Annotated in this window: 40 protein-coding genes and 1 riboswitch (1 of these 41 only partly in view); of the genes, 11 read left to right on the top strand and 29 right to left on the bottom strand. The window is 56.6% G+C overall.

Annotation, left to right across the window (positions count from 1 at the left end):
• From BM069_RS10635 to rpsL, 4 genes are all read right to left on the bottom strand, one after another.
• On the bottom strand, positions 1–420 hold a 420-nt coding region (locus tag BM069_RS10635), incomplete at its 3' end, for a GTP-binding protein (RefSeq protein ID WP_139216181.1).
• Positions 421–474: 54 nt separating this feature from the next.
• The gene (gene fusA / locus BM069_RS10630; protein WP_093323527.1) at positions 475–2,592 is read right to left on the bottom strand and encodes an elongation factor G; all 2,118 of its coding nucleotides are present in this window, start codon (positions 2,590–2,592) and stop codon (positions 475–477) included.
• Between the two features lie 21 nt (positions 2,593–2,613).
• Complete coding sequence (rpsG, locus tag BM069_RS10625; RefSeq protein ID WP_093323526.1) at positions 2,614–3,084, bottom strand: 30S ribosomal protein S7; 471 nt, start codon at positions 3,082–3,084, stop codon at positions 2,614–2,616.
• A gap of 15 nt (positions 3,085–3,099) precedes the next feature.
• Complete coding sequence (gene rpsL / locus BM069_RS10620; protein ID WP_054000841.1) at positions 3,100–3,471, bottom strand: 30S ribosomal protein S12; 372 nt, start codon at positions 3,469–3,471, stop codon at positions 3,100–3,102.
• Between the two features lie 372 nt (positions 3,472–3,843).
• On the opposite strand from rpsL, the gene BM069_RS10615 reads away from it, so the two are divergent.
• Complete coding sequence (locus BM069_RS10615; RefSeq protein WP_244503592.1) at positions 3,844–4,659, top strand: putative rhamnosyl transferase; 816 nt, start codon at positions 3,844–3,846, stop codon at positions 4,657–4,659.
• Here the strand turns inward: BM069_RS10615 and BM069_RS10610 are convergent.
• The 3 genes from BM069_RS10610 to rpoB all read right to left on the bottom strand — a co-directional run bounded on the left by BM069_RS10610 (position 4,635) and on the right by rpoB (position 14,126).
• The gene (locus BM069_RS10610; RefSeq protein ID WP_244503599.1) at positions 4,635–5,516 is read right to left on the bottom strand and encodes a DMT family transporter; all 882 of its coding nucleotides are present in this window, start codon (positions 5,514–5,516) and stop codon (positions 4,635–4,637) included. The genes BM069_RS10615 and BM069_RS10610 overlap by 25 nt on opposite strands.
• A gap of 167 nt (positions 5,517–5,683) precedes the next feature.
• Positions 5,684–9,934: a DNA-directed RNA polymerase subunit beta' gene (rpoC, locus tag BM069_RS10605; protein ID WP_093323524.1), complete on the bottom strand. Its 4,251-nt coding sequence runs from the start codon at positions 9,932–9,934 to the stop codon at positions 5,684–5,686.
• A 55-nt stretch (positions 9,935–9,989) separates the two neighbouring features.
• Positions 9,990–14,126 carry a DNA-directed RNA polymerase subunit beta gene (rpoB, locus tag BM069_RS10600; RefSeq protein WP_093323596.1) on the bottom strand — a complete coding sequence of 1,379 codons (4,137 nt, stop codon included), beginning with the start codon at positions 14,124–14,126 and terminating at the stop codon, positions 9,990–9,992.
• Between the two features lie 580 nt (positions 14,127–14,706).
• Between rpoB and BM069_RS10595 the strand changes: the two genes are divergently transcribed.
• Complete coding sequence (locus BM069_RS10595; RefSeq protein WP_093323595.1) at positions 14,707–15,675, top strand: murein L,D-transpeptidase catalytic domain family protein; 969 nt, start codon at positions 14,707–14,709, stop codon at positions 15,673–15,675.
• 61 nt (positions 15,676–15,736) lie between these two features.
• Here BM069_RS10595 and rplL read toward each other — a convergent pair whose 3' ends face one another.
• From rplL to BM069_RS10565, 6 genes are all read right to left on the bottom strand, one after another.
• Positions 15,737–16,114 carry a 50S ribosomal protein L7/L12 gene (gene rplL, locus BM069_RS10590; RefSeq protein WP_093323523.1) on the bottom strand — a complete coding sequence of 126 codons (378 nt, stop codon included), beginning with the start codon at positions 16,112–16,114 and terminating at the stop codon, positions 15,737–15,739.
• 74 nt (positions 16,115–16,188) lie between these two features.
• Positions 16,189–16,707, bottom strand: a complete 519-nt coding sequence (gene rplJ, locus BM069_RS10585) for a 50S ribosomal protein L10 (protein WP_093323522.1) — start codon at positions 16,705–16,707, stop codon at positions 16,189–16,191.
• 438 nt (positions 16,708–17,145) lie between these two features.
• On the bottom strand, positions 17,146–17,844 hold the full coding sequence (rplA, locus tag BM069_RS10580; protein ID WP_093323520.1) for a 50S ribosomal protein L1: 699 nt from the start codon (positions 17,842–17,844) through the stop codon (positions 17,146–17,148).
• Positions 17,844–18,269 (bottom strand): 50S ribosomal protein L11, encoded by a 426-nt coding sequence (rplK, locus tag BM069_RS10575; protein ID WP_093323519.1) that lies wholly within the window; start codon positions 18,267–18,269, stop codon positions 17,844–17,846. The genes rplA and rplK overlap by 1 nt, the downstream gene beginning before the upstream one ends.
• Positions 18,270–18,506: 237 nt before the next feature.
• Positions 18,507–18,947: a methyltransferase family protein gene (locus BM069_RS10570; RefSeq protein ID WP_212611532.1), complete on the bottom strand. Its 441-nt coding sequence runs from the start codon at positions 18,945–18,947 to the stop codon at positions 18,507–18,509.
• A 374-nt stretch (positions 18,948–19,321) separates the two neighbouring features.
• Positions 19,322–19,888 (bottom strand): TetR/AcrR family transcriptional regulator, encoded by a 567-nt coding sequence (locus BM069_RS10565; protein WP_093323516.1) that lies wholly within the window; start codon positions 19,886–19,888, stop codon positions 19,322–19,324.
• A 170-nt stretch (positions 19,889–20,058) separates the two neighbouring features.
• Between BM069_RS10565 and BM069_RS10560 the strand changes: the two genes are divergently transcribed.
• Complete coding sequence (locus tag BM069_RS10560) at positions 20,059–20,529, top strand: YHS domain-containing (seleno)protein (protein WP_093323593.1); 471 nt, start codon at positions 20,059–20,061, stop codon at positions 20,527–20,529.
• A 51-nt stretch (positions 20,530–20,580) separates the two neighbouring features.
• Here BM069_RS10560 and BM069_RS10555 read toward each other — a convergent pair whose 3' ends face one another.
• From BM069_RS10555 to BM069_RS10515, 9 genes are all read right to left on the bottom strand, one after another.
• On the bottom strand, positions 20,581–21,042 hold the full coding sequence (locus tag BM069_RS10555) for a GNAT family N-acetyltransferase (protein ID WP_093323515.1): 462 nt from the start codon (positions 21,040–21,042) through the stop codon (positions 20,581–20,583).
• Positions 21,043–21,124: 82 nt separating this feature from the next.
• Entirely contained in the window at positions 21,125–21,898 is a 774-nt protein-coding gene (locus tag BM069_RS10550) for a nuclear transport factor 2 family protein (protein WP_093323513.1), read from the bottom strand.
• Between the two features lie 85 nt (positions 21,899–21,983).
• The gene (nusG, locus tag BM069_RS10545) at positions 21,984–22,517 is read right to left on the bottom strand and encodes a transcription termination/antitermination protein NusG (RefSeq protein ID WP_093323511.1); all 534 of its coding nucleotides are present in this window, start codon (positions 22,515–22,517) and stop codon (positions 21,984–21,986) included.
• Between the two features lie 194 nt (positions 22,518–22,711).
• Positions 22,712–22,909, bottom strand: a complete 198-nt coding sequence (secE, locus tag BM069_RS10540; RefSeq protein ID WP_093323510.1) for a preprotein translocase subunit SecE — start codon at positions 22,907–22,909, stop codon at positions 22,712–22,714.
• Positions 22,910–23,002: 93 nt separating this feature from the next.
• Positions 23,003–23,674, bottom strand: coding sequence for a hypothetical protein (locus BM069_RS10535; protein WP_093323508.1), 672 nt, complete (start codon positions 23,672–23,674; stop codon positions 23,003–23,005).
• Between the two features lie 209 nt (positions 23,675–23,883).
• Positions 23,884–24,393, bottom strand: coding sequence for a hypothetical protein (locus BM069_RS10530; protein ID WP_093323507.1), 510 nt, complete (start codon positions 24,391–24,393; stop codon positions 23,884–23,886).
• Between the two features lie 158 nt (positions 24,394–24,551).
• Positions 24,552–25,094, bottom strand: a complete 543-nt coding sequence (locus BM069_RS10525) for a DUF4166 domain-containing protein (protein ID WP_170846728.1) — start codon at positions 25,092–25,094, stop codon at positions 24,552–24,554.
• Positions 25,091–25,558, bottom strand: coding sequence for a thiol-disulfide oxidoreductase DCC family protein (locus BM069_RS10520; protein WP_244503591.1), 468 nt, complete (start codon positions 25,556–25,558; stop codon positions 25,091–25,093). Before BM069_RS10520 ends, BM069_RS10525 begins: the two co-directional genes overlap by 4 nt.
• Positions 25,559–25,701: 143 nt before the next feature.
• Positions 25,702–27,318 (bottom strand): glycoside hydrolase family 43 protein, encoded by a 1,617-nt coding sequence (locus tag BM069_RS10515; protein ID WP_093323504.1) that lies wholly within the window; start codon positions 27,316–27,318, stop codon positions 25,702–25,704.
• A 163-nt stretch (positions 27,319–27,481) separates the two neighbouring features.
• A riboswitch (FMN riboswitch) is annotated at positions 27,482–27,612 on the top strand.
• Positions 27,613–27,684: 72 nt separating this feature from the next.
• Here BM069_RS10515 and BM069_RS10510 point away from each other — a divergent pair.
• Positions 27,685–28,134 (top strand): 6,7-dimethyl-8-ribityllumazine synthase, encoded by a 450-nt coding sequence (locus tag BM069_RS10510; protein ID WP_093323502.1) that lies wholly within the window; start codon positions 27,685–27,687, stop codon positions 28,132–28,134.
• Between the two features lie 64 nt (positions 28,135–28,198).
• Here the strand turns inward: BM069_RS10510 and BM069_RS10505 are convergent, their stop codons facing one another.
• A complete protein-coding gene (locus BM069_RS10505; RefSeq protein WP_093323501.1) occupies positions 28,199–29,281 on the bottom strand; it encodes an NAD(P)/FAD-dependent oxidoreductase in 1,083 nt (360 codons plus the stop codon).
• Between the two features lie 109 nt (positions 29,282–29,390).
• On the opposite strand from BM069_RS10505, the gene BM069_RS10500 reads away from it, so the two are divergent.
• Positions 29,391–29,729: a MerR family transcriptional regulator gene (locus BM069_RS10500; RefSeq protein WP_093323500.1), complete on the top strand. Its 339-nt coding sequence runs from the start codon at positions 29,391–29,393 to the stop codon at positions 29,727–29,729.
• Between the two features lie 16 nt (positions 29,730–29,745).
• Here the strand turns inward: BM069_RS10500 and BM069_RS10495 are convergent, their stop codons facing one another.
• From BM069_RS10495 to BM069_RS10475, 5 genes are all read right to left on the bottom strand, one after another.
• Entirely contained in the window at positions 29,746–31,191 is a 1,446-nt protein-coding gene (locus BM069_RS10495; RefSeq protein WP_093323498.1) for a hypothetical protein, read from the bottom strand.
• Between the two features lie 281 nt (positions 31,192–31,472).
• A complete protein-coding gene (tal, locus tag BM069_RS10490; RefSeq protein WP_093323497.1) occupies positions 31,473–32,417 on the bottom strand; it encodes a transaldolase in 945 nt (314 codons plus the stop codon).
• Positions 32,418–32,612: 195 nt separating this feature from the next.
• Entirely contained in the window at positions 32,613–33,722 is a 1,110-nt protein-coding gene (locus BM069_RS10485) for an NADH:flavin oxidoreductase (protein WP_093323496.1), read from the bottom strand.
• 223 nt (positions 33,723–33,945) lie between these two features.
• A complete protein-coding gene (locus tag BM069_RS10480) occupies positions 33,946–34,203 on the bottom strand; it encodes a DUF1150 family protein (RefSeq protein ID WP_093323495.1) in 258 nt (85 codons plus the stop codon).
• 4 nt (positions 34,204–34,207) lie between these two features.
• Complete coding sequence (locus tag BM069_RS10475; protein WP_093323591.1) at positions 34,208–34,621, bottom strand: Hsp20 family protein; 414 nt, start codon at positions 34,619–34,621, stop codon at positions 34,208–34,210.
• Positions 34,622–34,822: 201 nt separating this feature from the next.
• Here BM069_RS10475 and BM069_RS10470 point away from each other — a divergent pair, with 201 nt between their 5' ends.
• The 3 genes from BM069_RS10470 to BM069_RS10460 all read left to right on the top strand — a co-directional run bounded on the left by BM069_RS10470 (position 34,823) and on the right by BM069_RS10460 (position 36,684).
• Positions 34,823–35,047, top strand: a complete 225-nt coding sequence (locus tag BM069_RS10470) for a YdcH family protein (RefSeq protein WP_093323494.1) — start codon at positions 34,823–34,825, stop codon at positions 35,045–35,047.
• A 76-nt stretch (positions 35,048–35,123) separates the two neighbouring features.
• Complete coding sequence (purE, locus tag BM069_RS10465; RefSeq protein WP_093323493.1) at positions 35,124–35,615, top strand: 5-(carboxyamino)imidazole ribonucleotide mutase; 492 nt, start codon at positions 35,124–35,126, stop codon at positions 35,613–35,615.
• A complete protein-coding gene (locus BM069_RS10460) occupies positions 35,608–36,684 on the top strand; it encodes a 5-(carboxyamino)imidazole ribonucleotide synthase (RefSeq protein ID WP_093323491.1) in 1,077 nt (358 codons plus the stop codon). Before purE ends, BM069_RS10460 begins: the two co-directional genes overlap by 8 nt.
• Before the next feature lie 332 nt (positions 36,685–37,016).
• Here the strand turns inward: BM069_RS10460 and BM069_RS10455 are convergent, their stop codons facing one another.
• Entirely contained in the window at positions 37,017–37,976 is a 960-nt protein-coding gene (locus BM069_RS10455) for a LysR family transcriptional regulator (RefSeq protein ID WP_093323490.1), read from the bottom strand.
• 183 nt (positions 37,977–38,159) lie between these two features.
• Here BM069_RS10455 and argF point away from each other — a divergent pair, with 183 nt between their 5' ends.
• The 3 genes from argF to BM069_RS10440 form a co-directional block, all read left to right on the top strand.
• Positions 38,160–39,206, top strand: coding sequence for an ornithine carbamoyltransferase (gene argF, locus BM069_RS10450; protein WP_093323488.1), 1,047 nt, complete (start codon positions 38,160–38,162; stop codon positions 39,204–39,206).
• A gap of 9 nt (positions 39,207–39,215) precedes the next feature.
• A complete protein-coding gene (aguA, locus tag BM069_RS10445; RefSeq protein WP_093323487.1) occupies positions 39,216–40,322 on the top strand; it encodes an agmatine deiminase in 1,107 nt (368 codons plus the stop codon).
• A 929-nt stretch (positions 40,323–41,251) separates the two neighbouring features.
• Positions 41,252–42,299 carry the 5' portion of a glycosyltransferase family 61 protein gene (locus BM069_RS10440; RefSeq protein WP_244503590.1) on the top strand. Its footprint extends 1,085 nt past the window's final position, so the window shows 1,048 of its 2,133 coding nt (coding positions 1–1,048); its start codon is at positions 41,252–41,254; its stop codon lies off the right edge, out of view.

Here is a 42,299-nt window from a genome sequence, read left to right as displayed (position 1 = left end):
TTCTTCGTCGTCAACCTGGTCAACTTTGTTCATGAACACGACCATGGCAGGGATACCAACCTGGCGGCCCAGCAGGATGTGCTCGCGGGTCTGCGGCATCGGGCCGTCAGCTGCGTTCACAACCAGGATCGCGCCGTCCATCTGCGCCGCACCGGTGATCATGTTTTTCACATAGTCAGCGTGGCCGGGGCAGTCGACGTGTGCGTAGTGACGCGCGTCGGTTTCATATTCAACGTGCGCGGTCGAAATGGTGATGCCGCGGGCTTTTTCTTCAGGCGCGCCGTCGATTTCGTCATACGCTTTGAAGTCACCAAACTGTTTGGTGATCGCTGCGGTCAGAGTGGTTTTACCGTGGTCAACGTGACCAATGGTGCCGATGTTGCAGTGCGGTTTACTGCGCTCAAACTTTTCCTTAGCCATGATGGCCTCCTTGATGTTTAGAAGGGAAGCGGGGAACCCGCTTCCCGAATTTGGTTATGCGTATTTCGCTTGGATCTCGTCGGAGATGTTCTGCGGAACCGGATCGTAGTGGTCAAACTGCATGGTGAACTGGGCACGGCCCGAGCTCATGGAACGCAGCGTGTTGATGTAACCGAACATGTTGGCCAGCGGCACAAATGCGTCGATGGCTACAGCGTTGCCGCGCGGCTCCTGACCGGACACCTGACCACGACGGGAGGTGAGGTCACCAATGATGCCACCGGTATATTCTTCCGGTGTGATCACTTCCACTTTCATGATCGGCTCAAGCAGTTTCGCGCCAGCCATCTTCATGCCTTCGCGCATGCCCATACGAGCGGCGATTTCAAAGGCGAGAACGCTGGAGTCCACATCGTGGAACTTACCGTCGATCAGAGCAACCTTGAAGTCGATCACAGGGAAGCCTGCCAACGGACCGGAGTCCATGACCGACTGGATACCCTTTTCAACACCAGGGATGTATTCCTTCGGAACGGCACCACCAACGATGCGGCTTTCGAACGAATAGCCTTCGCCCGCTTCGGTCGGCATGATTTCCATTTTGACTTCAGCGTACTGACCCGAACCACCCGACTGTTTCTTGTGGGTGTAGGTGTGCTCGATCGGCTTGGAGATGGTCTCACGATAAGCAACCTGAGGTGCACCGATGTTGGCCTCAACCTTGAACTCACGCTTCAGACGATCCACGAGGATGTCCAGGTGAAGTTCGCCCATGCCTTTCATGATGGTCTGACCGGATTCCAGATCAGTCTCCACACGGAAGGAGGGGTCTTCGGCTGCCAGACGCTGCAGACCCTGAGACATTTTCTCTTGGTCGGCTTTGGTCTTCGGCTCAACAGCAATCTCGATCACCGGATCGGGGAAGGTCATCGTTTCCAGAACCACCGGATCGTTCACGGCACAGATTGTGTCGCCTGTGGTGGTGTCTTTCAGACCTGCCAGCGCGATGATGTCGCCTGCAAATGCTTCGGTGATTTCCTCACGGTTGTTGGAGTGCATCATCATCATACGACCGATGCGCTCTTTACGACCTTTGGTGGAGTTCAGAAGCGTGTCGCCCTTGGTCAACGTACCGGAGTAGATCCGGGTGAAGGTCAAGGAGCCAACGAAGGGGTCGTTCATGATTTTGAACGCGAGGCCGGAGAACGCCATGTCGTCGTCTGCACGACGCGCAATGTTACGCTCTTCGGTTTCGTCACCTGGTTCAAAGCCCATGTAATCAACAACGTCGAGCGGGCTCGGCAGATAGTCGATCACGGCGTTGAGCAGAGGCTGAACACCTTTGTTTTTGAACGCGGAACCGCCCAGAACCGGCACGAATGCCATTTCCAGCGTACCTTTGCGCAGCAGTTTGCGCAGGGTCGGTACGTCAGGCTCTTCGCCTTCCAGATAGGCTTCCATGGCGTCGTCGTCCATTTCGACGGCGTTTTCGATCATTTTGGCGCGCCATTCGTCGGCCAGATCTTTGAGTTCGTCACGGATCGGAGCTTTGATCCAGGACGCGCCCAGGTCTTCGCCCTGCCACAGCCACTCTTCCATGGTCACCAGGTCAACCAGGCCTTCCAGCTCGGTTTCGGCGCCAATCGGGAAAGCGATCGGAACAGCGGTCGCACCGGTGCGGTCTTCAATCATGTGAACACAGTTGAAGAAGTCAGCCCCGATTTTGTCCATTTTGTTGACGAAAACCATACGCGGAACCTTGTAGCGGTCAGCCTGACGCCACACGGTTTCGGTTTGGGGTTCAACACCAGCGTTGGCGTCCAGAACACAGACAGCACCGTCGAGAACCGCCAGAGAACGCTCAACTTCGATTGTGAAGTCAACGTGGCCAGGGGTGTCGATGATGTTCAGGCGGTGCTTGGGCGTGTCAGCAGTTTGGCCATCTTCGGTGCGCTCCCAGAAAGTGGTCGTCGCAGCGGAAGTGATGGTGATACCGCGTTCCTGCTCCTGCTCCATCCAGTCCATGGTGGCTGCACCATCGTGCACCTCACCGATGTTGTGGGATTTGCCGGTGTAGTACAGGATGCGCTCCGAACAGGTGGTTTTACCTGCATCGATGTGCGCCATGATACCGAAGTTACGGTAATGTTCGAGCGTATATTCGCGTGCCATTGGTTCAATGTCCTCTGGAAATTACCAACGATAGTGGCTGAAGGCTTTGTTAGCCTCGGCCATCTTGTGCGTGTCTTCGCGTTTCTTAACGGCAGTGCCGCGCGAGTTCACAGCGTCCAGGAGTTCGCCTGCAAGGCGCTCTTCCATGGTGTTTTCGTTGCGGTTGCGCGACGCGGTGATCAGCCAACGGATGGCCAGAGCTTCGCGGCGCTCGGGGCGCACTTCAACCGGAACCTGGTAGGTGGCACCACCAACACGACGGGACCGAACTTCGACCGACGGTTTGATGTTGTCCAACGCTTCGTGGAAAACTTCCACAGGCGCGCGTTTTACTTTGTTTTCGACGCGATCCAGGGCGTTGTACACGATCTTTTCTGCAACCGACTTTTTGCCGTCGATCATCAGGTTGTTCATGAACTTGCTCAGCACCTTGTCGCCAAATTTGGCGTCGGGCAGAATCTCGCGTTTTTCAGCGGCGTGACGACGTGACATCTCAGCCTCTCCTTCTTACTTGGGACGCTTCGCGCCGTACTTCGAACGACGTTGCTTACGATCTTTAACACCTTGGGTATCCAGAACACCGCGAAGGATGTGGTAACGGACACCCGGAAGGTCTTTTACACGACCGCCACGGATCAGAACCACGGAGTGTTCCTGAAGGTTGTGGCTTTCACCCGGGATGTAGGAGATCACTTCGTAACCGTTGGTCAGGCGAACCTTCGCAACTTTCCGCATAGCGGAGTTCGGTTTTTTCGGAGTGGTTGTGTAAACGCGTGTGCAAACGCCACGTTTCTGCGGGCACTGCTCCAGGTGCTGCGACTTGGAGCGCTTGATTTTAGGCTGACGCGGTTTGCGGATCAGCTGTTGAATCGTTGGCATAGGGTCTCTTTCCTATTGCTTCCATTTATACGCCAGACCGAAACCCGACGCGGTTATCGTTTTTTTCACGCGTTATGCGAACACAAGCGCAAAAGCCGCAATCGTTTCCATTCCGAGGCAAACGACGCGGTTGAGTTCTCAGAGGGTGCGATCTTCAAAGTAGACCGGACCTTGACCACTACAGTTATGAAACGGCTCAGGGTACACGTATCCCATTGCCGGATGCGCGCGATATATGGGGAGTCGGGAGTGTTGTCAACAGCCACCCTGCGCGCTCTCAGGTTGCACGTGGTTTCGCGCGGTGACAATGTAAAGACAGGGCATGCATTTCATGCCCTGTTCTAGTCACGCGATAACACAAAGGCCTTTGCGATGGATAGCAAAGACATGCAGGTCATCGGCGTTTGCCGCTTTTCCTACCCCGCTCTGGGCGGCTTTCAGGTGGAGCATGAAACACCCGAAGAGCGCATGGCCTTTCTTTACGCCCCAGAACGCATGGAGGAGCGGTTTCGCACCTTTGAGGCCTTCACTTTGCCTCCCCTTCGGGCGCAGACCGATCCCGACTTCACGTTTCTGGTAATCATCGGTGACCAGATGCCGGCGCACTACCGCACGCGGCTGGAAAAATTGCTTGCCGACATCCCGCAGGCCATCATCGCCGCCTACCCGCCCGAGCCACACCGCGACATCATGAAGGTCGCGATCAACGCCGTGCGCCGCGAGAGCAAACATCATTGCCTGCAATTCCGCATGGACGACGACGACGCGGTGAACATCCGTTTTGTCGAGCGCCTGCGAGAGCGGGTGAACGAGCTGCACACCCTGATCCGGCTCAACAAGCATATCGCGATTGATTTCTCCCAAGGCTACATCGCCGCCGCCGGCCCCGACGGCATCAAGGGCAAGCCGACGATGGAGCACCTCTGGACTGCAGGCCTTGCCATGACGGTCAGTCCAAAGTCAGACATTACAATCCTGAACTTCGGTCATTCCAAGATGGGGAAGTTCATGCCGGTGGTCAGCTATGCGGGCGAAGACATGTTTATTCGCGGCCACAACGACTACAACGACAGCCGCCAAAAAGGCGCGAAGCCGTTGAACCTGCCGCTACTCGATGCCAAGGACGAAGCCCACTTCAAGCGCGTCTTCAACATCGACGCCGATCACGTCCGGGTGCTGTTTTCCTGAGCCAACCTGCGGCCCCGCAGCAATGTAAACACCCCCGCGCCAACAACGATCACACACCCCGCAAGAGTGATCGGATCCGGCCAGTTGCCAAACACGACGAACCCCAAAAGCAAGGCCCACAACAAGCTGGTATATCGAAACGGCGCGATGAAACTTATTTCGCCCACGCGCATCACCATCACCGAGAACAGATACCCGCCGAGGATGAAAACCGACGCCCCTCCGATCAGCCCGATCTGGCGTGCATCCAGCGCCACCCACTCCACGCCGAGACTGGCCACTCCGGCAAATCCCATAACGCCGAGTGAAGCCACAAGCGTCACCGTCATCGAAGGCACCTCCGCCGACATCCGCCGCGTCGACAAATCCCGAACGGTCACAAAGACCACCGCCGCCAGCGCATACCCTGCATAAAGATCAAACCCTTCCGGTCCCGGCCTCACGATCAGCAACATGCCAATGAACCCAGCCAAAATCGCCGACATCCGCCGCCAGCCCACCGCCTCGCCAAAGAACATTGCCCCACCCAGGGTCACCGTCAGCGGCAGCACCTGCAAAACCGCCGTCACATTGGCAATCGGCATATGGTAAAGCGCGGTGATAAAGAAATAGGCCGCCCCGATTTCCGAGGTTGTGCGCAGGGCCACCAGCCCCCAATCCCGCCGTGGCATCCGCCAGCGCAACGCCCCCAAAGTCCGCGCCAGCCCCCAAATCATCAGGCTTGAGGCCAGACCGCGCAAAAACAGCATTTGAAATAGCGGCACCTCCGGCCCCAGCAGTTTCACGCAGGTATCGTTAAACGTAAACGCCGCCATGGAGCACATCATCAACAACGCGCCCTTGGTGTTATCCGTCAAAACCGCCACGTGAAGCCCTCCGCCAAAGCCAACCGCGCGACGCTACGCCCGCTACGCGGCCTTGCCAAGGCCTTCAGTTCACTTTGCCACAAATGCCCTCGCCGAAAGCAGAAAGGCCCCCGACGCAACGTCGGGGGCCTTTCTCAATTCTCAAACGTCAAGTCGACTTAGTCGAACTCGCGGCTTTCAGGTGTTTCCACCAGACCGCTGTCAAACACGTCGTCGGCCTGCAGATCGTCCGCTGTCGGCGCTGCCAGAGCAGCTGCCGCTTCCGCTTCCTCGCGACGGGCTTCGATGACCACGTTGTCACGGTCAGATGCGATTTTGCGCACCTTCTGTGTCGCGCCACCGGTACCCGCCGGGATCAGGCGGCCCACGATGACGTTCTCTTTGAGGCCAACCAGCTTGTCTTTCTTACCTTGGACAGAAGCCTCGGTAAGAACGCGGGTGGTCTCCTGGAACGATGCCGCAGAGATGAACGAACGGGTCTGCAAAGATGCCTTGGTGATACCAAGCAGGATCGGCTCACCCTGAGCAGGACGGCGGCCTTCCGACAGCGCCTTCTCGTTGGCGGCGTCAAACTCAGCCTTATCGACGTGCTCGCCTTTCAGCAGCGTGGTTTCACCAGAGTCCTGGATCTCCCACTTCTGCAGCATCTGGCGCACGATCACTTCGATGTGCTTGTCGTTGATCTTCACACCCTGCAGGCGATAAACGTCCTGCACTTCGTCGATCATGTAATCCGCCAGCGCTTCAACACCCATGATGGACAGGATGTCGTGCGGTGCCGGGTTACCGTCCATGATGTAGTCACCCTTCTGGACGAAGTCACCTTCCTGAACAGGAATGTGCTTGCCCTTGGGCACCATGTATTCGACGGGCTCCATGCTCTCATCCGACGGCTCGATCGAGATGCGGCGCTTGTTCTTGTAGTCGCGGCCAAAGCGCACGTAACCATCGATTTCGGCGATGATTGCGTGATCTTTCGGACGACGTGCTTCGAACAGTTCGGCCACACGCGGCAGACCACCGGTAATGTCCTTGGTTTTGGCACCTTCACGCGGGATACGCGCGATAACCTCACCTGCGGTCACGTCCTGCTGGTCTTCGACCGACAGAATTGCGTCCACGGACATCGGATAGTGAACTGGGTTGCCCGCATCGTTGCGCACCGGCTCGCCATCGGCATCCACAAGGATCACTTCCGGCTTCAGTTCGTTGCCTTTCGGCGCCGAACGCCAATCGGTCACGATCTTCTGGGTCATGCCGGTCGCATCATCGGTCTCGTCGCGTACGGCGATGCCGGAAACCAGGTCAACGAATTTCGCTTTACCGGTTTTTTCTGCGAGGATCGGCAGGGTGTAGGGGTCCCATTCAAACAGCTTGTCGCCGCGGGCGATCTTCTGACCGTCTTTGACAAACAGCTTGGAACCGTAGCCAACCTTGTGGTTGGCACGCTCTTCGCCGGCGTCGTCGACAATCATCAGCTTCATGTTGCGGCCCATGACGAGGATCTCGCCATTTGCGTTTTCCAGAATGTTGGCGTTCTCAAAGACAATCTTGCCTTCCTGGCTTGCTTCCAGGAACGACTGTTGACCACCCTGCGCAACGCCGCCGATGTGGAATGTCCGCATCGTCAGCTGTGTACCAGGTTCACCAATCGACTGCGCCGCGATGATGCCGACGGCCTCACCGGTGTTGACCATAGTACCGCGTGCAAGGTCACGACCATAGCACATGGCGCAGACACCTTCTTCGGCCTCACAGGTCAGTGGCGAACGGATGCGAGCCGAAGCCACACCCATTTCGTCAATGGTGTCCGCCATGCGTTCATCGATCAGCTGACCTTCAGCCACCAGCACCTCATCGGTAGCCGGCTTGAGAATGTCTTCCGCCGCGACACGACCCAGCACACGCTCGGCCAGAGATGCCACAACTTCACCATCGTTGACCGCCGCTTCTGCAGTGATCGCCGCGTCAGTTCCACAATCATGCGCACGCACGATGCAGTCCTGAGCCACATCCACCAGACGACGGGTCAGATAACCCGAGTTCGCAGTCTTCAACGCCGTATCCGACAGACCCTTACGGGCACCGTGGGTAGAGTTGAAGTACTCAAGAACGGTCAGACCTTCTTTAAAGTTCGAGATGATCGGTGTTTCGATGATGTCGCCGTTCGGCTTCGCCATCAGGCCACGCATCCCGCCCAGCTGCTTCATCTGCGTAACAGAACCACGCGCTCCGGAGTGGGCCATCATGTAGACCGAGTTCGGCTCTGCTTCGGCACCGTTCTCGTCAGACTTCGCCGCAGAGATGGTGTCCATCATCGCGTCGGTGACTTTGTCGTTACACTTGCTCCAGGCGTCGACAACTTTGTTGTACTTTTCGCCCTGAGTGATCAGGCCGTCCATGTACTGCTGTTCAAAGTCTTTCACCTGATCGCGGGTGTCGTCGACGATGGTCCACTTGTTGTCGGGGATCACCATGTCGTCTTTACCAAACGAGATGCCCGCCTTGAACGCTTCGCGGAAGCCCATGGTCATGATCTGGTCACAGAAGATCACGGACTCTTTCTGACCACAGTAGCGATAGACGGTGTCAATCACGTTCTGCACGTCTTTCTTACGCAGCAGCTTGTTCACAAGGTTGAACGGCGCCTTGTTGTTCTGCGGCAGCAGAGCACCCAGACGCACTCGGCCCGGGGTGGTCTCTACGCGTTCGAACACTTCCATGCCGTTCTCGTCGATCTGCGGAATACGCGCGGTGATTTTCGCATGCAGATGCACGGCACCACTGTCCAGTGCGTACTGAACTTCCTCGATCGAGCCAAAGACCATGCCTTCGCCCTTCATGCCTTCGCGCTCGATGGTCGTGTAGTACAGACCCAAGATCATATCCTGAGACGGAACGATGATCGGCGCGCCGTTGGCAGGCGACAGAACGTTGTTGGTGGACATCATCAGGACGCGTGCTTCCAGCTGGGCTTCCAACGAGAGCGGCACGTGAACAGCCATCTGGTCACCGTCGAAGTCCGCGTTAAACGCAGAACATACGAGCGGGTGCAGCTGAATGGCCTTACCTTCGATCAGAACCGGTTCAAACGCCTGAATGCCAAGACGGTGCAGCGTCGGCGCGCGGTTCAGCATGACAGGGTGTTCGCGGATCACTTCGTCCAGGATATCCCAAACTTCGGGACGCTCTTTTTCCACCAGCTTCTTGGCCTGCTTCACGGTCGAAGACAGACCTTTGGCCTCCAGACGCGAGTAGATAAACGGCTTGAAAAGCTCCAGCGCCATCTTCTTGGGAAGACCACACTGATGCAATTTCAGTTCAGGACCGGTCACAATCACCGAACGGCCGGAGAAGTCGACGCGCTTACCCAAAAGGTTCTGACGGAAACGACCTTGCTTACCCTTCAGCATGTCAGACAGCGATTTCAGCGGACGCTTGTTGGCGCCGGTGATCACGCGGCCACGACGGCCGTTGTCAAACAGCGCATCCACAGATTCCTGCAGCATCCGCTTTTCGTTGCGCACGATGATGTCAGGCGCACGCAGTTCGATCAGACGCTTAAGACGGTTGTTCCGGTTGATCACACGACGATACAGATCGTTGAGGTCGGACGTCGCGAAACGGCCACCATCCAGCGGCACCAGCGGGCGCAGCTCTGGCGGGATCACCGGGATCACAGTCAGGATCATCCACTCCGGACGGTTGCCGGATTCGATGAAGCTTTCCACAACTTTCAAACGCTTGATGATCTTCTTCGGCTTCAATTCACCGGTCGCTTCGGCCAGATCGGCACGCAGCTGCTCGGCCTCGGATTCCAGATCGATCATGGACAGCATCTCACGGATCGCTTCGGCGCCGATGTTGGCGGTGAAGGCATCCATGCCATATGCGTCCTGCGCATCCATGTACTCTTCTTCGGTCAGCATCTGGCCATAGGTCAGATCGGTCAGACCGGGTTCGATAACGACGTAGTTTTCAAAGTACAGCACGCGTTCCAGATCACGCAGTGTCATGTCCAGCATCAAGCCGATACGCGACGGAAGCGATTTCAGGAACCAGATGTGTGCAACAGGTGCCGCCAGTTCGATGTGGCCCATGCGCTCACGGCGCACTTTCTGAAGCGTAACTTCAACACCACATTTTTCGCAGACAACACCGCGATACTTCATGCGCTTATATTTGCCGCAGAGACATTCATAGTCCTTGATCGGGCCAAAGATACGCGCACAGAACAGACCGTCGCGCTCGGGCTTGAACGTACGGTAGTTGATGGTCTCTGGCTTTTTGATTTCGCCATAGGACCAAGACAGGATCCGCTCTGGAGAGGCGAGCGAGACCTTGATCTCGTCAAACGCTTTCTGCGGTGTCAGCGGGTTAAACGGGTTGTTCGTCAGTTCCTGGTTCATTTTGATACCTCAAATTCGGTTGGGAGGAGAGTGGTTGGCGTGAGGGCTTGCGCCCTCATTCACCTTCCTCCGTATCCAGGAGTTCCATATTCAGGCCGAGACCACGGACTTCTTTCACCAGAACGTTAAACGATTCTGGGACGCCCGCTTCAAAGTTGTCCTCGCCCTTGACGATGCTTTCGTAGACCTTGGTCCGGCCTGCCACGTCATCCGACTTCACTGTCAGCATTTCCTGCAGTGTATAGGCGGCGCCGTAAGCTTCCAGAGCCCAGACTTCCATCTCACCGAAGCGCTGGCCACCGAACTGCGCCTTACCACCCAGCGGCTGCTGAGTAACAAGCGAGTACGGACCGGTCGAACGCGCGTGGATTTTGTCGTCCACAAGGTGATGCAGCTTCAGCAGGTACTTGATACCCACTGTGACCGGACGGGCGAACTGTTCACCGGTACGACCGTCAAACAGGATCGACTGACCGCTTTCGGAGAAGCCTGCACGCACCAGAGCGTCGTTCACGTCGCCTTCTTTGGCGCCGTCAAAGACCGGCGTTGCAATCGGCACACCGTTGGTGACGTTGCTTGCCGCTTCCAGAAGCTGACCTTCGTCCATGCCGGTGATGCCTTCTTCGTAGACATCATCGCCATAGGCCAAGTGCATGGCTTCGCGAACCGGTGTCAGATCACCTGTGCGGCGATAGTCCTGCAGCGCTTCGTCAACGTTCAGACCCAGACCGCGCGCGGCCCAACCCATGTGGGTTTCAAGGATCTGACCAACATTCATACGTGAAGGAACGCCCAGCGGGTTCAGACAGAAGTCAACCGGCGTACCGTCTGCGAGGAACGGCATGTCTTCCATAGGTACAACCTTGGAAATAACACCTTTGTTCCCGTGACGACCGGCCATCTTATCACCCGGCTGAAGCTTACGCTTCACGGCGATGAAGACTTTGACCATCTTCATCACACCCGGCGGCAGGTCGTCGCCACGACGGACTTTCTCGACTTTGTCCTCAAAGCGATGCTCAAGCGCACGTTTCTGGATCTCGTACTGCTCGTTCAGAGCCTCGACAACCTGTGCGTCTGCTTCGTCTTCAAGCGCCAGCTGCCACCACTGACCGCGGGACAGAGAGTTCAGCAACTCGTCGTTGATTTCCGCGTTCGGCTTGACGCCTTTCGGGCCTTTCACAGCAACTTTGCCGCTGATCATGCCTTTCAGACGCGCATAGATGTTGCGGTCAAGGATCGCGAGTTCGTCGTCGCGGTCACGCGCCAGACGTTCGATCTCTTCACGCTCGATCTGCAGCGCACGCTCGTCTTTTTCCACACCGTGGCGGTTAAAGACGCGCACCTCAACAACGGTACCAAAGTCACCCGGCTTCACGCGCAGCGAGGTGTCACGCACGTCGGATGCTTTCTCACCAAAGATGGCACGCAGAAGCTTTTCTTCCGGCGTCATCGGGCTTTCGCCCTTCGGTGTGATCTTACCAACGAGAATATCGCCCGGCTCAACGTCCGCACCGATGTAAACGATGCCCGCCTCATCGAGGTTGCGCAGCGCTTCTTCACCGACGTTCGGAATGTCGCGAGTGATTTCCTCTGGACCGAGCTTCGTATCACGTGCAGCGACTTCGAATTCTTCGATGTGAACCGAAGTAAACACGTCGTCACGCGCGATGCGCTCGGAGATCAGGATGGAGTCTTCGTAGTTATAGCCGTTCCAAGGCATAAACGCGACGACCACGTTTTTACCCAGAGCCAGTTCACCGATATCGGTGGACGGACCGTCAGCAACCACTTCGCCCTTCTGAACCGTATCACCCACTTTCACCAGCGGACGCTGGTTGATGCAGGTGTTCTGGTTGGAACGCTGGAACTTGCGCAGACGATAGATGTCCACACCCGCGTCACCCAGCTCAAGGTCAGACGTCGCACGGATAACAATACGCTGGGCATCCACTTGGTCGATCACGCCCGCGCGTTTCGCCTGAATGGCCGCGCCGGAGTCAATCGCCACTTTTTCCTCGATGCCGGTACCAACCAGCGGTGCCTCGGCACGCAGCAGTGGAACCGCCTGACGTTGCATGTTCGAGCCCATAAGAGCGCGGTTAGCATCGTCGTTTTCAAGGAACGGGATCAGCGAGGCAGCTACGGATACCAACTGCTTGGGCGAAACGTCGATCAGGTCCACGTTTTCGCTTGGAGCAAGTGTGTAGTCACCGGACTGACGGGTCGACACCAGATCGTTCTGGAACTTGCCGTTTTCATCCAAAGATGCGTTGGCCTGTGCCACTGTGTGACGCATTTCTTCGGTTGCCGACATGTAGTGAACTTCGTCAGTCACCGTCGCGTCTTTGACCACGCGATAAGGTGTTTCGATGAAGCCATACTTGTTGACGCGCGCAAATGTCGCCAGCGAGTTGATCAGACCAATGTTCGGGCCTTCCGGTGTTTCAATCGGGCACATCCGACCATAGTGGGTCGGGTGCACGTCGCGCACCTCAAAGCCTGCACGCTCACGGGTCAGACCACCCGGGCCAAGCGCCGAAAGACGGCGTTTGTGGGTGACTTCCGACAGCGGGTTGGTTTGGTCCATGAACTGCGACAGCTGCGAAGAGCCGAAGAATTCACGCACAGCCGCTGCGGCCGGTTTCGCGTTGATCAGATCCTGCGGCATCACCGTGTCGATCTCGACAGAGCTCATACGCTCTTTGATCGCACGCTCCATGCGCAGCAGGCCAACACGGTACTGGTTTTCCATCAGCTCACCAACGGAACGCACACGACGGTTGCCGAGGTGGTCGATGTCGTCGATGTCGCCTTTACCGTCACGCAGCTCAACCAGCGCCTTGATGCAGGCCACGATGTCTTCTTTGCGCAGGGTGCGCAGAGTATCTGGCGCATCCAGTGCCAAACGCATGTTCATCTTAACGCGGCCAACCGCGGAAAGGTCATAGCGTTCGCTATCGAAGAACAGGGTGTCAAACAGCGACGACGCCGCTTCAACGGTGGGCGGCTCGCCCGGACGCATCACGCGATAGATGTCCATAAGCGCGGTGTCGCGGCCCATGTTCTTGTCCACCGCCATGGTGTTGCGCATGTACGGACCGACATTGATGTTGTCGATGTCCAGAACAGGGATCTCTTTGACGCCTGCGTCTACCAAATCCTTGACAGTGCCGCCGATCAGATCGCCGTCCTTGTCATATTCCAGCGTCAACTCATCACCGGCTTCGACATAGATCGCACCGGTTTCTTCGTTGATGATGTCCTTGGCGACAAACTTGCCAACGATGTGCTCAAACGGCACGAGCAGATCGGTGATCTTGCCTTCATCGATGATCTTCTTGACCGCACGCGGGGTGACTTTCTTGCCAGCTTCGGCAATCACTTCACCTGTTGCGGCGTCAACCAGATCCATCAGAGGACGGGTGCCACGCACACGCTCGGGGAAGAACTTGGTGACCCAACCTTTGCTCTTGTCCAGCGTGTAGTCCACGGTGTCGTAATAGGCATCCATGATGGCTTCCTGGTCCAGACCCAGTGCATAAAGCAGAGTGGTCACAGGCAGCTTACGACGACGGTCGATGCGGGCATAAACGATGTCTTTGGCGTCGAATTCAAAATCGAGCCACGAGCCGCGGTAGGGAATAATGCGGCAAGCAAACAGCAGTTTACCCGAAGAGTGCGTTTTGCCTTTGTCGTGGTCAAAGAACACGCCCGGAGACCGGTGCATCTGGGAAACGATCACACGCTCGGTGCCGTTCACGACAAATGTGCCGTTCTGTGTCATCAGGGGCATGTCGCCCATGAACACGTCTTGTTCTTTGATGTCTTTTACCGACTTCGCACCGGTGTCCTCGTCCACATCAAACACGATGAGACGCAGTGTCACCTTCAGAGGTGCGCTGTAAGTCATGTCACGCTGCTGACATTCCTCAACGTCGTACTTCGGCTTTTCCAGCTCGTAGTTGACGAATTCCAGCACGGAAGTTTCGTTGAAATCCTTGATCGGGAAGACCGACTGGAACACGCCTTTGATACCCTCACCATCGGTGGGGATTTCAAGCTCTCCGGATTTCAGGAAAAGATCATAGGAGCTTTTCTGCACCTCGATCAGGTTTGGCATTTCCAGCACTTCGCGGATTTTGCCGTAGTATTTACGTAGACGTTTCTGGCCAAGGAAGCTTTGAGCCATGGTCAATGTCACCTTTCGATTCATCATCAACAACATGCCGTCGGGCCCCGGCACGTCGCGTCAGTGACGGCGTGGATCAGATCCATTCTCGACTCCGTCCCACCGGAGCCACTCGATCGTTGATCCCTGCCTTGGAAAACCTCTTCAACCGCGCCTATGCGCCACTCAAGAGGCTTGCCAAGCCGGGGTATCCCACCTTGGAAAACGTGCTTTATTGTCTGTCGTTGTCTTTCCTGCCGGGGTGATCAATTCCCCGAAAACCACGCCGCCTGTTCACAAAAATCCGCAAAGGACAAAAGCGGCCCCGAATCGCTCGAAACCGCAAGAGACTACCGAATAATGAATCGGCTGGTCATTGGCAACCCCTCGGGGCTTGACATTCGGCCAAACCACAGATCGGGCGATCGACATCTTTTGGCACTCCAAAACCCATGCCGCCCAGCAAGGTGCGCAGCCTCGCGCACCGTGGCATCCATAAACCGCTCCGCACCGGATCACCGCAATCTCCCCTAGACCAGCAGAAGGCTTTTCGTGCAACCTCTTTCCTATTGGTCTTTGTGTGTCATGTGGGGCTCCTGTTTTGTCTTTCAGCCAACTCAACATCTTCAGCGCAGCCATCGCCGCTGCGACATTTGCTGCCTCCGTTGCAGCCGCCTCCACCGGCATCCCCAATTGGCTTCAACAACACGTTGGCGCCGGCACGGGCCAGATCGCGCCAATTGTGCTCGACAGAGCCCGCGCCCATTACCTGGAAAAACGCCAATCGGGCACCGTCAAAAACCCCTGCTATTTCGCGATGGACGCCACCCGCCCCAGCACAGCCTCCAACGGCGCCGCACTGCCCCGCTTCTATGTGATTTGCGAAGAAACCCGCACCTTCAAAGCCGTGTCCTCCGGCTATGGAAACGGGCGCAAACTGGCCAAAGCGAATTTTTCCAACGGCCGCCAATGCGCGCGAAACTTTTCCAACGCAGAAGGCTCCAAACTCACCGCTGGCGGCGCCTATGTGACCGCTGAATCCCGCACGTCTTTCAAGGGCTACTACCAAAAGGGCTCCCGTAAAAAACCCTTCCTACGCACCTTCCTGCTCTTTGACGGCGAAGGCGAAACCGACAACGCCCGCGAACGCGCCATCGGCGGGCATCGTGCCATGTTCATGCGTTGGCAATGCCGCATGGAAAAACCGCAAAGCAAACACGCAGATGCCGACGGCTTTGTGCCCTTCGGCAAACTGGTGGACTACACCTCAGGCCGCAGCAACGGCTGCACCACGTGGTCCGAACCCGCCACCAAAGACATTCTGAAAATCGCAGACAGCAACCCGACCACGCTCTACATCTATCCTGCGTCGCAAGACATCAACGCGGTAGCCAAGGCTGTCAAACGCGGCACGTCCCTGAAACGCGCGGGCCTCTATTGGAACGACGCCTGCCTTGCTGCCATTGGAACGCCGAAATTCTGGCCCAAACGCACACTGCAGCCAATCATCAACGAATGGCGCAACTCACTGCCCAAAAGCCAACCGTTGGACTTGCCTCTCTGCGACTAGGCCTCAAACGAAAACAGGCGCCCCACAAGGGACGCCTGCAATAACTCGGTGAAAAACCGAATTACTTAACTTCGACCTCGGCGCCAGCTGCTTCCAGCTTGCCTTTGATCTCTTCAGCTTCGTCCTTGGAGACGCCTTCTTTGACAGCTTTGCCGCCGGCTTCAACCAGTTCTTTAGCTTCTTTGAGGCCCAGGCCGGTGATGCCGCGGACTTCTTTGATGACGTTGATTTTCGATGCGCCTGCAGCTTTCAGGATCACGTCGAATTCAGTCTTTTCTTCTTCAGCTGCGCCACCGGCGTCGCCGCCAGCTGCCATTACAACTGCGCCGCCAGCGGCGGGCTCGATGCCATACTCGTCTTTGAGGATGGTTTTCAGTTCTTGTGCTTCCAGCAGGGTCAGACCCACGATGCTTTCTGCGAGTGCTTTCAGATCAGCCATTTTAGACTCTTTCCGTTGTTAGGTATGTGTTCCAACGTTGTGACAATGTCACGACGCGGCTCTCAAAAAGTTGCTTACGCAGCCTCTGCCTTTTCCTCGATGGTAGACAGGATGGATGCGATGTTCGAAGCAGGTGCGCCAATGGCGCCGGCGATGTTGGAAGCAGGTGCGCCGAGCATGCTTGCGATCTGAGCAATAAGCTCGTCGCGCGAAGGCATTTTCGACACTGCTGTAACACCAGCACGGTCCAGAGCGTTCTCGCCCATTGCACCACCAAGGATCTCAAATTGCTTGTGATCTTTGGCGAAGTCCTCGGCCACTTTGGCGGCTGCCACAGGGTCCTCGGAATAGGTCAGAACGGTCATACCCGACAGAAGGCCACCGATGCTTTCGCATGGTTTGCCATCAAGGGCGATCTTGGCGAGCCTGTTCTTGGCGACACGAACAGCACCACCCGCATCACGAGCACGTGCGCGAAGGTCCTGCATGTCAGCAACCGTGAGACCCGCGTAGTGGGCAACCACTACAACGCCAGAGCTTTCAAAGATCTGGCCGAGCTCGTCGACCAACTTCTCTTTTTGTGCTCTATCCACAGTTTTACTCCAAAATTGGGGATTGCTCCCCGGCTCAGTTTTGCGCACCCCAAAGGGCACGCGTTTAGGTCCATACAAAGGGTTGGGAACCAAGATCGCCGAAGCCAGCGAAGGCTTCTAAGAATTCTTGTCTCTTACCCCATCTCAGGAAGGAATTATTCAGGCGAAACCCGAACCCTCCGTCTTGGACAGGCCACGCGCAGAGAATCAAACGATGCTCTGTGTGTGGGCAGGCGTGTCTTTAAGGGCTGCTTTGACCATTGTCCACCGATTTTTGGCGAAGCAGCCATGCGCCCTTCATCGCTTGCTTGCCAAACTCCGCAACCACGTTTGAAACACACATGACGAAGCCCTTACCAAGAGGGAAGTCAACGACGCGTCACAACGAAAAAGGGCGCCCCAAACAGGACGCCCTCAGAATTCTCAGATCAGAAGATCTTACTGAGCGGAAGCGTTGTCGATGTCGATGGTCACGCCCGGACCCATGGTGGAGCTCAGAGCGATCTTTTTGACATACGCGCCTTTTGCGCCAGCTGGCTTGGCTTTCAGAACCGCGTCCATGAAGGAGCGCACGTTCTCAACCAGCTTGTCTTCGCCGAAGGATGCTTTGCCGACGCCCGCGTGTACAACACCGGCTTTCTCGACTTTAAACTGAACTTCGCCGCCTTTGGCTGCTTCCACGGCCGCTTTCACGTCCATGGTCACTGTGCCAACTTTGGGGTTCGGCATCAGGTTGCGCGGGCCCAGGACTTTACCCAGACGACCAACAACAGGCATCATGTCCGGTGTCGCGATGCAGCGATCGAAGTCGATGGTGCCGCCTTGAACGGTTTCCATCAGATCTTCTGCGCCAACGATGTCCGCACCAGCAGCTTGTGCTTCTTCAGCTTTCGGGCCGCGAGCAAAAACAGCAACACGCACGGATTTGCCGGTGCCGTTGGGCAGACCAACCACGCCGCGGACCATCTGGTCTGCGTGACGCGGGTCAACGCCCAGCTGAACGGCGATTTCAACGGTTTCGTCGAATTTCGCGGTGGCATTGCCTTTGACCAGAGCAACAGCTTCTTCAACGGTCAGGTTAGTTTTGCCTGCGAACGCTTCGCGCGCTGCGGCAGTACGTTTACCAAGCTTAGCCATTACTTCACCTCGATGCCCATGGAACGCGCCGAGCCAAGGATGATCTGCATTGCAGCATCGATGTCGTTTGCGTTCAGGTCTTTCATTTTCGCTTCGGCGATTTCTTTCACCTGAGCGGGGGTCACGGAACCTACGGTCTCACGACCTGGCAGGTTTGCACCGGATTTCAGCTTGGCAGCTTTTTTCAGGTAGTAAGACGCAGGCGGCGTCTTGATGTCCATGGTGAAGGACTTGTCCTGATAGTAGGTGATCACGGTCGGGCACGGCGCGCCGGGCTCCATGTCCTGTGTCTTGGCGTTGAACGCTTTACAGAATTCCATGATGTTGATGCCGCGCTGACCCAGCGCCGGACCAACGGGCGGGGAGGGGTTGGCTTGACCTGCAGGAACCTGCAGCTTCATTGTACCAGCTAGCTTCTTAGCCATTTGGTTTTCCTTTCAACGTAGGTGAAACGCGTTCCACCCGGTTTGTGTTGCGTGGTCCGGTCCTTGCATCGCGATGCCCAAACCTCCCACGAGAGAATCTCGCCCGAAGACGATAGAGGCGGCGTTTACGCCTGATTTGCGGGGTTTGCAAGGGGGTGATTGCCTGCGGGCATGCCCGAAACCCGCGCCGCCCAAACACAAAATGCAGACATCAGAGACAAGCCAGCGCGCCACACGTTAGATCCACCGCGGCACTTGGCGCTTATACTCGACATAAGCCCCTCCAATTGTCGCATCCAGATGCATCTCTTCGGACAACGTTTGTCGATAGACCGCGAGCGCCCCGACAATCAGGCACAAAGTTGAGAACCAACTCGGCAACGCCAGCCAAAACCCGACCTGCGCGATGATGACGCCCAAGAAGGCTGGATTGCGAGAAAACCGATAAGGCCCGGTATCCAAAAGCACTCTTGGCCCTTCACGATCGAAGCCAGACCGCCAATGACGCCCCAGTGCAAAATGGCTGACAAGCGTGAGGCCAAAACCGGCCGTCAAAAAGCTCACCCCAAGCAGGATCAATGCCGGGTACTGAAATGCTGGCCACAGACCAAGATAGGCGTCAAAGGCCGGATCGACCGCCCGCAAAACACAAACGGCCCAGATCGTGACGCGGAACATGCGAAACACCATATGATTCCACCACGTCGCACAATACCTCTGGCCCGGCAGGACAATCTCAACCCGCTCTTTGAGCCTCAAGAAAGCAACGCGTGATGTGTAGAACACAGCTACAAAGGTAAAAAACACCGCCAAGTAGATGCGGACAGCGTCAGAAAGCGTGGCGGAGAAGTCCATATTGAGGTCAGGTCGTTTCTTTGTCCGTCAGCATTGCGGGCTGGGGCTGGGTTTGGGGTCACGCCCACTGTAACCGCGCCAGAAAATGTGACAAGCCAAACACTTAGCCGAATTCAGCCCGACAAATAAAAACACCACTTAGAGAAGTGACGCCTTTGACGTTCTTGTTTTGCGGGCAAAGATGGTCACGGCCGCTTTCACGCGTCGTTGGCCTGACCCAGAATCCACCCCAGATGCGCGCTCCAATCCTCACGTGGCTTCCCACCTTTGCCGATCGCCTTGTGCCCGAAATACAAATGCAGGATCAGATCCGCCGTCGCCGTGCGTTTTTCCCCGACCTCGCCAACCTCAAATCTATCCAGCACGCCTAGAATCCCGTTCCGCAACCGTACCGTCATCGCCTCGGCTTTTGCCGCAACCGTCTCGTTCGCCGGCCCCAATTCCACCACCGCGTTACAGATGAAGCACCCCTTGCGAGCATCTGCTTCCGGCGAAAAGAGTACCGACAAACACGCCTGAGCTGAACCCGCGTCGCACCCTGCTAAGGTCGCCACGGTGGCACTCACGACCTGATCGTCATACCGGTCCAACGCCGCAATATAGACCGACAGCTTATCCCGAAACGCCTTATAGAAACTGCCCCGCGTGAGGCCCATCGCCATAAGCAAATCCGGCAGGTTGGTCGCCACATATCCCTGACGCCAGAAGATATCGAGCGCGCCGTCCAGCGCGGTGTCCATGTCAAATTCACGGGGTCTTGCCATAACGCCATTCCCTTTTCTCTCTTGCCATCCTGCGGGAATTCACAAGCTTTCACAATCATTTGTTTTGTACCAATTGGTTCCCAATGTCAGATATGTCCTGTCGGAACACACATTCCAACACAGACACTCCCTCGCCGCCCAAAAGCGCGGCCCCAACATTGGACATTGATATGAAAGCTGTAAAAACCCTGATCTCCGGTGTGGCCCTCTCCGTTGCCCTCACCACAGCCGCCTTCGCCGCTGGCCCTGAAATCAACGCCTCCAACACCGGTCTCGCGCTGCAAGGCTACGACCCCGTCGCCTACTTCACCCTCGGTGCCCCAACGGAAGGCAACTACACCATCACCGCAACCCACAACGACGCCACTTATCGCTTCGTCAGCGAAGAGCACAAAGCCGCCTTTGAGGCTGACCCCGAAGCCTACCTGCCGCAATACGGCGGCTACTGCGCCTTTGGTGCCGCAATGGGTTTCAAATTCGACGGTGATCCGGAACTCTGGAAAGTGGTCGACGGCGAACTCTTCCTGAATCTCGCCCAAGACATCCAGGACCGCTGGAACGCCGACATCCCGGGCTTTATTCAGCAGGCCGACGCCAAGTGGAGTGACATCGAACACAAAACCCCGTCTGAGCTGCAATAACCTTTGGGGTGTGCGTTCCGCGCGCGCCTTCCCCTAATCCTTTGAGGTCGGCTACCCGCCGACCTCAAACACCTTGTTCACACGCATCCCATCTTCTTGAAATGTGCGAAACCCCATAGCCTCATAGTAAGACAAAGCCTCTTTGCTCTGCGCACCAATAGAAGCCTCAATCTTGGCCAATCCCGCTTCCACGGCGGCTCCCCGCGTCACCGCAAACAACCGTTTGCCCACCCCGCGCCGCGCAGCTTTCGGGTTCACATGCGTACCAATGATCCCCCACCCTGGCACGGTGCCATAAGGATTGCCCTCCTTCGCCAACTTCAAAATCTGAATACCAAGCAGATCACCACTGTCCTCGGCCACAACGCAGGAAATGTTGTCGCCATGCGCCACATAAACGTCGCGCACATAAGCCTCATCTGCCGGCAGGGTCCGCTTGCCCAACCGCACCAGCTCCTCAAGAAACGCGGACACCTGCGCCACATCGCGCAATTCCGCCTGTCGAACAATCATGCCAGTCCAATTCGTTCTTACAATGGATCACACCGTGGCAAGCCCAGCGTCGAAGAACAACCACTGCCCGCGACGCAAACTCTCAAAACTTCCCCGAATTCGCCCATTCCTCGCGCGGTGGCACAGGTTCGGCGTTGTCCCAATGCTCGACAATCTTGCCACCATTCAGCCGGAAGATATCCGCCTGACACATGTCCAGCCCATCCAGCCGCGTGCGGTTCAACGTGGCGACAAAATTACCTTCGCCAACCATCAGGAAACACTCCTGATAACTCAACGGACAATCATCGGCTGCATAGTAAGACGCAAAAGCCGCCAACCCGTCTTCCATGCCCACTGAGTGCTGATGAAACACTTCATCGCTGATGAAGTCTCCCATTCGGTCCACCCGCCGCCCGATCAGACAGGCGTCGATGTATTCAGAAATCAGCGCCTTGTTCGCCTCTGTCTTTTCAATATCGACAACCTCGGTCGGCCCATCCACCAGCGTCCTCCCCGCCGGATTGGGCGGTGTATCTTCGCCAATCACATCCCAATGTTCGACGATCAATCCCGCCTCATCGCTGTCAAAGAAATCCGTCGTCACCCATTTGGCTGCGCCACCGTTCAACACCTGATGGGCCTGCACAAAGACCTTCGCCCCATCCTGCAACGCCCGCACCACACGAATATCGCGATCCGGATTGCGTTCGATGAACGGCCCAAAGAAGGCGAGAAACCCCTCTTTACCATCCGCGACACCGGTTGAATGCTGGGTATACCGCGCGCCAGTGTAAGCATTGATCGCTTCCTCTGCGTGCCCGTCCCGAATCCCTTTCATGTAGAGATTGATCGCATTCTCTTTGGCTGTGGCCATGACGCCCTCCAACAAACTGCACAATAAAAAACGCCCCGATGGTGACACATCGGGGCGCTTTCGCAATTCACAATTTTGGGTGGGATCACATCTGCTTGGTAACTTGCGTGAACTCCAGTTCCACCGGAGTCTCGCGACCAAAGATCGACACCGTGACCTTGAGGCGCTGGTTGTCGTCGTCCACTTCCTCGACCATGCCATCGAAATCTTCGAAAGGTCCGTCGTTGACCTTTACTTTTTCGCCAACCTCGAAGGAGATCAGAAGCTTCGGAGCCTCTTCGCCTTCCTGCACGCGACCCAGGATACCCTGCACCTCGGCGTCACGCATCGGCATTGGACGACCCTGTGGGCCAAGGAAACCGGTGACGCGGTTGATCGAGTTAATCAGGTGATAGCCCTGATCGCTCATTTCCATGTGGACAAGAACGTAACCAGGCATAAAGCGACGCTCGGTGGTGACTTTCTTGCCACGGCGCACCTCGATCACTTCTTCGGTCGGCACCAGCACTTCGTCAATCTGGTCCTCAAGCCCTTGCTCTTCCACCGACGTGCGGATTGTCTCGGCGACCTTCTTTTCGAAGTTCGAAAGTACGCTTACCGAATACCACCGTTTTGCCATGTGACCGTTCTTTCCCGTCTTACCGGCCTCGGGCCGGATGTCATTTCAATACGTCGCCCAAACAGGGCTCTCGGGAACAAAAAATCGGCGTGTAACTTGATTCGCCACACGCCACATTCCCGAAGTAGGCAGTGAACTACCGCCGATACTGGTTGATTTCAAGAGCCAAAGGCCGAAGGTCGGCCAAGCCTGCTTTAGCCGAAGAGCGACAGAATGCCATTCAGGCCGCCACGGATCAGGATATCCACCAGCGAAAAGAAGGCCGCCGTCAGCGCCGCCATGATAAATACCATGACAGTGGTCAGCAGAACTTCGCGGCGGGTCGGCCAAACAACTTTGGACACTTCCGCGCGGACTTGCTGAATGAATGTGATCGGATTGGTTTTCGCCATGACGCTTCTTCTTTGCCTTGATCAGAGGCTGACATACTTGGGCCTTGCGTCAAATTCAAGGCCCTTAAGTTGCCAATTACGGTGACATCACGCTTAAGACCGTATTCGTGACAACCTTTGGGCAAAAGATGGGTCGATCGGACCCTCCCAATTGTCTGCCTCTGAAGTGGGCCGATACAACAGATGCCGGGAGCGGTGCGGTGTCACTTTTTCCAAAAGTGCAGCAATTGCAGGATCCCGCCAGATCAACCGCTGGATTCGTCGTCCGACAAACCGCGCCATCCTGTCCTGACCAATCAACGCCCCCACCAGCAACAGAGCGGACACCAAGACCAAAACCAGCATAGGAATAAACATCGGCTGCCAGTAAACGATGAAACTCAGGAAAGCGATCGACAACAACCTTGGCGTTGTTAACAACCGCCGCAAAGCCCGACCGGGCCCGCCTTCGACGATGGTCAGCCTGCGCCATTCTCTTTTCGGTGGTGCTTCGGCCCACTGCTGCCAATCACCGGCGTCGTTTTCCACCTTGGCGCGCTCTTGATCAGGATCCCAGTTCGAAGTCTGTGCTCCGGGCGTTGTCCTGACCAAAACCGCCTGTTCCGGCGGGTTCGACGGCACACCGGGGATCACATCGTCTTCCGCCACCAAAAATCGAATAGCGTCCAGCGTTTCTTCGCCAAAAGGCTCGCCAGGCTCTTTTATGTCCGCTCCGTACTGCGGAATGTCTCGAGCCTCATAAAGGGTCGGATCTTCGTTGCTCATACCAATCACCCATGTAGCGCTTCCACCAACGGCAGAAGAGTGCCACGTCAATATTCTCAACCGGCTTGGCCATGCGAGAATCACACTTAGAATTTGGGCATTTAGGGTTGGTTGGAAATTGGAACAACAATGGGCAAAGGTGTGGCAATTTCAAGGCAACCCCTCAAACCTACCATTCCTTCGCCTGTCAAAGATCGTGTTGTCTGCGTCTAGTCGCCGCCGGACAACAACCTCTGCGCGAGCCGCAGCTCATGCTGCCAATACTCAAGACACCAGCCATAGAAATCCCGCAAACCATCGCGCACGCGCTCAGGGCCCACGGCCACCGCGGCCACCAAAAACAAAACCAGCGACCAAATCAACACACGCACCGCCGCAGTAGGCATCACGGCAGCAACCGTTCCCACCAGAATCAGCGACAGCAACCGCGGTCTCGGCCAGCGGCGCGCCATCAGCGCGGCCCGCTCAGCTTCGATCAGCGCCATCTCGGTGGCAGAAACCCCAGCCAGATCAGGCGCATTTCGCTGCATAGCAGCCTCAACTCGGGAAACCCCCGATGTAGCACCATCATCGCCGCCATACCCCAACATCCGCCGCGCGGAGTCGATCAGCACCCACCGTGTCTCTGTCTGCGATTTGACCGCAGACTCAATGTCGGCCCGCTCCGGCAGGAACGGTCCAGTCTCATCAAAATCGCCAAGCCGCCAATTTTGCGCCATAACGTGATCCCATGTGTAGTGCCCCAAGCTCCACAGCCAGAAGCCGCAGTCACCGAAATGGTTGCTAAATGGTTAATAAGGCGAGTTTTTGTGAGGTTTGCGACCTTCTTTGGGCCAATCCTGTCGCAAATGCGGCGCGGCTCCGACGGCACAAGTCCTCAAGCCGTTACGTCTGATCGCTTCTCACCTGGCGCGAGCCACCCCTGATACGTCAATACCGGCCAGCCCAAAACGGGGAGCGCGGCCACCACCTCAAAGTGATACCGCCCACTGTTTGCCCATTCTCGCATGCGCGTATTGCGCCATAGGCCTCTTGGCACCCGAACTCCGCGCACGCGCACCTCAACAATGCGCAGCCGTAGTCCATCGTCGGAGACTTCCGCCACACTGTCCACTCTCACCGGACCAAGCGCCTCAGACAATTTCTGACCGTCCAGCCAAAGCCGCGATTGCATATTGTGTCCCGCGACCTGCCGGACCCAGATTTCGGCATTTCCATCCGCTTGCTTCGTCAAAACCAAAGGGGCCGCCTCGCAAGCACGCGGAAAGCCGATCGCCACAAACAAGATCTCCGCGAAGGGAAGCTGGCCGTAGCGCACCGTCATTTCACCTGTGAACGGGCCCATCTGGCGATGTACCACCCCACATTCCGGCGCAAGAGCATTCAACCCACAGCCGAGCCATCTGGCGTAAAGCGTCACGACACCAAGCGCCGCTTCAACACATCATCAGGCAGCGCGCACAAATCATCCCGTCCAAACATCGCATACCGGTTGCGGGCGATCCGCGCATACAGCCAATCTTGCATCCACAGCGGCAACAACGTCAAAGGCGCCAAAGCCCGAAACGCCCAATGCAGACGGGGCGCCAACAAAAGAATCGCCTGCAACGATCCCCAAGCCTTACCGTCTTCAATCAACAACCAACTCTCCGGATCATCGGGCGCGAGACCATAATGCGACAGTAACGCCCACCCAAGCGGACCCTGCGCCGTGGTGATCCGAATGCAATCCCTGCTGTCATGCGCCGCAATGAACCGCGCGGCGCGTGAACACAACGCACAGTCACCATCCATCACCAAAAGCACCCGCGACCGGTCACTCCAGCCACAGCCAACCTCAGCTTCATAGGAATAAGCCTCCCGCGCGACAGGCCTCATCGTCATCCTCGCTCCACTCCCAGACAAGCCTAGCCGCCCTGCCCCTGTCCACAACCCCAAAGTCTGGACCTCTTTGGGCCTGATCTACCCTCGGGAGTTTGGAGCAGGCAGCCCCAGTCGCAGCGATGATGCCTCGCGAGCAGTGCGCTCTACCCGTTCACAACCTCGAGATAGGCAAAATCCGCCGCCTTGCCCCGACCGGTCAAATCCTGCGCAGCGACGCCAACAAAATTGCCGGTGAAGTTCGAATGCTCTCCGCGCACGCCTTCGTCAGACAAAATAGATGCATCCAGAACCGGACCGATCGCCCGAAACGGCCCTTCGCCAACTGCATAGAAAAACTGCAACTCAGCGTGATTAATCTCCAGCCTTAGCCGCACGGACCCCGCCTCTGGCAACGCCACCATTTCACCTAAAGGATACGTCACACGCCCCTCCGGCCAATCCGCGCAAGACAGAATGTTGAGCGCCCGCCCGCCGGTCTCAGGATCCATCGTCACTGCCAAATAGTGAAACTGCGTGCGATTATAGTAGGCCGCGAGACCCGCCATCTGCTGATAGCTTTCCGGCGCAAAAGTCACCTCTGTTTCGGCTGCACAAACCCATTCCGTCTGCCGCGCCGCCACCAATGCCTGCTCAAACCACGACCCAATCGACTCCCGCCCGAAAAGCCGCAACGCATCTTCGCGCAACTCAAACAGCCGCTCTGTTTCGGGGCTCCGCAACCATTGCAACTGCGGCGGCATCTCGGTCATCTCAACAAAATCAAACCGCGCCGGCACCTCGGGCCACGGATGCGGAGCCAAGGCGGGCGCCTCTTCCACAGGACTTGGCTCCATCCCGCCATTCGCCAAAAGCAGCCATCCGTCCTCGCGCCACTCACAGCGCGCAATCCCGCTCTCGCGCCCCATTTGCGACCGCCGCGTGCCGGGCAACGGCCGCGTGCACAGATAGGTATGCCAAGGCGTTCCATCCGGCAGCTCCACATACTGTCCATGCCCAGTTCTTTGCAGCGGATGCGCATCGTTGTCCCGCACCGTCAGCAAATGCTTGTTCGGGTGGGTTTCATACGGCCCGCGCAAATCGCGGGACCGCGCATAGGTCACAGCATGCTCATAGCCCGTGCCGCCCTCGGCCGTAATCAGGTAATAGTACCCGTTTTTCTTCATCAAATGCGGCGCTTCGGTCAGGCCAAGCTCGGTTCCGGGATAGACATTCGTGATCTCCCCCACCAACCGCTGCTCCTCAACAGAAAACTCCTGCAACAGAATGCCGCCAAAGAACGGCGCGCCCCGCCGGTCCGAATTGCCCATCGTCGCCAGATGGTTCCACACCATATTGACCAGATACTTCTTGCCGTCCTCATCGTGAAACAGCGACGGATCAAATCCGCTAGAGTTCAGATAGATCGGATCGCTCCAAGGCCCCTCGATGTTTTCGGCGGTCACCAGATAGTTGTGCGCATCTTTGAAGTTTCCGTCCAGCCGCTTCACGTCCGTATAAATCAGCCAGAACAGCCCATCCGCATAAGACAACGCCGGCGCCCAGACGCCGCAGCTGTCTGGATTGCCCCGCATGTCCAGCTGCTCTTTGCGTCGCAACGGTTGCGCCAGCGTGCGCCAGTTCACCAGATCACGAGAGTGGCTGATTTGCACGCCGGGATACCATTCAAACGTCGATGTCGCGATGTAGTAGTCTTCGCCCACACGGCAAATTGACGGATCGGGGTGAAACCCCCGCAGGATCGGATTTTCAATCTGGGGCATCGCTCGCTCCTCCCAAAGCTGATGTTAGCGCCAACTCAATCAATCTTTCCGCCTCTCGCCAAGTATTTTTTTCGAGCCTCAAACAAAATACCAGCCAAATTCCACCGTTGCGTCACACCTACGCAAACCCTTTGACCTGACGCCCTAACCTTGCCTAATCTCCGGCCATTCTCGGGGCGGGGTGAAATTCCCCACCGGCGGTGAAAGCCCGCGAGCGCCATCATGGTGATGGGTCAGCAGACACCGGTGAAATTCCGGGGCCGACGGTTAAAGTCCGGATGATAGAGAATGGGTAAGGTCGCGCCTTCGCTGGCGCCGGCCCCCTGTGCGCTCTGGGATCTTGTCGTAGGAGAAAGGATCAGAGCCATGACAAAATCCCCCAAATTCGCCTTCATCAAGGCCCGCTGGCACGCCGACATCGTCGATCAGGCGCTTGTGGGCTTTGAGGCGCAACTCAAAGACCTCGGCGTGAATGCCGAGATCGACACCTTCGACGTGCCCGGCGCGTTTGAAATGCCGCTGCTGGCACAAAAGCTGGCCGAGACCGGTGACTACGCGGCCATCGCCGCAGCCGCTTTGGTGGTGGACGGCGGCATCTACCGCCATGATTTCGTGGCCCAAGCTGTCGTCACCGGCCTGATGGAAGCCGGCCAGAAAACCGGCGTTCCGGTGCTCTCTGTGTCCCTGACACCGCACCACTTCCAGCCTTCTGAGGAACATCTCACCTTCTACCATGAGCATTTCCTGAAAAAGGGGCGCGAGGCCGCCAACGCCGCCGTGCAGATATCAGCGCTGCATGCGCAGCTTGCGGGGTGATCCACACGCCAACAGCACCCCCAACCAGAAATGGGGGTGCCAGCCTTGGCAATGCGCCTGACGGTCAGGACTTTGTATTGAACAACTTATGCGTCTTGGTCAGGAAAAGATCTTTGCCTTTGATCACACGGGTCAGGAAATCACCGGCCGTGAACAAGCTCAGGAAGGATTGCCCCTTTTGGGGACCAAGCGGCAAAAGGATCGGCGCCTTAGACCATGGCTTATACGGTTTCACGTCCTCAACCTTTGCTCCGCCAACAACGGCTATCAGCATCTTCTTGAGCCAAGGCAGTTGGCGCGAGATCGCGACGATGGTCATGCCATCGCCAATATCGGCCACATCCCCCACCGCAAAAACATTGGGCATCGCCGTCGGCCGCATCCACTGATCGTTCTTGATCCGCTGTTCGCCGCTCATCTTGACCCCCTGCAAATCCTGCAACAGCCCTGACACCGCGCGTGATCCGATCACCGGAATGATCAGATCCGCTGTCACCGCCTCTCCGGTATCAAGCTGCAACGTGCCGGCATAAGGCGCCGAAAGGTGTTCAAGGTTCTCGACCCGCGCGCCCAGTTTCATCGTCACATTGGCAGCCTGCAACTTTGCCAACAGCCCTTTGCCCAGCGCCTTTGGCATGTCCGGAAACAACGACGGTGTGGCAGATATCAGGGTCACATCTTTTTCGGGCATAAAATGCGCGATTTCACCCGCCAGTTCGGACCCCACAGCCCCCGCCCCGACAATCGCCACCGTTTGAGCCTGCTTCAATAGTCCGTGAACCCGTGCATTCTCCGCACGCAGCGTCGCGATGCCATTTCCATTGGGTCGAAACGGCGTTGCATTATCCGATCCGGTCGCCACCACGACATAATCCGCATCAACACGGCGCCCATCTTCAAGCGTGACACCGTCGCCATCCACGCCCGTCACCCGCGCCTGAATGACTTCGCCCCGTGTCAGCAGTTTGTCATAGGGGATCAACGCCTGATCCAACAATTCCGGAGTCACCAGTGCGCGGATCATCGCAGGCGTATGCACAAAATGACTTTGCTGCTCAATCAGCGTCACATCCGCTTTGTCCTGCAACGCTTTGGCAAGCTCCGCACCGGCATAGCCGCCCCCCACGATCGCAATACGTTTGCTCATACCCAATCCTTACCTGTCCATCCGGTTGCAATTTTCTGTCTACCGCGTCATCTAAGGTAGGCAATTACAAAAAACAATAGACCACGGTCCACGGTTTAGGAAGAATGCGATGCGCATCGGAGAACTAGCAGAGAAATCAGGCGCGAGCCGCGACACCATCCGGTTTTACGAACGCAATGGCCTGATCACCTCAAGCAAAGGGAACAGCCCAACCAACAACTATCGGGAATATCCCGAAGATAGCTTGTTTCGCCTGAACTTCATCACCGGTGCACGCGAGGCAGGCATGTCTGTGGCTGACCTACGCACGATTTTTGACGCCATGGCAGGCAGCTGTGACCAAGAGGCCGGTCACAAAGTTGTCGCGCAAAAGGTCGAAGAACTGGAAGCCCGCGCCAAACAGATCGAGGACGTCATCGCATTTCTGGAAAACGCCCTCGCCGATTAATGGCCTTGTGGCCTGTCTACTTCGCCCGATCCGCTGTCAGCCATGAAAAATCGGTCAGCGCGACATTCGCCAGACACGCGCTCTCGGCTGTGAGATCCTCAAGCAAATCAGGACACAGGCTTGTCTGATAGCCGGTTTTGCCCTTGCTGTCTGGCGACGTATGGCCCGCCCGTTGATGGCAATTGCGGCAACTGGTGGCAATCGGGTGGGTCACGCCCTCAATATAGGGGTTCACCGAAATCTTCAGATTATCCCCAACTTCGGGGAAAATCTCGGTGCCTTGCGTCAACAAATAATTCTGCCAAGGCCCAACGGCACTCGTCAGCTCAGGCCGGTCTTTGGCATATTCGCCCGTGTCGGGCTCATTGACCCACCAAACGCTTTGCAACGTCCATGTTGGCACTTCTTTGGTGAACACATGCATAGCAACCGTCACCAGATAATCGCCTGGTTCAAACGGCTTATCATAAAGCCAAAAGCTCGCCGCATTCAGGATCGCCTTGTCCGCTTCATCAAAAAGGGCCCAGTCCGCCTCGGTGACTTGGTGGTGGTAAAGATCCTCGATCGGCACAATTGGCGCAGTGACGGTCCGCGTGTCCATGGGTGACCCGTCGTTTTCTTCCACCCCATACAGGAAAGACACCTCCGCCTCCCCTGACTGTGCATTGCTGGGATCAATAGCGACCACGCTCTCCCACAACTCATACCCCCAATAGCCGGTAAAACTCGGATCCCACTGCGTTCCATTGTACCAAGGCACCGCCGTCAAACCATCTGCCTTCACTGGCCAATACATATGTTTGGTGAAAATCGCCTCTGCGGGGAAGTCGACACTTTTGCCGTCTCTGTTCATCTGATCCAGCGTCGACTTTTTATAAAGTTCGCCTGCCACTATTGCTTCAAATCCGGCAGGTGACATCGACTCCGTTGCAACCATGATATCGCCGTTAAAGGCAAAATACGCCCCGTCATAAAGAGACACCTCACCCGAGCCCGACTTTTTCAAGGCGCCTTGGAAATTCTCCTTCACATACTCGGGCAAAGGATACTGCGGCGCCGGAGTGCTGACGTTTGGAGCATCCGTTTCCACAGGCGCCACCCGCGCCATCTGCGCATGCTGAGACTTGCGGATCGACGGATGAAGCGCTTCCGGCGGGGCCATGTCCTGCGAAAAAGCTTGTGAACCGGTTGGCCAGCTGAACCAAACCGGCCAGCTGTTGTTATCCCCCGCGTCCAGCGGCTGCATGATTCCTGCCCAAAGCCCCCAACCATGTTCACGGATTGCCGAACGCATGTTTTCCTGAACAGCGTTTTCAAGTTGTTCGGTGTGCTCAAAATATCCGTACCCGGACGGGATCGGCTGATATGTCGGGCGCCCGTCCTGCGCGCGGACCTGTGATGCAAATATAGCTGCCCCAATCGCGGCAATGGCAAGTGAACGTGAAACTGGCGTTACAAACATGCTGGCGTCCTATCGGTTGGTGTCAAAGTTCTGGTCTTGACAAAGTGGAGGCTCCGGTCTTCGGCGTGAAATTTCAGCCACCGGTCTCCTCGGGAGTAAGTCACACCCACTTAACACGTTTAACGCGTATCACCAAAGTGTTTACCGCCCTTAGCGTGTTTGTCGAGTGCGCAAACAAAAAGGGCAATCACGACTGACCGCGATTGCCCTGCTGTTCCTACCGTCGGACCACTGCCAAATGACACCGACGCAATACCGACGTTTTACCGACGCGTTGCAGCTTACTGCAAACGCTCCGCGACCATGGCGATCAGCTTCTTGTGGTCGACGTCAAACTTGCGGATGCCTTCCGCCAGTTTTTCGGTCGCCATCGGGTCCTCGTTCATCTCCCACCGGAACGTCGCTTCGTCCATGGTGACCGGCGCCAAGCCGCTAGCGTTGTCAGGCGACAGAACGCGCGGCAGTTCAGCGTTTTCATTGCCCATTTCCTCAAGCAAAGCAGGCGCAATCGTCAAGTTGTCACAGCCCGCCAAGGCCTTGATCTGACCCGAGTTGCGGAACGACGCGCCCATCACCACGGTCTCGATGCCGTTGGATTTGTAGTAATCATAAATCCCGCGCACTGACTTCACGCCAGGATCTTCATCCGGCGCATAGCCTTCCACGCCTTCGGCCGCCTTGTACCAATCGGTGATCCGGCCCACGAACGGCGAAATCAGGAACGCTTTTGCATCGGCACACGCCACCGCCTGCGCCATCGAGAACAGGAGCGTCAGATTGCAGTCAATACCTTGTTTCTGAAGGATTTCCGCCGCGCGAATACCTTCCCAAGTGGACGCCAACTTGATCAGGATGCGATCCTTGCCAATGCCACGCTCGGCATAATCCGCCACAATCGCCTGCGCCCGCTTCACCGACGCTTCGGTGTCAAACGACAGACAAGCATCCACCTCGGTCGACACACGCCCCGGAACCAGCGACGTCAGACGCGCGCCCACAGCCACCGTCAGCGCATCCGCGACCTGCTCGGCAGTCCAGCCCGCAGCCCGACCTTTTTCGATCTCTGCGGCTACCAACTCTTCAGAACCTGCATCCTTCAACGCGGCCAGAACCAGTGACGGGTTGGTGGTGCAATCCACCGGCGCATATTTCTTGACGGCCTCGACTTCGCCGGTGTCGGCGACAACCACGGTCATCTCTCTCAACTGATCCAAAACGCTTGCCACGTTCGCTCTCCTTATCTGGGGTCGCGCCTCGCGCAACGCCTATCGCATATTGGGGTCACTGCCTTTTAGTCCGCTTCTGCCATGGCAAACAACACCCAACAGACACATCTGCGCCAATCCACGCCTACTGTCCTATAGGGCAACAAAAAAAGGGCCGCGCACCGCGCAGCCCCATAATATTTGATTCGCTGAAATTCAGACCAGTTTCTGCAACATGTCTTTCTCATAAGCCGCCAAGTCTTCAAACTTGCCGTCCTGAACCTGATTGGCCCAATCGGGGTTCGCAATCAAAGCGCGGCCCACGGCGACCATGTCAAACTCGTCCTTCTCGAAACGTTCCAACAGGTTATCAAGGCTTGCAGGCTCGGCTTCGTTGAACTCAACAAACCCGTTTTCCGGCAGGAAATCCTGATTGAGACCAACGCTGCCCACGGTGATCGTCGGCTTGCCCGTTAACTTGCGCGCCCAGCCAGCGAGGTTCAGGTCGCTGCCCTCAAACTCCGGCTCCCAGAAACGGCGGGTCGAACAATGGAAGATGTCCACGCCAGCGTCCGACAACGGCTTCAAGAAGCCTTCCAGCTCTTCCGGCGTCTCACACAGGCGGGCCGTGTAATCTTGTTGTTTCCATTGTGAAAACCGGAAGATGATCGGGAAGTCTTCGCCCACTGCCGCGCGCACAGCCTTCACCAGTTCCAGTGCAAAGCGCGACCGCCCTGCGAGATCGCCACCGTATTCATCTTCGCGCACATTGGTGCCGTCCCAGAAAAACTGGTCGATCAGATAGCCATGCGCCCCATGTAATTCGATTGCGTCAAAACCGATCTTCTTGGCGTCCGCTGCCGCCTTGGCAAAGGCTGCGATCACCTCGTCTATGTCGGCCTGCTCCATCGCGTGACCGGTGACTTTGCCGGGTTTTGCCATGCCGCTGGGGCTGTGGCCTGGCTCGTCACCACCGGGATTTACACCCGGGCGACGGATTCCGCCCACATGCCACAGTTGCGGGGCAATCTTGCCACCCGCCTCGTGCACAGCATCCACAACCTTTTTCCATCCCGCCAGCGAATCTTCACCGGAAAACGCAGGCACATTCGGATAAGCAATCGCCGCCTTGTGGCCCACGAATGTGCCTTCGGTGATAATCAGCCCAACACCGCCTTCAGCCCGCGCCTTGTAGTAAGCAATGTTTTTAGAATTCGGCACGTTGCCCGGTGAATACATCCGGGTCATCGGCGCCATTGCCACGCGGTTCTTGACCTGCAACTTGCCCAAATCGACGGGGGTAAAAAGAATATCCTGACGGCTCATCTGTTGTGTTCCTTGTGGCTTGGGCCTGCTGCGGCCGCTTTGGAACAAGCTCTACTGAGCCAACGGCAACGCGCAATATTTTCTGCCCAAAAATCGCATTTCTGACCCCACGTCGCAAAGGCTCCACCCGCCGCAAGCACCCTGCTGCCGAGGTGAAACCCAAAGAAAAACCCACCACAATCTCTCGCGGCGGGTTCCTATACCGATTGTCAAAAGCTTGGGCTCAGTGCACAGCCACCGGCGCATAGTCGTGATCGCGCGCCAGCATGAACGCCATCTTGCGATCTTTCACAAGCGCCAGCCGTTCACCCTCCGCGTCATGCACCGCATAAAGCGTTTCTCCATCCTCGACCTGGTCCTGAACCTCTTCAGGCAGATCTGCCGTTGCCACCGGGCGCACATAAACGATGCGGTCCGCCACGTGGCCTTCAAACTCATTTGGCTCAAAGTCGTCGGCGTCAAACTCATACTCATCATACATCGCCCTACCCCTTCTTAATCTGGATTGTCTGCACAACCGTCTCCGGTTTCGCCCGTGTCAGATCGACATGCAGCAGTCCGTTTTCCATCGCCGCTTCGCCCACTTCAACACCATCTGCCAGAACAAAGCTGCGCTGAAACTGGCGCGCAGCGATCCCGCGGTGCAAAAACACACGCCCCTCGCTGTCATCGCCCTGACGTCCACGGATCACCAACTGACGATCCTCGACCGTGATGCTCAGATCTTCCTCACCAAAACCGGCCACAGCCAAGGTGATGCGGTAAGAAAAATCGGAAGTCTGTTCTATGTTGAAAGGCGGATACCCTTCATTGCCCGTCTTGGCGGTGCGTTCCAGAAGGCGTTCCAGTTGCTCGAACCCGAGCATGTGGGGGTACGTCCCCAAAGTGTGCTTAGTCATCGACACGTCCTTATCAAAGCGACAGCCATGCGCCCGTCCCATCCTGGCAACCGACGCACTTTCGAATATGGGGGGCTTCTTGGGCAGAGGCAAGGCCCGCCGGCAAGACTCAGCACATTAACCGCTGCGCGCCTTCGACACTTTGCACGTGCCCGCCAAGTGCCTATATTCGAAGAAAATCAAGAACAAGGATGTCAGAAAATGAGCGACGCGCGCGACCTGTCGATGAAAACCGATGACGTGCTGCAGGTGGAGCTTGAGGTGTTCAAACAGGAACACAGGGATCTGGACGAAGCGATTCATGCCCTTGTTGAACGCGGCAAAAACGATCAACTCACGATCCAGCGCCTGAAGAAACAAAAACTGCGCCTAAAGGACATCATCGCACGCATCGAAGACCGCCTGACACCGGACATTATCGCCTGATCCGCCGCATTGCAGAAATTGCGAATCCCGCTATAACGCGCCTTTATTCCTTGGAACGTATACGCGGGAACCGGACATGACGGACACACCACAGGTCGGCATCATCATGGGCAGCCAATCAGACTGGCCCACCATGAAAGAAGCAGCCACCCTTCTCGAAGAACTTGGCATCCCCTACGAGAAGAAAATCGTCTCCGCCCACCGTACACCGGACCGGCTCTGGTCTTACGGCAAAGAGGCCGCGGGCCGTGGCCTTCAGGTGATCATCGCAGGTGCCGGTGGTGCCGCGCACCTACCCGGGATGATGGCCTCCAAAACCCGCGTGCCGGTGATCGGCGTGCCGGTTCAGACCCGCGCACTCTCTGGAGTCGACAGCCTCTATTCTATTGTGCAAATGCCTAAAGGGTTCCCCGTTGCCACCATGGCAATCGGGGCCGCAGGGGCCGCCAACGCGGGCCTGATGGCCGCTGGCATTCTCGCCCTGCAAGACTCTGGTCTTGCCGCCCGTCTTGATGCATGGCGCGACGCCCTGTCTGCCTCCATTCCGGATGAGCCCCAAGATGACTAAGCCGCTCGCCCCCAACGCCACCATCGGCATTCTCGGCGGTGGCCAGCTTGGCCGTATGCTCTCAGTTGCGGCCTCCCGGCTGGGATACAAAACCTGCATCTTTGAGCCAGGCGGCGACTGCCCCGCAAGCCACGTGGCCAACTATCACTTCCAGAAAAGTTACGACGACGCCGACGCCCTTCGCGAATTCGCCAAATCCGTCGACGTCATCACCTACGAGTTCGAAAACATCCCGACCTCGGCACTCGACATCCTCGAAGAGCACTGCCGGATCCACCCAAACCGCGACGCGTTGCGGGTGTCACAAGACCGCCTGACCGAGAAAACCTTTCTGCGTGATCTGGGCCTGATGACCGCCCCCTTCGCCACTGTGGACGACGCCAACAGCATGGCGGCGGCCATTGCCGAGGTTGGCGCGCCTTCTATCCTGAAAACCCGCCGCTTCGGCTATGACGGCAAGGGCCAAGCCCGCCTGAAGTCCTCTGAGGACGCCGACACCGCGCTCGCCGACATGGCCGGCGCCCCCGCGCTTCTCGAAGGCTTCGTGAATTTCTCCCACGAGGTCAGTGTGATCGCAGCCCGTTCGATTGACGGTCAGGTCTCCTGCTTTGACCCCGGCGAGAACGTGCACAAGGACGGCATCCTGTCCACCACCACCGTGCCTGCCCGCCTCACTGGCAGTCAGCGCATGGACGCAGTCCTGCTCGCCGGCAAAATCCTCAATGCGCTGAATTATGTTGGCGTGATGGGGGTCGAACTCTTCGTCACACCTCAAGGCCTGATCGTGAACGAAATCGCCCCGCGCGTGCACAACTCCGGTCACTGGACGCAAAACGGCTGCACCATCGACCAGTTCGAACAACACATCCGCGCCGTGGTTGGCCTGCCTCTGGGCGACGGCCAGCGCATGAACGATGTGGTCATGGAAAACCTGATCGGCGACGACATGGACCGCCTGCCCGATCTGCTCGCGGAACCAACCTCTGCTGTGCATCTCTATGGCAAAGCCGACACCAAGCCGGGCCGCAAAATGGGCCACGTCAACCGCGTCAGCCCAAAGTCGAGCTGACCAGCGCTTCCTATTGCCTGAAATACCTTGGGGTGAGGCCGCAAGGCCGAGGGGCAACGCCTTTTAGCCAATCCGCCAATTGCACTTTCAGCGGCGGCCCCGTTTCGGCCACTGCTGACTGGCAATTTGTGGGCCTAAGTCTCGGTGAATCGCGTCTAATGCGATCCCAAACTGCATTTGGAGTCCAGCACGTCAAACAGCGGCTCACAGCCCAAAGCGGACATTGCTCATCTACAAAATGGGCAGGGAGCGGACTATCGTTATCTGATCACTTATTGGCGTACCAAGCAGGTTCCTAAATATGCAGCCGTTGATCCCAATGATGACACCATTCACAAATGACTTTTATTGGACTTCTGGATCAGAGTTGCCGGAGCATTCAACGACGCGAGAAATTCTGATTGTAGCGCTTTGAATTCACTCGCAATTTTAGTGAGTTCCAGGAGGACTCCTTCGATCTTTTTGTCATCGGTTTTCGTGCAGGTTGCATGGTAGCGAACACAAAAGACAGGCGCGCCGAAGAGCGCCACGAGACTGCCGCTGTCCAATTCATGTTTACATGTAACCGGGTCCGCTATCAGCACCCCCAACCCTTGCGTTCCGGCCTGAACCGCATGGGCGAAGTCATCGAAGTATATGCTCTTGCCTTCCGCAATACTGGCGAGATCGAATTGATCCAGCCATGAGTGCCAGCTTTCTCTGTCATCCCCTTGCAGCAGTTGAAAATCAACAATGTTCTTTGGCTCTTTCGGGTCGCCATGCTGACGCAAAAGGGACGGGGCGCAAGCGGGGAAGCCGTAGAGATCCAACAAATCGACAGAATGAACATCGTTCCAGGTGCGCGGCTCGTGAAAGTGGACCACGATGTCCACTCCCTTCGGATAGATGTCGGGCAAAGTATGGGGGGTCAGAACCTCGATGTCCGCTCCATGCGCGGCTTCGCGGAGTTGGCCCAGCTTTCCAATCAGGCACTTTGAGAAAAAGCTTGGATCACAAAGCAGGGTAATCACATCGCGATTGGTTTGGGCATCAAATCGGGCGGTGGCGATTTCCAGTAAATCCAACGCTTTGGAGTAAGACGAAACCAGTTCGCGAGACCTGTCTTTGAGTTTCAACCTGCCTTTTTCACGGTCAAACAGATTCTGACCAAACCAGCTTTCCAGCTGCTTGATTTGCTGGCTCAGGGCGCTGTGCGTCACGAGCAATTCATTGGCAGCATTGCCGATATGTTGATGTCTTGCCACCGCTTCAAAGGCGCGAATGGCGGCAAAAGGGGGCAACTTCCTACGCAAGGGGCTGATAATCCTGAATTATTTAAACCATGTTAGCTCCACTTAACTCCGAGTGTAATGCTTTGAAATTTCGCCATCAACTGGTGTCCGGTATCTGAGTGGCAAGTCGCCGATGACGATAGATTTGCCAAGGCAATCTCACGCTTCGACCACTGCCCTGAAACCCGAAGACGGAATATCCTCATGAAAAACTTCATTGACCCCTGGGACTTCACAACCGACGAACTGATGGAGCTGGTTGACTTCATCCTTCTTTTGAAGAAGGCCGACAAACTTGGCGCATGCCCCAAGCTGCTTGAGGATGCCTCTTTGGGCATGATCTTTGCCGCCCCTTCCACACGTACCCGTGTGTCCTTTGAGGTCGCCATGACCAAACTTGGCGGTCACGCGCTTTATTTGCGTCCGGGCGAGCTGCACCTTGGCTCCCGCGAGACCATCAAGGACACCGCGTTGACCCTGTCGCGCATGTGCGATTGCATCATGGCGCGCATCCACAGCCCAGAAGACATGGAAGAGCTGTCCAAATGGTCGAGCGTGCCGGTGATCAACGGAATGACCGACTACAACCACCCGACACAGGCGCTCTGCGATCTCGTGACAATCGTGGAAAACATGCCAGAAGGGAAAACCCTGTCCGACATCACATTGACCTTTGTCGGCGACACCACCCTATTTGAATGTGTGCTAAACACAATGAACCAGATCCTGCCGCGCTTTGGTGGCAATGTGGTTTTCGCATCACCCGAAGGATACTCGCTTTACGACGACGCCTCCCCGTATCGCGAAAAGCTGATCTCGCGGGCAGAAGAAGCCTGCAAAATCGGCGGTGGGACATTCAAAGTGCTGAACGATCCGATCGAAGCGGTCAAAAACGCAGACTTCATCTACACTGGCCCGTGGACATATCATGGCAACGAAGACGAAAAAGAAGCCCGCGACAAGGTCTTCATGCCGAAATTCCAAGTGAACGCCGACCTTGTGGCACATGCACCGGATCATGCCCAATTTATGCACTATGGTCCCGCCCTGCGCGGTCAGGAAATGTCTGAAGAGATCATGGATCACGAACGCTCTCTGCTGGTGGATGAGGCGGAAAACCGGTTGCACACTGAAAAAGGCCTGCTGGCCTGGTATATCTATCCGAACCTGAAACGCGCCTCGACCGAAGTGAAAGCTGCAATGCAGGCCGACGCCGAACTCTTCGTGCTCGAAAATCAACGGGAGGCATAAGGAGCAACAATGTCACAAGTGCTGCAATCAACACCTCGTGCGGATGGCTTTAGGCTCTGTGCGGAATGGGAACGTCAAAAACAAACCTGGCTGATTTGGCCGGAACACGCCAACAACTGGCACAGCGGGGCAAAACCGGCCCAACGGGTTTGGGTTGACCTGTGCGCGACCATCGCAAAATTCCAGCCTGTCACAGTGATCGCAAGCGGGGATCAATACAAAACCGCGCGCTACATGTTGCCTGACAACGTGCGCGTCGTGGAGATGTCGGTCAACGACAGCTGGTGCCGGGATTCCGCGCCGAGTTTTGTGAAGAATGACAAAACCGGGGAAATCCGCGGGGTGCGTTGGCAATACAACGCCTACGGCGGTCTCGAAGACGGGCACTATTTCCCGTGGGACAAAACTGCGCAGGTGTCTGGCAAGATTTGCGAAACCGAGTGGTTGGATTCCTACATCGCGCCATTGACCGTTGAAGGCGGCGCCATCCACACCGATGGCGAAGGCACGTTGATGACCACCGAGGCTGTGTTGTGCAACTCCAATCGCAATCCGGGATTGACCAAAGAGGAAATCACCGAGCAGCTATGTGACTACTGCGGAGTGCAAAAGGTGATTTGGCTGCCAGCCGGCCTGCCAACTGACGTCACCGGTGGCCACATCGACGATCTGGCCTGTTGGGTTGCCCCTAGCGAAGTGCTGCTTCAATGGACAGAAGATCCGGATGATGAATCCTATGAGGTCATTCAAGACGCTTACAAAAGACTGTGTCGGGAAACCGATGCAAAGGGGCGCACACTCAAAGTCCACAAGATGCTTCAGCCGAAGAACCCGATCGTTGTCACGAAAGAAGAGGTCGAAAACTACGATCTGGCTGAATATGAGATCGAGATTGAGGAAGGGTTCCAGCAGACCGGATCCTACATCAATTTCCTGCTCGGAAATGGCGTCGTCATTGTCCCAAGCTACGATGACCCCAACGACGACGACGCCGTCAAAACATTGACGGGCCTGTTCCCGGACCGCGAAGTTCTCAAACTCACAAACGCTCGGGAAATTGCCCTAGGTGGCGGTATCATTCACTGTATCACGCATGAACAGCCTGCAGCTGGATGATCGGCTGAAATAACGACCCAACAAAAACTTCAGTGGGGCGCAGCTTTGCGCCCCGTTTTGCATACCAAGATGTGGGAGTAGCAATTCAGCGTGGTTACGCTCAGCCAGATAGGTCAAAATCAAGAATTCCAACACGCTGAGAGCAACAATCGCTGACTATGCGGCTGGCCCAACATGCAGCTCGAGAAACGAATGAGAGCTTTGCAAAGCTGCGGTGTAGCACTTCGGCACCCTGCCACAGCTGGCGATAGGTCGTTCAAGCCTGCCCTACCTATCTTTGATCAAAATTTTGCAAAACTCACTTTCCGCGCATTGCCGCCTTTCGTTCGCGGTGCAGCATCCGTCAAAACGGGCTCCAAACTGCCTTACGACGGTGCAGCGCCAAGTTTTAGGCCAGCGGCGCCTTTGGGGATGCTCTAGTGATCGGCCCCAGCCCTATGCGGAAATTGCCGGACCTTCACGCGAGCGGTTTCGAGCGATGCCTCAATCAACAAAATGCTAGTGTAGCAGTTAGTCGGAAAGCAACATCCGCAAACTGAAGGAGCTCCAAGCCGGTCGTCTTGCCTAAGCGAACCAGAGACAGTTACGAACGAGATTGATCCATGTGCCATTGTTCGCCCAAACCGGTGAACCATTTGACAACGCCAACCCACAATCTGCGTAGCCAGCTGCTTAGCCCGAAGTTTTCCGGATGGCAAAGCGTCGACGCCGCAAGAATTATTCATGTTCAGGACATAAATTTAACATGACGCTTGTATAGACCAATATAGACTAATTTTGGATTTGAATTGGAAAGATCGTTTGTGGAAAAGCTTGAACTAGACAAAGCCGGTGACCTTGAACGCGTCCAAAACGCGCTCGTCATTCCGCCTTTGGACGAGACAGGTTCCCGAAATCACCCATGTGGGGTGCTTTCGCCTGACGGCCAAATGGTCACCAATTCCATCAGCTGGACCGACAGCACAAGCCCGGTCAACTCAAAACCCGATTTGCCCTCTAGCGCAGACACGTTGGCCGGCACCTGGATGTTTGGCGGGACGCTGTACGGGCATTTTGGTCACTTCATATTGGAATCCCTGAGTAGAATTTGGGCACTCGAGGACCTGCGCGGGAAAATTGATGGCGTGATATTCACGCCAAAACGCAACGACCCTCAGTTTCATCAGGTTTTGAAACAGCTGAGACCGCTGATGGAGGCGCTTGGGTTTGACGTTGAAGCGCGCGTGGCTTTGACGCCTACCCGCGTCGATACACTGTACGTACCCCGTCAGGGCATTGGCATGCATGATCTCATGGAGGGCAGTCAGAAGTTTCGCGACTTTATGAAAAAGCGCGCCGGCGCCGATATTCCAGCGGACGGGGCCTCAAAGATCTACATCTCGCGCAGCAAGCTGCCCCCGCATCGTGGCGGCCTGATATGCGAGAACATTCTTGAGGAATATCTGGCCGCAGAAGGCTACGAAATGTTTCATCCACAGAACCATTCGGCCGCCGAACAGATTGCCGCCTATAAAGCCGCCACACACATCATTGCCGTTGACTGTTCGCCGCTGCACCTTCTGGCCTATGTTGGGAATGCGTCGCAAAAAGTGGGCATTTTAACCCGACGCAGCATGGCATTCAGCGCGGATTTCGTGCGCCACCTGAAAGCCTTTAACAATGGGGTTGCGTTTGAAGTTGACGCGTTGGATCGGGACTGGATTCCGGGCCGTGGTTTACGCCCAAGCCGCAGCTCTTTCGGGGAAATGAATTTTGAGAAAGCGTGGGAGGTCTTGCACGCCAACGGCATGGTGTCTGTAAAAACGCCCTGGCCTGCGTTGACTGACGCTCAGCGCCAAGAAGATTTGGATCGGATCGCGTTGCTGCACGACAACTCCTTTCATCCTCTGGACGAAAACATTGCCATCCGCGACGCGAAACTTGCCGAGCGTGAGGCCAAGCAGCGCGCTCATGCGGCCAAGTCTGCCGTGGCCAAAA

Origin of the sequence: Shimia haliotis (genome assembly GCF_900114415.1) — a bacterium.
In the GTDB taxonomy this organism is placed as follows: Bacteria; Pseudomonadota; Alphaproteobacteria; order Rhodobacterales; family Rhodobacteraceae; genus Shimia; species Shimia haliotis.
Note: the sequence above shows the minus strand (reverse complement) of the source record. Positions and strands in the feature narration are given on the sequence as shown.

Coding starts and splice junctions, on each gene's coding strand:
- BM069_RS10510 (WP_093323502.1), top strand. CDS start 27,685: ATGACAAAATCCCCCAAATTCGCCTTCATCAAGGCCCGCTGGCACGCC.
- rpsL (WP_054000841.1), bottom strand. CDS start 3,471: ATGCCAACGATTCAACAGCTGATCCGCAAACCGCGTCAGCCTAAAATC.
- BM069_RS10550 (WP_093323513.1), bottom strand. CDS start 21,898: ATGGCCACAGCCAAAGAGAATGCGATCAATCTCTACATGAAAGGGATT.
- BM069_RS10555 (WP_093323515.1), bottom strand. CDS start 21,042: ATGATTGTTCGACAGGCGGAATTGCGCGATGTGGCGCAGGTGTCCGCG.
- nusG (WP_093323511.1), bottom strand. CDS start 22,517: ATGGCAAAACGGTGGTATTCGGTAAGCGTACTTTCGAACTTCGAAAAG.
- aguA (WP_093323487.1), top strand. CDS start 39,216: ATGTCACAAGTGCTGCAATCAACACCTCGTGCGGATGGCTTTAGGCTC.
- BM069_RS10530 (WP_093323507.1), bottom strand. CDS start 24,393: ATGGCGCAAAATTGGCGGCTTGGCGATTTTGATGAGACTGGACCGTTC.
- rplA (WP_093323520.1), bottom strand. CDS start 17,844: ATGGCTAAGCTTGGTAAACGTACTGCCGCAGCGCGCGAAGCGTTCGCA.
- BM069_RS10565 (WP_093323516.1), bottom strand. CDS start 19,888: ATGGCAAGACCCCGTGAATTTGACATGGACACCGCGCTGGACGGCGCG.
- BM069_RS10460 (WP_093323491.1), top strand. CDS start 35,608: ATGACTAAGCCGCTCGCCCCCAACGCCACCATCGGCATTCTCGGCGGT.
- BM069_RS10495 (WP_093323498.1), bottom strand. CDS start 31,191: ATGTTTGTAACGCCAGTTTCACGTTCACTTGCCATTGCCGCGATTGGG.
- BM069_RS10560 (WP_093323593.1), top strand. CDS start 20,059: ATGAAAGCTGTAAAAACCCTGATCTCCGGTGTGGCCCTCTCCGTTGCC.
- BM069_RS10500 (WP_093323500.1), top strand. CDS start 29,391: ATGCGCATCGGAGAACTAGCAGAGAAATCAGGCGCGAGCCGCGACACC.
- BM069_RS10570 (WP_212611532.1), bottom strand. CDS start 18,947: ATGTTCCGCGTCACGATCTGGGCCGTTTGTGTTTTGCGGGCGGTCGAT.
- BM069_RS10515 (WP_093323504.1), bottom strand. CDS start 27,318: ATGCCCCAGATTGAAAATCCGATCCTGCGGGGGTTTCACCCCGATCCG.
- rpsG (WP_093323526.1), bottom strand. CDS start 3,084: ATGTCACGTCGTCACGCCGCTGAAAAACGCGAGATTCTGCCCGACGCC.
- BM069_RS10480 (WP_093323495.1), bottom strand. CDS start 34,203: ATGTATGATGAGTATGAGTTTGACGCCGACGACTTTGAGCCAAATGAG.
- BM069_RS10505 (WP_093323501.1), bottom strand. CDS start 29,281: ATGAGCAAACGTATTGCGATCGTGGGGGGCGGCTATGCCGGTGCGGAG.
- argF (WP_093323488.1), top strand. CDS start 38,160: ATGAAAAACTTCATTGACCCCTGGGACTTCACAACCGACGAACTGATG.
- BM069_RS10470 (WP_093323494.1), top strand. CDS start 34,823: ATGAGCGACGCGCGCGACCTGTCGATGAAAACCGATGACGTGCTGCAG.
- BM069_RS10520 (WP_244503591.1), bottom strand. CDS start 25,558: ATGACGATGAGGCCTGTCGCGCGGGAGGCTTATTCCTATGAAGCTGAG.
- BM069_RS10535 (WP_093323508.1), bottom strand. CDS start 23,674: ATGAGCAACGAAGATCCGACCCTTTATGAGGCTCGAGACATTCCGCAG.
- purE (WP_093323493.1), top strand. CDS start 35,124: ATGACGGACACACCACAGGTCGGCATCATCATGGGCAGCCAATCAGAC.
- BM069_RS10475 (WP_093323591.1), bottom strand. CDS start 34,621: ATGACTAAGCACACTTTGGGGACGTACCCCCACATGCTCGGGTTCGAG.
- rpoC (WP_093323524.1), bottom strand. CDS start 9,934: ATGAACCAGGAACTGACGAACAACCCGTTTAACCCGCTGACACCGCAG.
- BM069_RS10485 (WP_093323496.1), bottom strand. CDS start 33,722: ATGAGCCGTCAGGATATTCTTTTTACCCCCGTCGATTTGGGCAAGTTG.
- rplK (WP_093323519.1), bottom strand. CDS start 18,269: ATGGCTAAGAAGCTAGCTGGTACAATGAAGCTGCAGGTTCCTGCAGGT.
- fusA (WP_093323527.1), bottom strand. CDS start 2,592: ATGGCACGCGAATATACGCTCGAACATTACCGTAACTTCGGTATCATG.
- rplL (WP_093323523.1), bottom strand. CDS start 16,114: ATGGCTGATCTGAAAGCACTCGCAGAAAGCATCGTGGGTCTGACCCTG.
- BM069_RS10615 (WP_244503592.1), top strand. CDS start 3,844: ATGGATAGCAAAGACATGCAGGTCATCGGCGTTTGCCGCTTTTCCTAC.
- rpoB (WP_093323596.1), bottom strand. CDS start 14,126: ATGGCTCAAAGCTTCCTTGGCCAGAAACGTCTACGTAAATACTACGGC.
- secE (WP_093323510.1), bottom strand. CDS start 22,909: ATGGCGAAAACCAATCCGATCACATTCATTCAGCAAGTCCGCGCGGAA.